Origin of the sequence: Streptomyces sp. NPDC088725, assembly GCF_044751305.1 — a bacterium.
Classification (GTDB): Bacteria; Actinomycetota; Actinomycetes; order Streptomycetales; family Streptomycetaceae; genus Streptomyces.
Map to the genome: position 1 here is coordinate 301,829 of NZ_JBIVLO010000002.1, position 55,129 is coordinate 356,957.

Below are 55,129 nucleotides of genomic sequence, written 5' to 3' on the forward strand. Positions count from 1 at the left end.
AGATAGGAGGGCCGGGGCTCACGCCCGGCCCCCGGCCGGGCCGGACCAGCTGCCCGGCCGACCGCCAGGTCCGGCCGGCCGGACCGGCGGTCCAGTCGGCCGGACCTGGCGGTCGGGACCATCTGGCTGGCTGGCGGGCTCACTGGCGGGCCGGCGCACATGGCTGAGGGGCGGACGCTTTACGCGTCCGCCCCTCAGAGGTAAATCCTGGCTCACTGGCCCCGTTCGTCTTGGCGGCGCTGCCACCGCTCCTCGATGCGGTTCATCATTCCGCGTCGCGGTCTGGACTGCCGTCGGCCGGCCACCTGGCCACCGGACGCCGGCTGCTCGCCCGGCTTGGGTGCCTTGCGCCAGCCGGTGACCGCCAGAACCGCACAGCCGAGCATGACGAGGAACCCCACCACGCTGATCCAGATCTGCTGGGCGACCATTCCGGACATGAGGAGCGCGATACCCACCAGGAAGCCCACGACCGCCTGATAGACCCGTCGCCGGGTGTATGTACGCAGCCCGCTTCCCTCAAGCGCTGTCGCGAACTTGGGATCTTCGGCGTACAGCGCTCGCTCCATTTGCTCGAGCATTCGCTGCTCGTGCTCCGAGAGCGGCACGGAGTCCTCCTAGTCGTCGGTCGCGGGGGGCGACCGGTATGCGGCCCCTTCAGGATAGGCAGGGAATCGCCCCCGTGAAACCCGCCCTCAACACCAAATCGCCATTCCGGGCCGCCTGCCGGCTCGGCTGTTGAGGTTGATTCCCCAAGCATCGAACCGTCATGCCGGATGGTGTACCCCGATCATACGGCGCGGAGCGCGCCACCGGGGGGCCGGTGGCGCACCGCATGCGCGGCTTCACCGCTGATCAGCTGCCCGTTCGGCGCCCGGACAGCCCCGGATCGGCCGGGGATCGGCCACGGACCGGCCCGGATTCAGCGCTGCTTCTCGCCGAGAACATGCAGCTGGGTCGCGATGGAGTGGAAGGCCGGCAGCCCGGCGGCGGCCGCCTCCAGCTTCAGCAGCGCTTCCATGGCTCCCGGCTCGGTGTCCACGAGACCGCCCGGGACCAGGTCGGCGAAGACCCGGACGCCGTGCACGGCCCCGACCGCGAGGCCGGCTCCGCCGACCAGGCCGGTGAGCTGTTCGGCGGTGAAGCGCCTGGGCACCGGGTCTCCCTCGCCCCAGCGGCCCGCCGGGTCGGTGAGCGCCTGCCTGGCCTCCGTGAAATGCCCGGCCAACGCACGGGCCAGCACGGCGCCGCCGAGACCCGCCGCGAGCAGGCTGAGCGCTCCGCCGGGACGCAGGGCGTCCACCGCGTTCCGCAGGCCCTCGGCGGGGTCGTCCACGTACTCCAGGACGCCGTGGCAGAGCACCGCGTCGTATCCGCCGCGCTCGACCACGTCGAACAGGCCGTGGATGTCCCCCTGGACCCCGCGCACGCGGTCGGCGACCCCGGCCTCGGCGGCCCTGCGCTCCAGCGCGAACAGCGCGTTGGGGCTGGGGTCGACGACGGTGACCCGATGGCCGAGACGTGCGACGGGCACGGCGAAGTTGCCGGTGCCGCCGCCCGTGTCCAGGACGTCCAGGACGTCCGTTCCCGCCGCCTTGGCGCGGTCGTCCAGGGCGCCCGTGAGGACGTCCCAGACCACGGACGTACGCAGGGAGCCGCGGGGGCGCGACGGCGTCTCGCCACCGAATACAGGGGACGTGTCCGACACGGCAGTTGACTCCTCGGCGCGGTGCCGCCCCTGACAGCGGGGCGTTGAACAGGCGGGCTCGGGCCCACCCTATTGCCTGAGGCAGGTGCTGGTCGTCTCCGGTCACCCCGGCGGCATCACCCGGCGGCACCACCCCGCCCCGGCTGTTCGGCCCTCGGCTCGGGCAGAACAGGCGACAGCGCCAGCAGCCGCTCCACCAGGCGCAGGAACATGGCGGCGTCGCGCAGCAGATCGTCCGCGTCGCGGCGGCCCGCCGCGCCCCGTATGCCCGCCTCCGCACGCGCCCTGCGCGAGGCACCCGCGGCGAACAGGGCGCTCCACTCGGACAGCTCGGGCGCTATTTCGGGCAGAACGTCCCAGGCGCTGCGGATCCGCCTGCGCCGCTGCGGGGTGGTCTCCGGACGGCCCCGGACGGCGAGCACCGCGGCCGCCGCGCGCAGGGCGGCGAGGTGGGCCGTGGCGTACCGCTCGTTCGGAATTTCCAGGGCCGCGGCCTCGTCGAGTCCGCTATGGGCCTGGGCGAGCAGATCGAGGGCTGCGGGCGGTGCGCCACCCTGCCGCAGGACGGGGTGGACATCACCCGGCGGACCGGTCAGCGAGGGTGCAGGGCCGCCTGTCGTCCGCCGGCGCGCGGCGTCGGCGTAGGGACTGGCCATGACGAACCTCCTGTCGTCGCGTGACGGCTCTGTAGCCGTATGTACCCATCGTGCGGGCGACCACTGACAATCGGCCCTGACCTGCGGTGTTGGCGCGGTCCGGTGGTCAGACGACAGAGCCCCGCCCTGCGGGGCCGCACGTTCCAGCGCCTGTCCGCCGGGAACGACATGGCTCTGGGGAGCGGAGGGCCGGGTGTCAGGCGAGTGCGCCGACGCGGTGGGCGAAGGACCGTACGCCGGGCAGGGTGCGGTCATGGCGCATGAGGCCGGCCGTCATGGTGCGTACTGCGGTGGGGCGGACTTCTTGCGGTGCGGCCTCTTCGGCGGCGAGGAGGGCGCGGTAGCAGCGTTCGGGTTTGTTCCACTGGTCGAAGGAGCGCGCGACATCGATCCAGTAGCGGGCACGGCGCTCCGCGGTCGGCAGCTGTCTGGTGTCGACGCTGCGGGCGTGGTCGATGGCCGTACCGGCGTCGCCGAGGAGGTGGCTGATGGAGATCTGGTGCAGCAGCACCTGGCTGGGGCCGAAGAACGCCGTACCGCCGGGTGACTGGTCCTGGCCGAGGCGCTTCGCGGTGGCTTCGGCTTCGGCGATCAGAGTGTGGGCGGTTCGGCGGTCGCCCTGCTTGGCGGCGGTGTAGGCGGCGGTCGCGTACAGGTTGCCCTGCACCGAGAGCCGCTCGGTCTCGGGTGCAGTGCGGTCGGTGGCCAGCTGCTCGGCGGCGGTGACCGCGACGTCGGTGGCGCGGGCGTAGTGGCCCTGGCGGCGCCAAGAGCTGGAGACCATCCGGTGGGCCTCAGCGATGGTCAGCGCGTCAGCCCCGGAGAGGGCGGCGGTCAGGGCGCGGTCGGAGGTGGCCCTGCCGAAGGTCCGGCTCCACACCGAGCGTGGACCGCTCAGCGAACCGATGCTGAGGCTGGTTTACGCCGCTGTCGACGCGGCCCTTGTGACCCGGCACCCGGGCGTGGGCAAGGAGTCCGGGCTTGTGATGGACACGGTCCGCTACGGCGTGCCGCTGATTGTCTCCGACCACGACCCGGACCTCACCGCACGGCTGCGGGACCAGCCCTGGGCCCGGATCTTCACCACCGGAGACCCTGCTTCTCTCACCAAGGTTCTGGAGGGTTTGGTGCGCCGGCCCTTCGACCTGCCGGGCCCCGGCGCGCCGAAGGCACTGGACATGCGGAGCGCCGCCGAGCAGGCCGACTTCCTGACCCGGACCGCCCTCGCCCTGCACGGGAAGGAGGCAGGATGCTGACGTTGACGCCGACGTTGATTGCCTGGTCCTCGCCCACGTCGACCGGCATCGGGGCAGCGTGAACGCAGCCGACCCGCGCTTCGCGTTCCGCCGCGTGAGCCTGGACCGGATGCCCCACAGCTGGCCCGCCGAGGCCCGGGCCATCCACACCGCCTGGCGTCCTCACACCGAGGCTGGCAGAGAGGAGGGACAATGACGGGGCCCACCGATCGACCGCCGGCAAAGGGCTGAAGAGCGTGCCACCCCTCGCGGTTCTCCTCGCCGGCCTCACCGGATCCGGGAAGACGACGCTCGCCCAGGCCCTGGCCGGGCGCGGCTTCACCCGGCTGTCCGTGGACGAGGAAGTCCATCGCCTGCACGGCCGCTACGGCGTCGACTACCCCGAGGACACCTACTTCGCCCGCGAACGCCCCGCCCTGGCAACAATCCGCAGGCAGTTCACGGCGAACCTGGAAGCCCGCCACGACGTGGTCCTGGACCACGGCCTGTGGCGACGCACAGACCGCGACGCATGGAAGGAGGCCGCCCGCACGGCGGGCGGCCTCCCCGTCCTCGTCCACCTGCCCACCAGCCGAGACGAGTTGCTGCGTCGCCTCACCGAGCGGAATCTGCGGGCCGACGCAAATGCCCTCGCCGTCCCCCCGGACGCACTCGACGACTTCTTCGCCCGCTTCGAACCACCCGGCGATGACGAGAACGCGATCGTCCATCCCGGCGATACAGAGGCACTTTCCGTGCTGCTGGAGCGGACGCGACGCCTGCACAACTCACGCTCCTAGCGTCCCTCTTGGCCGCTTAAGGCGCCACGGGCAGCCCTCTCGAAGAGATGTTTCCCCAGGTCAGAGCGAGGCCAACTATCGAAGTGCCAGTTGGCCCTCCGGCTCAGGCAACTAGGCCTTGTCCGGCGGGTCAGCGTCTCGAAGCCGACATCTCCGCAGTACCGCACACGCTTCCCTCCGCCTCGGAGTCGCTGTCATTCATCTGGTCAGGCGGCGGAGCCCCGACCCGCGGGCCCTTTCGGCCAGACGAAGACCTCGGTACTCGGCCCGCGTTCGGAGAACAGTCCCGACGGCGAGACCTCCCGCAGCAACCGGCGCAGGTCCGCCTCGAAGGCGTCGCGGCACGCGCCGAACAGGTGCGGCGCCGAGTACGACAGGGAGAACACCCCCGCGACGACGTCGTCACTCGTGCGTTCCAGCGCCTGTCCGCCGGGAACGACATGGCGCCGGGGAGCGGTGAATCCCGCCCGGGCGAGCACCGCCGCCTCACCGCTGGGCGTTCCGTGCGCCAGCACACCCCGGCCCGCTCGTCTGGCCGGTCCCAAGTAGTACCTGACCAGCTCGCCCATCGCCGCATACGGCACCGCGGGATGCGGAAGACCGTCAACGGTCAGGTTTTCCGTCTTCACGTCGGCGATGTGCACCAGCACTCCGCCGGGCCTGAGCATGTCCCTGACGGTCGCCGCGACCAGGTCGCGGTCCATCCAGTGGAAGGACTGGGCGAAGACCGCGACGGTGAACGTCCCGAGCCCGGCGGGCAGTTCCTCGGCCCGGGCCCGCACCCACCGCGTTTTCCCGGCCACTTCGCGCTCGGCGGCCACTGCTGATGCTCCAGCTGACCTCGGCCGGCGGCACCTGTCCCATCCAGACGAGCCCCGGCTTCTTCAACGCCATCCACCCCTTCCTGCCGATGAGTTACGTGGTCGAGGCGCTGCGCAGACTCATCACGGGCGGCGGTATCGGGCCGGTCTGGGAGGCGTGCGCGGTCCTCACCGCGTTCACGGCGGCCGCGCTGGCGCTGACGACCGTGGGCGCTGCGGAGCCGGCCGCCGCGGTCCGGAGTGCCGGATCCCGGCGTGGCCGGTCTGTGTGGCCGCGTACCGCGGGACCTGTGAGAATCGCCGCCATGGACAGCAGCAGCACCCGCCGCCGGGCCACCCGGCAGAAGCTCTACGACGCCGCGGTGACGCTCATCGCCGAGCAGGGCTTCTCCGCGACGACCGTGGACGAGATCGCCGAGCGCGCCGGAGTCGCCAAGGGCACGGTCTACTACAACTTCAAGAGCAAGACCGAGCTGTTCGAGGAGTTGTTGCGGTACGGCGTCGGGCTGCTCACCTCCTCGCTCCAGGCCGCCGCCGACGAGACCGCGGCACGCGGCGGTACCAGGATCGAGGCGCTGGACGGGATGATCAGGGCGGGCCTGGGCTTCATCGACGATTACCCGGCCTTCACCCAGCTGTACGTCGCCGAGTTGTGGCGCACCAACAGGGCGTGGCAGCCGACGCTGCTGGTGGTACGTCAGCAGGCGGTGGCCGTGGTCGAGACCGTGCTCAAGGAGGCCGTCGAGGGCGGCGAGCTGAGCCGGGAGATCGACATTCCGCTGACGGCGGCGGCGCTGGTCGGGATGGTGCTCGTGGCGGCGCTGGACTGGCAGGCGTTCCAGCCCGAGCGGTCGGTCGACGACGTGCACGCGGCGCTCTCGCGGCTGCTGCACGGCCGGGTCGGCGGGCGGTGAACGGACGTACGCCGGTCCGTTGAGGCTCTCCCCCGAGAAGTCTCAACGGACCGGTCGTTTCCCCCCTGCTCCCCCGTTTTCCCGTTCCCCCGGGCGAACCCCCCGGTGACCGCCCCGACGATCTCCCCGCGTCACGTCAGGGGAGCCGCACCGTTCCGCCGCCCCGTGCCGGCGGTGCCGGTGCCGCGCCCCTTCCGTGATCTCCACTCTTCCGTCCGCGCGGGTGGCGGTATACCCGCGTCCCTACTCATCTCCCTTGCTGAGTACGGGTACTCAGTGGTTACGATCGCGTCCGTGTCCGTACTCCCTCTCGTTTTCACCAGCGGCTGGGCCAGCGGGATCAACGCCTACGCGGTGGTCCTGTTCCTCGGCATATTCGGCGCGACCGGGCTGACCGACGAGGTGCCCGAGTCGCTTCAGCGCACCGATGTCCTCATCGCCGCCGGTGTGCTCTTCCTCTGCGAGGCGGTGGCGGACAAGATCCCGTACGTCGACTCCGTCTGGGACTCCGTCCATACGGTGATCAGACCGGTGGCCGGTGCGGTGGTCGCCGCGCTGCTCGCCGGGGACAGCGGCTCGCTGCAGGAGATCACGGCGGGCGCGGTCGGCGGTTCGACGGCCCTGGCGAGTCATCTGGTGAAGGCGGGCACCCGGATGGCGATCAACAGCTCGCCGGAACCGTTCAGCAATATCGTGGTGAGCCTGGCCGAGGATCTGGGCGTCGGCGGGATCATCACCTTCGCGATCTTCCATCCGGTGGCGGCCGCCGTCATCGCGGGCATGCTGCTGGTGCTCGGCCTCGTGACGCTCGTGTTCCTGGCCCGCAGGATCCGTGCCTTCTTCCGTCGCAGAGCGCAACGGCGTGCGGAGAGGCAGCAGGCGATGAGCGGAGTACCCGAACCACCGCGGTGACTGTCAGTGGTCCCGGATAGGGTTTCCGGCATGGCAGAGATTGCGGTGATCGGCGCCGGGATGGGCGCTATGGCGGCGGCCGCGCGGCTGGCCGTGGCGGGCCACCGGGTGACGGTGTACGAGCGCTCGGCGACGTACGGCGGCTCGGTGGGCCTCTTCGAGCGTGCCGGTTTCGCGTTCGACACCGGACCCGGGCTGCTGCATCTGCCCGCCGTCTACCGCGACTTGTTCGTGAAGACCGGCAAGGAGCCCCTGGAGAAGTGCGTCGCGCTCCGGCAGGTCGATCCGTCGAGCCGGCATCTCTTCGCCGACGGCACCGGCGTGAGCCTGCCGAACGCGTCGCGGGCCGGGGTCGTCGGCGCGCTGGACGCGGCGCTCGGCGCCGGCGCGGGCGCCCGCTGGGGCGAATTCCTCGTCCGGGCCCGGGAGTCCTGGGACCGGTCGAGACGTCCGCTGCTCGAAGAGCCCCTGTGGCCGAACTGGCAGGTCCTCGGGCGCGATCCGTATCCGGCGCTGCGGCAGCGCCGACTGCTGCGCGGCCCCCGGACGGCCGCCACCCTCGCCGAGATCGGCGATCAGGAGCTGGCGGATCCCCGGCTGGCCACGCTGCTGGACAGCTACGCCCTGGCGTACGGGCTCGACCCCCGGCACACCCCGGGAAGCGCGGCTCTGCTGCCTTACATGGAGCAGACGTTCGGCAGTTGGTACGCCGAGGGCGGGATGCGGGCGCTGGCCCGTGCGGTGTACGAGCGGTGTCTCGCCCGCAGGGTGACGTTCGTGTTCGGGGCCGAGGTGACGCGGATCGTGGAGAAGGACGGCGCGGCGGCGGGCATCGAGCTGGCGGACGGCTCGCTCGTGGCGGCGGACCGGGTGGTGGCGGGCGCCGGGCCTGCCGGGCTCGTGGAGCCGGCCCTGTGGCGTGACGGGGACATACGGCCCCGGGAGGCGGCCGGCGCTCCGGTGCCCGGCCGCTTCACGGTGCTGCTGGCGCTGCGCGGCGCCCGGCCTTCGGACACCGCGCACCGGACGGTGGTGCACGCCCCGGCGGGCCGCGCCGAGGCCGCCGCGGTCTTCGCCGGCCGGACGGCGGAGCGCCCCACCGTCACCGTGCTGCGGCCGGACGACGCGGCCACCCGCCCGGACGACGGCCATGAGGCGGTGACGCTCACCGCGACCGTTCCGCCGCAGGGCCCGGTCGACTGGTCCGACGCCGCACTGCGCGAGCGGTACGCCGATGTGCTGGTGGCGGCCGCGGGCGCGGCCGTGCCCGGGCTGGCGGACCGGCTGCTCTGGCGCGAGGTGCGGACGCCCGCCGACACCGCCCGCGAGACGGGCGCGGAGGGCGGCTCCGTGCCCGCTCCCGCGCTGGCGGGAGCGGCGGGCCGACTGCTGCGGCCGGCCAACTCCACGCTGCTGTCCGGGCTTTACCTGGCGGGCGGCTGGGCACACCCGGGTGGCGGGCTCGCGCACGCCGGGATGTCGGGGACGCTCGTCGCCGGGCTGATCGTCGAAGGGCCGGACTTCCAGGGCTCGCGCTGAACACCGGCGCGGCGCGGCGTGGTCCGGAGCCTGATCCCGTTTATTGAGGACACGCCGGGCCTGGCGGTGATCCGGGGTCCCGGTGACCGACGTACAAAGTGAACTCGCCACGCAAAGAACGGAGATGACGCCGATGTCATCGACTGACACGGGCCGGCACGCGCCGACCGCTCTCATCATCGGGGCCTCGCGCGGACTCGGCCACGCGATGGCGGCCGAATTCCTGGACAGGGGCTGGGACGTCATCGGCACGGTCCGCGACACCACGGCCCGCACGCCCCTGCACGATCTCGCGGACCGGGCCGGCGGTCGCGTCGCCATCGAGCATCTCGACATCAACGAGCCCGACCACCTGCCGCCGCTGCGCAAGCGTCTCGCGGAGCGCCGGCTCGACCTGCTCCTGGTCAGCGCGGGCACCACGAACAATCAGGAGACACCGATCGGCTCGGTTCCGACAGCCGATTTCGTCGAGGTGATGGTCACCAACGCGCTCAGCCCCATGCGCGTCATCGAAGCGCTCGAAGACCTCGTGTCCCCCACCGGACTGATCGGGGCGATGTCGTCCGGGCAGGGCAGTATCACGAACAACACGACCGGCGGCCGTGAGGTCTACCGGGGAAGCAAAGCGGCCCTGAACATGTTCATGCGCGGCTTCGCGGCCCGGCAGGCCGGGACGCGGCGCGCCTTCGTCCTCCTGGCGCCGGGCTGGATCCGCACCGCGCTCGGGGGGCCGGACGCGCCGTTCACCCTCGATGAGAGCGTCCCGCTGTTGGTGGATGTCCTGCTGTCCAGGCAGGGCATGCCCGGTCTGGCCTATCTGGACCGCTCGGGTCAGACCGTGCCCTGGTAGGACCCCGCCGACCGGTTGTGCGGGCTCTACGGGCCGTCAGTAGTGCTGCTGCTCGTTGTAGTTGGGGTCGTAGCCGTACTGCTGCGACTGATCCTGCGGCGGGGCGGCCTGGTCGGTGTCGCGCTGCTGCGGGACCCACACCCCGCCGGGCGGTGTCTCCGCGCCGTACTGCTGGTTCGCGTAGGGATCGGCGTACTGCTGCCGGCCGCCGTAGTCGTCGTACGAGCCGTACTGCTGGCCGCCGTTCGAGGAGCCGATGTACGGGTCGGAGTAGGCGGCGTACTGCTGCTGCTCCGTGCCGTAGTCGTACTGCGTCGCGTAGGCGTCCTGCCCCTGCGCCGGGTACCCGGTCTGCGCCGCGTAGGTGTCCTGCCCCGCGTAACCGTCCTGTCCCGTGTGGGCGTCCTGCGCCGTGTAGGTGTCCTGCGCGTCCTGCTCCGGATAGGCGCCGCCCTGCCCCGGGTACGCGTCGTGGTTCGCGTAGGTCTCCTGCGAGCCGTACGCGCCCTGGCCGGCGGGCTGTTCGTAGCCGGGGTAGGAGTCGTAACCGCCGTACTCGCCCTGCTGATGGGGCTGGTGGGGCTGGTCCGCCTGGCTCGTCCCGTACGCCGTGTCGTTGTAGACGCCGTACTGCCCGGTGTCCTCGGGCATGGGCTGCGGCTCGTAGACCGAGGCGTTCCCCATCGGCGGGGCCGGAGGCTCCGACAGCTCCGACGGCTCGTACTCCAGATCGGAGACTTCGAGGCTGGGCTCACGGTCCGCGGCCGGCGCCGGGCTCTTGCGGCGGCGGCTGGCACCGGGGCTGCCGCCGAGCGACCAGCCGGTGGAGAAACCGCGGCGGAAGGAGAGGGTGACAAAGGTCTGGCCGACCGCGAACGCGATCGCCCCCAGCACGATGACGAAGACGTTGGGCATGAGGACGCCGAGGACGACCCCGAGGAACCCGGTGAAGGCGAGTGCCCGCCAGCGCAGCCGCGCCTTGTACTGAAGCAGTACCTCACCCAGCAGCCACAGCGCCACGATGCCGAATGCGATGTAGAGGACCGTCCAGCCCATGCCCGCCCCCCTCTTGCGGCCGCCGCCCTGGGACAGGGCGGGTGCGGCCGGTCACGACTGCTCGTGCAGTCCGAGATTCTCGTAGATTTCGAGCGTCGCAGTGGAGTTGTTGAGTGTAATGAAGTGCAACCCGGGGACTCCCTCGGAAAGGAGCCGTGCGCAGAACTCCGTCGCGAACTCGATGCCAATGGAGCGTACAGCCGCGGGATCCTCCTTGACGGAGAGGATCCGCTCTTTCAACTCGGCCGGGAAGACAGCTGTACTCAGCTGTGGCAGCCGTTCCAGTTGTCTGACACTGGTGACCGGCATGATCTCGGGAATGATCGGAGTTACGCAACCGGCGGCCTCGACCCGGTCGCGCAGCCGCAGATAACTCTCGGGTTCGAAGAACATCTGTGTGATCGCGTAATCGGCGCCCGCACGGCATTTGTCCACGAAGTGCCGGACGTCGTCGTCCCACCGCGCGGAACGCGGATGCATCTCGGGGAAGGCGGCCACTCCGACGCAGAAGTCCCCCGACTCCTTGATCAGCCTGACCAGTTCGGCCGCGTAGCGCACCCCTTGCGGATGCTCGACCCACTCGCCCATGGGGTCGCCGGGCGGGTCACCGCGTACGGCGAGGATGTTGCGGATGCCGGCGTTCGCGTACTGCCCGATCATATTGCGCAGTTCGGCCACGGACTGGTCGACGGCCGTGAGGTGCGCGACCGGCGTGAGGGTCGTGTCGGCGGCGATCCGCTCGGTGGCCTTGACGGTGCCCTCGCGGGTGGAGCCGCCCGCGCCGTACGTCACGGAGACGAAACCCGGGGCCACCGCTTCAATACGGCGCAATGCGTTCCAGAGGTTGCGCTCACCCTTCTCGGTCTTCGGTGCCCAGAACTCGAAGGAATATGTGGGCCCGGCCGCGAGCAGATCACGCACGGTGTCTGCGTGATCCGCCCAGGTCGAAGCTGTACCGAAAGCCATACGTGCAGGTTAACGAGGGCGAGGCGGTGTCCCAACCCGATCGGGCGCTTTCGCCGGGATTGCCGCGAGGCTGTTCACATCGCGGACACGGATTGGTCGCATTGTCCGACCATATCCGCACTGCGGATTTCCGGACCGCGCTTCTCCGGACCGCGCTTCTGCGGGCGCGCGGTATCCGGGCGGCCCACCTCCGGGCACAAGGTATCCGAGCGCGCGCGTCCGAGCCCGCGCCTCCGGGCGCACGGCCTCAGGGCACACCGCGCTCCCGGACGCGACGGCTACCCGCGCTCCCTGACCCGCTTCGCCAGCGCGGCCGTCGCCGCCGCCGGATCCGGCGCTTCCGTGATCGCCCGTACGACGACGATCCTGCGCGCACCGGCGTCCAGTACCTCTTCGAGATTGCCGGCGGCTATCCCGCCGATCGCGAACCACGGCCGGTCCGTGGCCAGCGAGGCGGCGTAACGGACGAGGCCGAGCCCCGGCGCGTACCGCCCCGGCTTCGTCGGGGTGGGCCAGCACGGGCCCGTGCAGAAGTAGTCCACGCCGGGCTCGGCGACCGCCGCGTCCACCTCTGCCTCCGCGTGGGTGGAGCGGCCGATCAGCGGCGTGCCGCCGAGGATGGCGCGGGCCGCCGGGACCGGGAGGTCGCCCTGCCCCAGATGCAGTACGTCAGAGCCGATGGCATGGGCCACATCGGCGCGGTCGTTCACGGCGAGGAGCTTGCCGTGGCGGCGGCAGGCGTCGGCGAAGACCTGGAGGTGGTCCAGCTCCTCCGCTGCCTCCATGCCCTTGTCGCGCAGCTGCACGACGTCCACACCGGATGCCAGCACGGCGTCCAGGAACTCCGGGAGGTCTCCTCGCGCCCTGCGCGCGTCCGTGCACAGGTAGAGACGGGCGTCGGACAGCGCCGCGCGAGCTGTCGGCGCTGTGCGAGCTGTGGACATGCGGGATTCCCCCCAGAGCGGATGCGGGACGGGTGTCCCGTCGGTGCGCGGTACGGGCGACGGCGCTCACGCGCGCTCATTCACGCGCGCGGTCGGGCGCGCCGCCGCCCCCGGTACCGCGAGTGGTACGGCCGTCAGAAGGCGAGCGCCTGGGCCCGGCGCTTCACCTCCGTGCCACGATTCTCACTGAGCGCCTGCGCGGGCGTGCCCGGCAGGGTCGGGTCGGCGGTGAAGAGCCATTCCAGCATCTCTTCGTCAGTCCAGCCGACATCCCGCAGGAGCGTCAGGGTCCCGGTGAGGCCCTTGACGATCTTGTTGCCGTCAATGAAGGCGGCGGGCACCTGGAGCGCGCGGTTCTCACCGCGGCGCACGGCGATCAGCTGGCCTTCCTTCACCAGCTGCCGCACACGCGTCACCTGGACATCGAAGATTTCGGCGATGTCGGGCAGGTGCAGCCACTCGGGGACGAGGGCATCGATCTTTGCGTCAATCTCGGTCACAGGAACAAGCCTGCCATCCCGGACTGACAGACGGTACCCGGAACCGGGCGGCGTGCCCCTCATGGACCTCGCCGTTCCCCTCGCGGAAGGGCCGGAGAACGCTTCAGGACGGCTGGAGAACGGACTTCCGCAGCGGTACGGAGGCGTCGGCGGCCAGCTCCGGATCCAGTCGCGCCCCGGCCTCGATCAGCTTGCGTCCCTGGGCCAGATCGCGGGGCCTGCCCACGGCCAGCAGCGCGACCAGAGCGCCTTCCCGCAGCCACACCACCGACCAGGCGGCGCCCTCCGGGTCGCCGCGCCACACCAGCCGGTCGGCCCCCGCGTGGTGCCCCGCGTACTGCACGAAGCGGCCGAACTGCTCGGACCAGAAGTACGGGACCGGGTCGTAGACCGCCTCGCCCTCACCCGCGATCAGGGCGGCGACCGTACGGGGTCCCTGCAGGGCGTTGTCCCAGTGGTGCACGAGCAGCCGTTCGCCGTAGCGCGCGGAAGGGAAGGACGCGCAGTCGCCGACGGCGTACACGTCGGGCAGCGAGGCGCGCAGCTTCTCGTCCGCGGCGATCGCGCCGTCGGGGCCGAGGCCGATCCCGGAGCCGGCCAGCCAGCCGGTGGCGGGGCGGGCCCCGATGCCGACGACCACCGCTTCAGCCGCCAGTTCGCGCCCGTCCGCGAGGAGCACCGAGCCGGGCCGCACGCCCGCCACGCGCGTGCCGGTCAGCAGTTCGGCGCCGCTCTGCGCGTACCAGTGCGCCATCGGAGCGGTGACCTCGGCGGGCAGCGCGCCCGCGAGCGGCCGGTCCGCGGCCTCGACCACGGTCACGGCGCAGCCGGCCTCGCGGGCGGCCGTCGCGAACTCCGCGCCGATCCAGCCCGCGCCGACGATCACGATGTCCTGCCGCCGCGCGAGCACCGGGCGCAGCCGCTCGGCGTCGTCCAGCGTGCGCAGCGGGTGGACGCCGTCCGCCGCGGCGGTTTCCGAGCCGGGCATCGTGATGGGTTCGGCGCCGCAGGCGATGACGAGGATGTCGTACGGGACGGGCGGGCCTGCCGCGGTGTCCAGCTCACGTTCCCCGGGGCGCAGCGCGGTGACTTCGACGCCGAGCCTCAGCTCGACGGAGAGCGCGTCGAAGTCGATGTCGAAGGTGGAGTGCTCCGCCGTGCCGAGCAGCAGCGCCTTGGAGAGCGGCGGCCGGTCGTAGGGCGGGTGCGGTTCCGCGCCGATCAGGGTGATCGGGCCCCGGTGCCCGCGCTCGCGCAGGGCCACCGCGGTCTGCACCCCCGCCATGCCCGCGCCGACGATGACGACGCGCCACTGTTCCGTCTCTGTCCGCTGCTCGCTCACCCGCTCACCTTAAACAGCTGACGCCCTGTCAGGGAACGGTGGTTCCCCGCCCCCGCGCCGTCGCCTTACCGGGCGGCGGGAGCGGACGCTAGTCTGGCGCGGGAAACTACCTCGCGGGAGCCCGGACGCACCGGGCTGAGAGGGAGGCCGACGCAGCCTCCGACCGTACGAACCTGATCCGGGTCATGCCGGCGAAGGGAGGGGCTGGACGCCCATGCAGTCATCTCGTCCAACCAGTCAGTCATCCGGTCATCGTTCCGGTCAGCCATCCGCTCATCCGCCCGGTCAGCCGTCCGAGCGGCCCTCGGGCTCCGACGTCCTGATCATCGGTGGCGGGATCGTCGGCCTGGTCACGGCGTGGCGTGCGGCGCAGCGCGGGCTGCGTACCGCCGTCGCCGATCCGCTTCCCGGCGGCGGCGCCGCGCAGGTCGCGGCCGGCATGCTCGCCGCCGTCACCGAACTCCACTACGGCGAGCAGACGCTGCTCGGGCTCAACCTGGCCTCCGTACAGCGCTATCCGGACTTCGTCACGGAGCTGGAGGAGGCGAGCGGCCGGGGGACCGGCTATCGCGCGTGCGGCACGCTCGCCGTGGCGCTGGACGCGGACGACCGCGCCCAGCTGCGTGAACTGCACGTCCTCCAGCAGGGTTCCGGTCTGACGTCCGACTGGCTCACGGGGCGCGAGTGCCGCCGTCTGGAGCCGATGCTCGCGCCGGGCGTGCGCGGGGGCCTGCGGGTCGAGGGCGACCATCAGATCGATCCGCGCAGGCTGTCCGCCGCCCTGCTGACCGCGTGCGAACGGGCCGGGGTGGTCTTCCACCGCGCCTGGGCCGACCGGCTGTCGGTGGTACGCGGCCGGGCGGCCGGTGCCGTGCTGGCCGGCGGGCGGCAGGTCCACGCGGACCAGGTGGTGCTGGCGGGCGGCAGTCGCAGCGGCGGGCTCGCGGGCGTGCCCGCCGAAGTCCTGCCGCCGGTACGGCCGGTCAAGGGGCAGATCCTGCGGCTGACGATGCCTCCCGGGCGCCCGCCGTTCCTGTCCAGGACCGTGCGGGCCGTGGTGCGGGGCAGCCAGATCTACCTCGTACCGCGCGAGAACGGCGAGCTGGTCGTCGGCGCCACCACGGAGGAACTGGGCTGGGACACCACGGTCACGGCGGGCGGGGTGTACGGACTGCTGCGGGACGCGCACGAGTTGGTCCCCGGCATCACCGAACTGCCGCTCACCGAGACCCGGGCGGGACTGCGTCCGGGATCGCCCGACAACGCGCCCCTGCTCGGTCCCACGGCGCTGCCGGGACTGCATCTGGCCACCGGCCACCACCGCAACGGCGTGCTCCTCGCCCCCGTCACGGGCGAGGTGATGGCCACGGTGCTGACCACCGGCGAACTTCCCGAGGTGGCCCGCTCCTTCACCCCTCTGCGCTTTCCCACAGCCACAGGCCACCTCCCCACAGGCCCCGCCACCGCAGGCCCCGCCGCCTCCGTACGTCAGGAGCAGCCCGTATGAACCCCGTCGGTCCCACGGACGGCGCCGCCGTCACCGTCACCGTCTCCGTGAACGGAGAGCCGCACGCGCTCGCCCCGGCGACCACGCTCGACGTCCTGGTCGCCGCCCTGACCCCCGCGCCCTCGGGTGTCGCCGCCGCCGTCAACGAGACGGTGGTCCCGCGCACCCGGTGGCAGGGCACCGTCCTCGGGGACGGCGACCGGGTCGAAGTCCTCACCGCCGTCCAGGGAGGCTGAGCACCATGGCCGACGACACGCTCGTCATCGCCGGCACCGGGTTCACCTCCCGGCTGATCATGGGGACGGGCGGAGCGCCCAGCCCCGACGTCCTGGAACGGTCCCTGGCCGCCTCAGGCACCGAACTCACCACCGTCGCCATGCGGCGCCTCGACCCCGCGGTGCGGGGCTCCGTCCTGTCCGTGCTCACGTCCCTCGGCATCCGCGTCCTGCCCAACACGGCGGGCTGCTTCACCGCCGGCGAGGCGGTCCTCACCGCGCGGCTCGCCCGCGAAGCTCTGGGCACGGACTGGGTCAAGCTGGAGGTCGTCGCCGACGAACGCACGCTGCTGCCCGACCCGATCGAGCTGCTGGACGCGGCGGAGACGCTGGTGGACGACGGGTTCACGGTCCTGCCGTACACGAACGACGATCCGGTGCTCGCCAGGAAACTGGAGGACGTGGGCTGCGCGGCGATCATGCCGCTCGGCTCACCGATCGGCTCCGGCCTCGGCATCCGCAACCCGCACAACTTCCAGCTGATCGTGGAACAGGCGCGCGTGCCGGTCGTCCTGGACGCGGGCGCGGGCACCGCGTCGGACGCCGCGCTCGCCATGGAACTGGGGTGCGCGGCCGTGATGCTGGCCTCCGCCGTCACCCGTGCGCGGGAGCCGGTACTGATGGCCGAGGCGATGCGGCACGCGGTGGAGGCCGGCCGCCTCGCCCACCGCGCGGGCCGTATCCCGCGCCGCCACTTCGCGACGGCGTCGTCCCCGGCGGAGGGCCTGGCGGCACTGGATCCCGAGCGGCCCGCGTTCTCTCCGGCGGGCGGCGGCGAGTAGCGGCGAGTACCGGGTGGTGTCACAGCTCGGCTGCGGAACGGGTACCGGTTCACCCCGGGTATGCGGACGCGCCGCGCGCGGCTCGTAGACTCGGCGCGTGGATACGACCCTCAAGGACCCGATTGTCGGGCAGGTGCTCGACGGCCGCTACCGCGTCGACGCCCGCATCGCCGTCGGCGGGATGGCCACGGTCTACCGGGCGGTCGACACCCGGCTCGACCGTGTCCTGGCGCTCAAGGTGATGCATCCCGCCCTCGCGGCGGACGCCACCTTCGTGGAGCGCTTCATCCGTGAGGCGAAATCCGTGGCGCGCCTGTCGCACCCCAATGTGGTCGGCGTCTTCGACCAGGGCGCACAGGGCGCGTACGTCTATCTGGCGATGGAATACGTGGACGGATGCACGCTCCGCGACGTGCTGCGGCAGCGCGGCGCACTCCCGGCGCGGGCCGCGCTGGACATCCTGGAGCCGGTGCTCGCCGCGCTCGGCGCCGCACACCGCGCCGGCTTCGTCCACCGGGACATGAAGCCGGAGAACGTGTTGATAGGGGATGACGGCCGGGTCAAGGTCGCCGACTTCGGTCTCGTACGGGGCGTCGGTGACGTCACGAACACCACGGGCACGGTCCTCGGTACGGTGTCCTACCTCGCGCCCGAGCAGATCGAGGCCGGCACGTCCGACACCCGGGTGGATGTGTACGCCTGCGGGGTCGTTCTCTACGAAATGCTGACCGGCGCCAAGCCGCACACCGGTGACACCACCGCGCAGATCCTCTACCGGCATCTGAACGAGGACGTGCCCCCGCCGTCCGCCGCCGTCCCCGGACTCGCCGCGGGTCTGGACGACCTGGTCGCGGCGGCCACGGCCCGTCATCCCGACGTACGTCCGCGCGACGCGGTGGCGCTGCTCGCGCTGGTCCGCGAGACCCGCGCGGCGCTCGACGACGCGCAGCTGGACGCCGTACCGCCGCAGGCCAGGGAGGACAGCCCGGGCGGGTCCTCTCCTGAGGGCCGTACGACGGTGCTTCCGCAGCTCCTGCCCGCCGTGACGGCGGAGCTGGACACACCTGTGCCGCAGCACACCAGCCGGCTGGAGATGGTGCCGCCGGACGAGCCGCCCACGCACCGCCTGCCGGTCTCCCCCGACCGCCGCAGGCGCGGGCTCATCGCGATGGTCGTCGGTGTCCTGCTGGTGTTCGGGGCGGGCGCCGGGGTCTGGTACATCAACTCCGGCCAGTTCACGCGCGTCCCGGCGCTGCTCGGCCAGAGCGAGCAGCGCGCGAAGGACCGTCTGGCCGACGCCGGTCTCGACATGCGCACGAGCCGAGGCTTCAGCGACACCTTCGAGCGCGGCACGGTCATGAGCAGCGATCCCGGGCCGCGCACCCGGGTCAGGGGCCGCGGTCCCGTGACCGTCGTCATCTCGCGTGGGCCGGAGATCGTGCACGTCCCCGACCTGGTGGGCAGGTCCTTCGCCGAGGCGGACGCCGCGCTGAAGAAGGCCGGGCTGGCCGCCGGGGTCGTCACCCGGACGTTCGACGAGGACGTGGAGCAGTCCGCCGTGATCAGCGCGAAGCCGGAGGCGGGAACCGCCGTACGGCCGGACTCCGCGGTGGCACTGGTCGTGAGCAAGGGCAGCCCGATCGACCTGCCGGATGTGACGGGCGAGTCCGCGGACGACGCCACCGCCGAGCTGGAAGATCTCGGACTGAAGGTCACGATCGCGCCGACCCGGGTGAGTTCGCCCGAGGACGCGGGCAACGTGGCCAAGCAGTCCCGGGCGGAGGGCTCCCAGCTGGCCGGGGGCGACGGCATCACGCTGACGCTGTCCAAGGGACCCCGGCAGCTCGACGTTCCCGATGTCACGGGACTGCGGCTGCCCGCGGCGAAGGCCAGGCTCGAAGCGGCGGGCTTCGCGGTCGAGGTCGACCGCGCCTTCCCGTTCCTGGACAACACCGTCACCGAACAGTCCGTGAAGGCCGGTGAACAGGCCCCCGAGGGCAGCACCATCACGCTCAAGACCAAGGGACTCTGATTTTTCATGCGCAACCCCGTCGGCGGCCATGTCCCCGTGGCCGGCGGCCTCGCCACGACCGGCCTGGCCTACGCACGTGAGCTGGGCGCGGAGACCGTCCAGGTCTTCGCCGCCAATCCGCGCGGCTGGGCGACGCCCGCCGGGAACCCGGCGCAGGACGAGCGGTTCCTCGCGGAGTGCGCGGCCGAGGGCATCCCGGCGTACGTGCACGCCCCGTACCTGATCAACTTCGGGTCGAGCACCGAGGCGACCGCCGAGAAGTCGGTGGTCTCCCTGCGGCACAGCCTGCGCCGGGGCCGGGAGACAGGCGCGCTCGGCGTCGTCGTCCACACGGGCTCGGCGACCGGCGGCCGTTCCCGCGAGACGGCGCTCGCGCAGGTACGGGAGCGGATGCTGCCGCTGCTGGACGAGCTGACGCACGACGACGATCCGTATCTGCTGCTGGAGTCGACCGCCGGCCAGGGCTCCTCGCTCTGCTCACGGACCTGGGACTTCGGCCCGTACTTCGACGCGCTCGACTCCCATCCCAAGCTGGGCATCTGCCTGGACACCTGTCACATCTTCGCGGCCGGGCACGACCTCACGGGCCCGCACGGGATGCGGCAGACGCTCGATCTGCTGGTGGAGACGGTCGGCGAGGGGCGGCTCAAGCTGATCCACGCCAACGACTCGAAGGACGTGGCGGGCGCGCACAAGGACCGGCACGAGAACATCGGCGCGGGCCACATCGGCGAGGAGCCGTTCCGTGAGCTGTTCACGCACCCGGCGACCGCCGGTGTGCCGCTGGTGATCGAGACTCCGGGCGGCAGGGAAGGACACGCGGCGGACGTGGAGCGGCTGAAGAAGCTGCGCGACGGCTGACGCCACCGGGCGCGGGGCTGTCACAACGCGGGGCGGGTCACAGCACGGGGCTGTCACAACGGGGCCGGTCACAGCACGGGCTGTCACCGCACGGGGCCGGTCGCGGCTCCGGGCCGTCGCCGGGCACTCCTGGGAGAACCGACCCTCACCAATACGGACAAGTCATACTAAGCGTGCACTTACTGGACGGCCTCCGGGTGCGGTGCGAAGATGCGGCCACTTGCCCAGTCCCGCCCCGGAAGGAGCCTGCGATGCAGGGCGACCCTGAGGTCCTCGAATTCCTCAACGAACAGCTGACGGCCGAGCTGACCGCGATCAACCAGTACTTTCTGCACGCGAAGATGCAGGAGAACTTCGGCTGGACGAAGCTCGCGAAGTACACCCGCACCGAGTCGTTCGACGAGATGAAGCACGCGGAACTGCTGACCGACCGGATCCTCTTCCTGGAGGGACTGCCGAACTACCAGCGGCTCTTCCATGTGCGCGTCGGCCAGACGGTCACCGAGATGTTCCGGGCGGACCGCGAGGTCGAGGTGGAGGCCATCGACCGGCTCAAGCGCGGTATCGATGTGATGCGGGGCAAGGGTGACCACACGTCCAAGGGCATCTTCGAGTCGATCCTGGAGGACGAGGAGCATCACATCGACTATCTCGACACGCAGTTGGAGCTGGTGGAGAAGCTGGGTGAAGCGCTCTACATCGCCCAGGTGATCGAGCAGCCCGACAGCTAGAGCACCTTCGCGGCCCGCAACTAAGCGGCTTCCTCAAGGCCGGCGGGCGCCTGGGCCCGGACCTGCGCCACCTGCCCGAACGCCGAGGTCCCCTGGTCCAGCAGCTCACGGCGCGGGCAGCCGCCCCGGCCGAGAAGCGACTGGATACGGCGTACGCACGAGCCGCAGTCCGTGCCGGCCTTGCTGACCGAGGCTATCTGGCGCGGCGTGCACGCCCCCGCATCCGCGTGTTCCCTGACCTGCTGCTCGGTGATCCCGAAGCACGAGCACACGTACACGCGGGTTCACCTCCGGACGAGATCAGACGGGTTCAGACGGAATTCAGACAGGACCAGACAGGACCAGGCAGATCGAACGGGATTGCTGGTCGGCGCCACCGCTTCTTGGTGAGGCAAACCTAACCTTACCCACGACCTGCCGCCATTCGAAGCCCGGGTACGCCAGTGGGGCGCGGATCACATCGATCCGCGCCCCACGTCAGCCGTCTGATCAGTACCGCTACTGCGCCCGGTACATCTCCGCGACCAGGAACGCCAGGTCCAGCGACTGGCTGCGGTTGAGGCGCGGGTCGCAGGCCGTCTCGTAGCGCTGGTGCAGATCGTCCACGAAGATCTCGTCGCCGCCGCCCACGCACTCCGTGACGTCGTCGCCGGTCAGCTCGACGTGGATGCCGCCCGGGTGGGTGCCGAGGGTCTTGTGGACCTCGAAGAAGCCCTTCACCTCGTCCAGCACGTCGTCGAAGCGCCGGGTCTTGTGTCCCGAGGCCGCCTCGAAGGTGTTGCCGTGCATCGGGTCGCAGATCCACGCGACCTGCGCGCCGGACGCCGTGACCTTCTCGACCAGCTCGGGGAGCTTGTCCCTGACCTTGTCCGCGCCCATCCGGACGATGAAGGTCAGCCGGCCGGGCTCCCGCTCGGGGTCGAGGCGGTCGACGTAGCTCAGCGCCTCGTCCACGGTGGTCGTGGGGCCGAGCTTGATGCCGATGGGGTTGCTGATCCGCGAGGCGAACTCGATGTGCGCGCCGTCCAGCTGGCGGGTGCGCTCACCGATCCAGACCATGTGGCCCGAGACGTCGTACAGCTTGCCGGTCCGCGAGTCGACGCGGGTCAGCGCCGACTCGTAGTCCAGCAGCAGCGCCTCGTGCGAGGAGAAGAACTCGACGGTACGGAACTCCGCCGGGTCGGTGCCCGCCGCCTTCATGAAGTTCAGCGCGTTGTCGATCTCGCGCGCCAGCTGCTCGTAGCGCTGCCCGGAGGGGGACGACTTCACGAAGTCCTGGTTCCAGGCGTGCACCTGGCGCAGGTCGGCGTAGCCGCCGGTGGTGAAGGCGCGGACCAGGTTCAGCGTCGCGGCCGACGCGTGGTACATCCGCTTGAGACGTTCCGGGTCGGGGATCCGGTCCTTCTCGTTGAAGGCGAAGCCGTTGACCGAGTCGCCCCGGTACGTCGGCAGGGTCACGCCGTCGCGGGTCTCGGTGCCCTTGGAGCGCGGCTTGGAGTACTGCCCGGCGATCCGGCCCACCTTCACCACGGGCACGGACGCCGCGTACGTGAGGACCGCGCCCATCTGGAGCAGCGTCTTCAGCTTGTTGCGGATGTGCTCGGCGGAGACGGCGTCGAAGGCCTCCGCGCAGTCGCCGCCCTGGAGCAGGAACGCCTCGCCCCTGGCGACCGCCCCCATCCGGGTGCGCAGCTGGTCGCATTCGCCCGCGAAGACGAGCGGCGGGTACGACTCCAGCTCGGCCACGACCTCGCGCAGCGCTTCCCGGTCGGGATACTCCGGCTGCTGGGCAGCGGGAAGATCGTGCCAGGACGGCACAGGGGTCGCGGGGTTCTCAGCGTTCACTGTCACACAGCCAGGCTACGGGGTCCCGGGCGGTGGGACGGCTCCGGCTCACACTGTGGAACGCCGCGTGTGCGCTATGGTTCCTCGCATGTTCGCGCTTTCGAATCAGACCTGGTGGTGGACCGCTCGTCCGGCGGCCCACTGATTCAGCGCGCACCACGAATCGCGAAGGCCGCCCGAGGGGCGGCCTTCGGTGTTTCCGGGCCGGGCCCGGGGAAGCGGGCCGTTCCTCCCTCTCCGGAAGGAACCGCCCATGCCTCCCCTGCCGCTCACCCCCGACGTACCGTCCGCCGGGACGGCGCCCCTCGACAGACTGCTCGCCCGTCTCGGGGACGGTGACGGCCCGCCCTTCGCGCTCCTGCGCCGGCGCACCCCCGGGCGCGACCACGAGACCGTGGAACTCCTCACCGGTTCCGTGCGCGAGGTCCGGCGGCTCGCCGACCTCCCCGTCGGCGACAGTCCCGTGCTCGCCCTGGTGCCGTACCGGCAGATCAGGGAGCGCGGTTTCGACGTACGGGACGACGGGACACCGCTGTCGGTACTCGTCGCGGACGAGACGTACGAACTGCCCCTGACCGAGGCCGTCGGCCGGCTGACCGCCCACGGCGTACGGGTCGAGGGCGGCGCGTTCGACATCGGCGACGAGCGGTACGCGGACATCGTGCGGCGGGTGATCCGCGACGAGATCGGCCGGGGCGAGGGCGCGAACTTCGTCATCCGGCGGACCTTCGAGGCCCGTGTCCCCGGCTTCCGCGCGGCCGACGCCCTCGCTCTCTTCCGTCGGCTGCTCGTCGCGGAGCGCGGCGCGTACTGGACCTTCGTGGTGCACACCGGGGAGCGCACGCTGGTCGGCGCCAGCCCTGAGGTGCATGTGCGGATGAGCGGCGGGACCGTCGTGATGAACCCGATCAGCGGGACGTTCCGCTACCCGCCGGAGGGGCCGGCTCCGGAGGCACTGCTCGCCTTCCTCGGCGACCGCAAGGAGACCGAGGAGCTTTCCATGGTCGTGGACGAGGAGCTGAAGATGATGTGCGCCGTCGGCGACCGGGGCGGGGTGGTGATCGGCCCCAGGCTCAAGGAGATGTCCCATCTCGCCCATACGGAGTACGAGTTGCGGGGCCGGTCCTCGCTCGATGTGCGCGAGGTGCTGAAGGAGACGATGTTCGCGGCGACCGTCACGGGATCACCCGTACAGAACGCCTGCCGGGTCATCGAGCGCCACGAGACGGGCGGACGCGGCTACTACGGGGGCGCGCTCGCGCTCATCGGCCGGGACAGCGGCGGCGCGCAGACCCTCGACTCCCCCATCCTGATCCGCACCGCCGACATCGACCGTGACGGCGGGCTGCGGGTCGCGGTCGGAGCCACTCTCGTACGCCACTCCGACCCGGCGGGCGAGGTCGCGGAGACGCATGCCAAGGCGGCGGGTGTGCTGGCCGCCCTGGGTGTACGGGCCGGGCGCCCGCGCACGGAGGCCGGCCGCCCCCGGCTGGCAGACGATCCGCGGGTGCGGGCCGCGCTGGACGCCAGGCGCGCGGACCTCGCACCGTTCTGGCTGAGGATGCGCACCGAGCCCGCGCCCCTCACCGGGCACGCGCTGGTCGTGGACGGCGAGGACACCTTCACCGCGATGCTCGCCCACCTGCTGCGCGCCTCGGGCCTGGAGGTGACGGTACGGCGCTACGACGAGCCGGGCCTGCGAGCGGCGGCGCTCGCGCACGAAGGCCCGGTGGTGCTCGGTCCCGGCCCCGGCGATCCGGCGGACGCGGACGATCCGAAGATGCGGCTGCTGCGCGCGCTCGCGGCCGGGCTGATCCGCGAGGGGCGCCACGGCGTGCTCGGTGTCTGCCTCGGCCATGAGCTGATCGCCGCCGAACTGGGTCTGGAGACCGTACGCAAGCAGGTGCCGTACCAGGGCGCGCAGACGAGGATCAGTCTCTTCGGGCGACCGGAGACCGTCGGCTTCTACAACAGCTTCACGGCGCGCTGCGACGACGAGACCGCCGTCGAACTGGCCGCGCACGGTGTGGAGGTGAGCCGCGAGCCGGAGACCGGTGAGGTGCACGCGCTGCGCGGGCCCGGTTTCGCCTCGGTGCAGTTCCACCCGGAGTCCGTACTGACGCTGAACGGCCCGGCCGTCGTCGCCGGGCTGCTCGCCGGGGTGCGGGACGGCGTACGGGACGGGATGCGGGACGGCAGCCGTACGGGTTCGCGGGGCGCGGGGGCGGCCGGCCGGGCGTGACGCCGGCCCCGGCAGCCGGCCAGCCGCTCAGATGTCGTCGAGACCGCGCTCGATCGCGTACCGCACCAGCTCGACGCGGTTGTGCAGTTGCAGCTTGCCGAGGGTGTTCTGCACGTGGTTCTGCACGGTGCGGTGCGAGATGACCAGCCGTTCGGCGATCTGCTTGTACGAGAGCCCCTTGGCGACCAGCCGCAGCACCTCGGTCTCGCGCTCGGTGAGCCGGGGCGCGCCCGGCTCACCGGAGGCGGCCGGCGCGGGGTCGGAAGCGAGCCTGCGGTACTCACCGAGCACCAGGCCCGCGAGGCCCGCTGTGAAGACCGGATCGCCGGCCGCCGTGCGGCGCACCGCGTCGATCAGCTCGTCCGTACTGGCCGACTTGAGGAGGTAGCCGGTGGCCCCCGACTTCACCGCTTCGAGTACGTCGGCGTGCTCACCGCTCGCGGAGAGCACCAGGACCCGCGGCGCGGGATCGGAGCCGACCAGTTCCTTGCAGACCTGGACGCCCGGTATGCCCGGCAGGTTCAGGTCGAGGACGAGCACCTGCGGGACGGCGGCCCGCGCGCGGCGCACCGCCTGCGGCCCGTCGCCCGCCGTCGCGACCACCTCGAACCCGGCCTCGCCCAGATCGCGGGCGACCGCGTCCCGCCACATCGGGTGGTCGTCGACCACCATCACCCTGATCGGGCGCCGCGGTTCGCTCCGCTCGCCGTGCTCGGTCATCGTGCTGCCTTCCCCCGTGGAGGTTTCGGTCGTGGAACCTTCAATTCGACCTCGGTACCCTGACCCGGCACCGAGATCAGTTCGGCCGTGCCGCCCAGTTCGCGCAGCCGGCCGCGGATCGAGAGGGCGACACCGAGGCGGCCCTCGCCCTCCGCCCGGGCGAGCCGGCCCCCGGGGATGCCAGGGCCGTCGTCCCGTACGGTCACGATCACCTCGTGCGGCCAGTCCTCGACCAGGATCCAGGCCCGCGCGTCCGCTCCCGCGTGCCGGGTGACATTGTCCAGGGCGGCACTGACAGCGGCCGCCAGTTCCCGGGCGGCGGCGGGCGGGAGCAGGACGGGGGCGCCCGGTTCCGCGAAGGTGACCTTGGAGCCCGCGTACGGCGCGAGCAGCGAGCGCAGATCGACCGGCCCCTGATCGGCGGCGGGCCCGTCCGGTCCGCCGCCCGACCCGGCGGTACCGGCCACGTCGCCGCCGGCCGCGTCCTGGGAGGCGCGCGTGGCGGGCACGAGTCCGCCGGCGACGAGGGTGCGCAGCGCGACCTCCTGCTCCCCCGCCATCCGTCCCAGTTCGCCGGCCTCGCCGCCCAGTGCCGTGCCGCGCCGCTGCACCATGGCGAGCACCTGGAGCACGCTGTCGTGGATGCCGCGGGCCAGCCGTTCCCGTTCGCGGGTGGCGGCCTCGATCTCCAGGGCGCGGGCGAGGGTGCGCTCGGAGGCGCGGGCGACCTCCACGACGTATCCGATGCCGATGGAGGCGACCCAGACGAGCAGGACGTTGTGGAACGTGTCCCTGCTGGGGTCGCCGCGCTCGACGAGGTTGGCGGCGGCGACGAACGAGGAAGCGACGCAGGCCAGCCGCCAGCCGCCCTTGATGGCGAAGGCCAGGACGGCGCCCGCGGTCCATATCGACGGCAGGGTGGATCCGTCGGCGGTCCGTGCCTGGAGGTCGGCGAGCGGGGTGAGCAGGATCCCGGTGAGTGCGACGGTGAGATCGCCGATCAGGAAGCCCCGGGTGCAGCTGGCGGCGCCGGCCACCTTGGGGAGGGTCGCGAGCGTCCAGACGGCGAGGACCGCGAGATACGCGACGGCGACCGCGGGGCGCTCGAACGTGTGGCGCTCGTAGACGAAGAGGGCGACCGCGTAGACCATGGTGAGCACGCGGTAGGCCATCAGCGCCCGCCAGAGCGGCTGCTCGACGGACATCCTCACGACACGCTCACGCTCGGCCATGGCCCCCCGTTCTTCCGGGCCGTTCCCTGTCTCGTGGTCTTCCGGCCGTTCCCTACCTCTCGGTGCCCGTGTCCTTGCCGTCGGCGCGCGCGGCACCGTCCTTCGCGGCGTCCGCCTTCGCCTCGTCGGCGATCCTGCGCTTGGCGGCCGTCGCGTAGATGTCCACGTACTCCTGGCCCGAGAGCTTCATGATCTCGTACATGACCTGGTCGGTCAGCGACCGCAGGATGAAGCGGTCGCCCTCCATGCCCTGGTAACGGCTGAAGTCCAGGGGCTTGCCGATCCTTATCCCCGGGCGCATCAGCTTGGGCACGACCTTGCCGGGCGGCTGGATCTTCTCCGTGTCGATCATCGCCACCGGGATCACGGGCGCGCCCGTGGCGAGCGCGACGCGCGCCAGGCCGCCCGGCTTGCCGCGGTAGAGGCGGCCGTCCGGCGAGCGGGTGCCCTCGGGGTAGATACCGAAGAGTTCACCGCTCTCCACGACCTTGATGCCGCTGGCGATCGCCGCCTCGCCCGCGCCCCGGCCTCCGGAACGGTCCACGGGCAGCTGTCCGACGCCCTTGAAGAAGGCCGCGGTGAGCGCGCCCTTGACGCCGGGCGAGGTGAAGTACTCCGCCTTGGCGATGAAGGTGACCTTGCGGTCGAGCACGGCCGGCAGGAAGAACGAGTCGGAGAACGAGAGGTGGTTGCTCGCCAGGATCGCCGGGCCCTCGGCCGGGATGTTCTCGATGCCCTCCACCCAGGGCCTGAAGGCAAGCTTCAGCGAGCCTCCGATGGAGAACTTCATTGCACCGTAGATCAACTCGACTTCCTCCTGTGATGTCCGCCCGACCATAACGTGTGACGCCTGCCCAGTCGTCGGTGGATCTGGTCGGTGTCGGTCCGGTCGCGTACGGTGAAGTACCACCTTTCGGAGCCCCGCGAACATTCACGAACAGGAGACCCCTGGTGCCGGTCCTGCCTGGAGCCGAGCCGTACCGCCATGACGGCGGTGAGGTCGGCGTCCTTCTCTGTCACGGATTCACCGGCTGCCCGCAGTCGCTGCGTCCCTGGGCCGAGTATCTGGCCGCGCGCGGTCTCTCCGTCTCCCTGCCCCTGTTGCCGGGACACGGCACCCGCTGGCAGGACATGCAGGTCACGGGCTGGCAGGACTGGTACGCGGAGGTCGACAGGGCGCTGTGGGAACTGCGGGAGCGGTGCGAGCAGGTCTTCGTCTTCGGGCTCTCGATGGGCGGGACGCTCGCGCTGCGGCTGGCGGCGAAGCACGGCAGGGCCGTCAGCGGGGTGGTGGTGGTCAATCCCGCGATCAAGCTGCGCGGCGCGGCGGCGCGCGCCCTGCCGCTCGTGCGGCATCTGGTCCCGTCGGTGCGCGGGATCGCGAACGACATCGCCAAGCAGGGCAGCGAGGAGCTGGGCTACGGCAGGGTGCCGCTGCAGGCCGCGTACTCGATGACCGCACTCTTCCGGATCGTGGACACGGCGCTGCCGCAGGTCACCCAGCCACTGCTGTTGCTGCACAGCCCGCAGGACCATGTCGCGTCGCCGGAGGACTCGGCCCGGATCCTCTCCCGTGTCTCCTCGACGGATGTCCGGGAGGTTTTGCTGGAACAGAGCTACCACGTGGCGACGTTGGACCATGACGCGGAGCTGATTTTCGAGGAGAGTCACGCGTTCATCGGTCGGCTCGCTCCGAGTGTCGGGAAGAAGGGGAACACCACCGGTGGCTGAGCATGACGCGGACCGTGAGCCGCAGCCGATCGACGAGGACGCGGCCTGGGCGGCGATCGTCGCCGGGTACGGGGAGGAGCCGGCGGATCCGCCGGGCGCGAAGCCCTTCAAGTCGGTGGACGGTCTCGCCGTGCTGGAAGGCGCACGGAATTCGACAGCGCCGGACGGGGACGCGGACGTGACGTCGGATCCGGCCTCGGCTCAGGAGCGGGACGCCGAGGACGGCCCCGAGAACGGCTCGGAGGACTCCGCCGGGGCCACCTCCGAGGAGGGGAAGCCGGTGACGGCCGGCTCCGCCGGGCTGGGCACCTCGGTGGTCTTCGCACCCGGTGTCGGCGGCCCGCGCGACTACTCACCGCCGGAGGCCCGGGACGACGACTTCGACGACGATGACGAGGGCCACTTCGTACCGCCGGAGCCGCCGTCCCTGCCCGAGTCCGACGTCACGGCGAAGTTCGCCTGGCTCGGGGTCGCCGGGGGCCCGGTGCTGATGCTGGTCGCCGTCCTGCTCCAGTGGGACATGACGTGGTGGCTCACGACGGTCTGCATCGGCGGGTTCCTGGGCGGCTTCGCCACGCTGGTGGCCCGGATGCAGCATGACGACGACGAGACGGACGACCCGGGCCGCGGCGCGGTGGTGTAGCAGGTCCAGGCAGGACCCGTACGCGGGCCCGCGTCACGAGGACGCGGGCACCCGCAGCGCGGCCAGCACCGGCAGGTGGTCCGTGGCCGCTCTCAGGTCGCGCTCGCTGATGCCGGGCAGGCCGCTGGGCACTCCGCAGCCGAGCACGTCGATGCCCTGGCTCGCGAAGACCGCGTCGATGCGCCGCTCAGGCAGCGCGGGCGTCCAGGTGTGTTCGCCGCCCCAGGGCTTCGCCGTCCAGCAGTCCTGGAGCCGTTCGGCCAGCAGCCGGAAACTGCGGCCGGTGGGGCGGTCGTTGAGGTCGCCGGCCGCGATGGTGTGCGGTACGTCCATGGCCGCGAGACGGTCGAGCGCCATCCCCGCCTGTGCGTAACGCTCATCGCCGTTCAGGCTCAGATGGCAGCACAGCAACCCCATCCTGGCGCGTCCGAACCGTACGACGGCGGTCGCGAACCCGCGCCGGTGGAGGCCGGGGGTGAGCGGCAGCAGGACGTCCTCGGTACGCTCCACGGTCGCGCGCAGCGAGCACAGCAGCAGCGGGCCCGCCGCGGTGGCGCCGCCGCTGAGCACCACCAGGTCCGTCTGCCTGGCCAGCCAGGCGGCGCGCTTGCGCCAGCGGAAGAACCGCGGTGCCTCCTGGATGAACACCAGGTCGGGCGCGCAGGCCCGGATCACCCGGGCCAGCGCCTCGCGGTCGTCGCGCATCGAGCGGATGTTGTAGCTGAGTACGCGGATCACGGCCGAACCGTCCGGCTCGGTACGGGAGTCGGGCAGTGAGTGGATCACCATGCCGACAAGATACGGGACGCCGTGCGGAGCGCCCGACCGGGCTGTGCCACGGGCCCGGCAGAGCTGTGCCCGCCGCCCGAGCGGGCTGTGGACCGGGCCCGGCACGGCTGTACCACCCGCACGGCACAGCTGTGCCCGCCGCGCCCTGAACCGGGTGCGGCGGGCACAGTCGTACGGATCAGCCCTGTCGCGCCAGGTCCGCCGCGCCGACCAGGCCTGCCTGGCCGCCCAGTTGGGCGGCGAGCACCTGGGCGTGCGGACGCCACTCGCCGCCGATCAGCCAGCGCCGGAAGGACTTGCGGATCGGGTCGAGGACCAACTCGCCCTCGTCCGACACACCTCCGCCGACGATGAACGCGGACGGGTCGAAGAGCGACGCCAGGTCGGCGAGACCCGCGCCCGCCCAACGGGCCAGCTCGCGGAAGGAGTCGATGGCGACCGGGTCGCCGTCACGGGCCGCGGCGCTGATGTGCCTGCCCTCGATGCCGTCCGGGGTGCCGTCGCCGAGGCCCAGCAGCGTCGCCGCGTTCTCCGGGGTCGCGTTGGCGCGCTGGCGCGCGTACCTGACGAGGGCCCGGCCGGACGCGTACTGCTCCCAGCAGCCCTGGCTGCCGCAGCCGCACAGCAGGCCGTCGGGGACGACCCGGATGTGCCCGAACTCGGCGGCCACACCGAAGCGTCCGCGCCGCAGCTTGTTGCCGATGATGATGCCGCCGCCGAGGCCGGTGCCGAGCGTGATGCAGATGACGTCGTCGTGGCCCTGCCCGGCTCCGAACCTGTACTCGCCCCAGGCCGCCGCGTTGGCGTCGTTCTCGACGACCACGGGCAGGCCGACGCGCTGCTCGACCTTGTCCTTGAGCGGTTCGTGGCGCCAGTTGATGTTCGGCGCGAACAGCACGGTGGCGCGCTTGTCGTCGACGTAACCGGCGGCGCCGATGCCCACCGCCTCGATCGTGTGTCCGGCCCCGGCGCCCGAGACCGCGGCGCAGATCGCGTCGACGATGCCTTCGGCGGTCGACGGCGTGGGCACCTTGTGCATGTCCCGGATGGTGCCCTCTTCGTCGACCACGCCGGCCGCGATCTTCGTGCCGCCGATGTCGACGCCGATGGTGAGTCCCATGTGTCCCTCAGATTTCAATCGAGCGCTAGGGCCCAACCGTACCCGAGGGCAGGCCACCGGCCGTCAGTCCAGGTCGATATGACCGTCCGGGCCAGGCCCCTCGTCGCGGGGGTCGGTCGGGTCGTCGGACTTCTTCATGTCGTACGTGCCGCCCGGCTCCGCGTCCGAAGTCCGCGCGGTCCTGCCGGTGTTGCCGGTGTCGCCGGTGTCGTCAGGAGCCGCGTCGCCGGAGGGAGCGCCGGGGCCCTGGGTCCAGCGGCTCTCCTGGTTCTCGACGGCGGTGCGGTACGCGGCGAGAAGCTCGGTCCCGGCGGCCGCGAGATGGTCGAAGACCGCTGGGTTGCGCTCGATGACCGGCTCGACGGCGGCCTTGGCCTGGTTGATGAACTGCTGTACCGCACCCTGTCCGACCATGCCGAGCAGCGGGTTCTGCAGGGAGGAGACCTTGTCGGCGACGGCGTCGACCAGCTTGCGCAGTTCCTCGGCGGCGGAGCCGGGCGGCTGGCCGTACTCCTGGCGGCGGCGGGCCTTCTCCGCCGCCAGATCCTCGGCGGCCGCCGTGGCCCAGGCGTCCGAGTCCGCGTCGGGGCGCTCGCTGGCATCGCTCATGGGGTACTCCTGCGTCTGGGACACGGGGCCTTCCGCCACCGGGGCGGCAAAAGGATTCGTCACTTCGACGGTACCCGAACGCCCGCGAACCGTTCAGTCCGCGCGCGTGGCACTGGCCCGAGATCACCGTGGCCGCCGGCACCGTTCAGTCCGTGCGCGAGGCCGCCCGTACCCGGAGCCCTCGGCCCGCACCCGGCCCCTCGGCGCCCGTGCCCGGGCCGATCAGTCGGTGCGGGGCCAGAGGCCGGGATCCGGCGAGAACCTGACCCGCAGCTCGCCGTCCGTGAGGGCCGCGCCCGTGACCGTGCAGCGGCGCAGAGCCGAGGGCAGCGCGACGATACGGCGGAACGGGCCGACGGTGAGCAGGAGTTCGTCGTCCCTGCGGACCAGCTTGACGTCGCTCTTGACCGCTCCCGGCAGCGGCAGGACCCAGACGAGCAGATCCTCTTCCGCGATCCTGTCCTCCACGCGCCAGGGGGCGGAGGACGGCACCGGCTGCCCGCTGTCCCGTTCCACCGCGAGGCCGTCGCCCTCGGAGAGCCCGCCGCCGGCGGCCGCCCCACCCGCGCCGGCGCCTGCCGCGCCCGCAGCGCCGCTGCCCGTCCCGCCGAAGGCCGTGCAGTCCGATTCCAGGTCCAGCAGGACCAGGTCGCCGACGCCGTGCGGATCCCGGCCCAGATGGCCCACCTCGCACAGGGAGACGCCGTCGGCCGGCCATTCCCCGTACCAGTCCTCCAGGGTCTTCTGCTGCTGCGCCGCCAGGGTCGCGAGCCAGGGGTCGACGGAACCGCGCGGCAGCAGCCTGTTCGCCACGAGGGTGTCCACGCGCAGGCCGAAGAGGGCGGCTCCGGTGCGCGCGGTGCGCAGCGACTCCTGCGCGGCGGGCCCCGGCTCCGCGACCAGCCGCAGCGAGGTCGAGGGGGCCGCGAGCAGCGACTGGACGGCGGCCAGCTCCGCGTCCCGGCGCGCGACGGTCTCGTACAGCCACTGCGAGGGCATCGGCACGCCCGCGAGCTGGGCCATCATCGGGCGCAGCGCGCGGGCCGCCTGCCGTTCGCGCGGTACGAGGCGCCGCAGGTAGCGGCGCAGCTGCTCGGGCAGGGCGAGCAGGGCGAGGGCGTCGCGCAGCGGCGGCAGGTCGACGACGAGGACGTCCCAGTCACCGTCCGAGGCCCGGTGCAGGGCGTGGAGCAGGGCGAACTCCTCGCTGCCCGGGAGTTCGGTGAGTTCCTCGCCCGCCAGCTCGCGGGCGCCGAGCATGGACAGCACGGCGGCCGCGCGCTCCTGGAACGCGAGGAGTTCCGTACGGAAGTGGGCGCCGGTGTCGACGCGCACCGCCCACAGTCCGTCGGTGATCCCGGCCGGTTCCGCGAGGTCGGATCCGGTGGCCGTGCCGAGCAGGTCGTCGGTGGGCTCCGTGGTGAGCAGCAGAGTGCGGTCACCACGCTTGGCCGCGGCCAGCGCGCTGGCGGCGGCGATGGTGGTACGGCCCGCACCGCCGGGGCCGGTGACCAGAACCGTACGCATCGGGCTCAGGCTCCAGTTGCGGATTCGACCCCGGAAGTGGACTCCACGCGCTTCTTCAGGCCGGCCAGGGCGCGGTCGATGATGACCTTCTCCGCCTTGCGCTTGATCATCCCGAGCATCGGGATCTTGACGTCGACGGTCAGCCGGTAGGTGACCTCGGTGTGCGCGCCCCCGGCCAGCGGGACGAGGGTGTACGCACCGTCCAGGGCGCGCAGCATCTGCGACTTCACCAGCGTCCAGCTGACCTCCTGGTCACCGGTCCAGGTGTACGCGAGGGTGTGGTCGTCCTTGATCGCGCCGGCGTCCAGCACCAGCCTGACCTTCTCTGCGCGGCCGCGGGTCCCGGGGTCGAGCACCTCGGCCTCCTTGACCTCACCGGTCCAGTCCGGGTAGCGCTCGAAGTCGGCGATCACGCCCATGACCTCGGACGCTGCCGCCTCGATCGTGATGCTCGAACTGGTGTGCTCCGCCATCGCCGTGCTCCTCTGAGGACTGGGTACGCAGCGTGCAGGCTATCGCGTGCTCACCCCTCACCATTCCAGAGACCAGGGTCGTCCGGTCGACGCGAAGTGGCCCACGTTCACGCACTCCGTGGCGCCGATACGCATCCGGCGGGCCAGCGGCTGATGGACATGGCCGAACAGCGCGTACCGGGGCCTCGTCCTGCGGATGGCGTCCAGCAGGGCGCGGCTGCCCCGCTCGAAGCGGCGGGCGACGGTGTCGTACAGCAGCTCGGGCACGTCGGGCGGGATGTGCGAGCACAGGACGTCGACCTCGCCCAGCGCCTCGACCTTGGCCGCGTACTCCTCGTCGGAGATCTCGAACGGGGTGCGGCTCGGGCTGCTCAGACCACCGCCGACGAAACCGAAGACGCGGCCTGCCAGCTCGACGCGGTCGCCGTCGAGGACGGTGGTACCGGGCCCCGCGTACTCCGGCCAGAGCCCCGGCATGTCGACATTGCCGTAGGTGGCGTACGTCGGTGTGGGGAAGGCCGCGAACAGCTCCTCGTACTGACGGCGCACGGCGCCCTCGATGGCCGCCGCGGGCTCGCCGTCGAGCCCGCCCCACAGCTCGCGGCCGAACTCACGCGCCTCCTCGAACCGGCGCGCGGTGCGCAGCTCCACGATCCGGTCGGCGTTCGCCTCGCCGAAGAGGTCGGGGAAGATGCCGCGCGAGTGGTCCGCGTAGTCAAGGAAGAGAATCAGGTCGCCGAGGCAGATGAGCGCGTCCGCGCCCTCTCCCGCCGTCGCGAGGTCTCGCGCGTTCCCATGTACGTCGCTCACCACGTTGACTCTCATGCCTCCGCCTCCCTTGCCGATCACCCTAGAACGCCGTCCGCGTACTCGGTAGAGGGCGCCGGACCTGCGATTACTTCCCCGGTGTCAGTGGGGTGGACTACTGTGCGCCGAGTACGCGGAAAAACGTGTGACGCAGGAAACATCTGGTCAGGGCCCCCTATCCGTACTGAGTACCGGTGGGTAACGTCCGGGCGGTCCAACCGTGCTCACCCCCACGAGCCCCCGCCCGATCTTGGACCGCAGCCGGTGCGACCCGCGGAGCCGTGGCACCGGCGCCCGATGAGGAGCAGCAGTCTTGCGCGAGTTCAGCCTTCCGGCCCTGTACGAGGTCCCCTCGGACGGCAATCTGACGGATCTCATCCGCCGCAACGCCGATCAGCACCCCGATGTGGCGGTCCTCGGCCGCAAGGTCGCCGGTGCCTGGACCGATGTCACCGCCACGCGGTTCCTCGCCGAGGTGCGCGCGGCGGCCAAGGGCCTGATCGCCGCGGGCATCAGACCGGGTGAGCGGGTCGCGCTGATGTCCCGTACCCGCTTCGAATGGGTGCTGCTGGACTTCGCGATCTGGAGCGCGGGCGCGGTCACCGTCCCCGTGTACGAGACCAGCTCGGCCGAGCAGGTGCAGTGGATCCTCGGCGACTCGGGCGCGGTCGCGGCGATCGTGGAGACCGGCGCGCACGCCGCGTCCGTGGAGTCGGTACGGCACAGCCTGCCGGCCCTGCGCGACGTCTGGCAGCTGGACGGCGGCGGCCTCGACGAACTGACCGCCGCGGGCGCGGAGATCACGGAAGCGGTGGTCGACGAACGTTCGGCGTCGGCGAAGGCCGACGACCCGGCGACGATCGTCTACACCTCGGGCACCACGGGACGCCCCAAGGGCTGCGTCCTCACCCACCGCAGCTTCTTCGCCGAATGCGGCAACGTGGTGGAGCGCCTGAAGCCCCTCTTCCGTACCGGCGAGTGCTCGGTCCTGCTCTTCCTGCCGACCGCGCACGTCTTCGGGCGGCTGGTCGAGGTGGCCTCCGTCATGGCGCCCATCAAGCTGGGCTGCGTACCGGACATCACGAACCTCACCGACGAACTGGCTTCCTTCCGGCCGACGTTGATCCTCGGCGTGCCGCGCGTCTTCGAGAAGGTCTACAACTCGGCACGGGCCAGGGCCCAGGCGGACGGCAAGGGCCGGATCTTCGACAGGGCCGCGGACACGGCGATCGAGTACAGCCGCGCCCTGTCCACTCCGCAGGGCCCGGCCCTGGGCCTCAAGATCAGGCACAAGGTCTTCGACCGCCTCGTCTACAGCAAGCTCCGCGCGGTGCTCGGCGGCCGCGGCGAGTACGCCATCTCCGGCGGCGCCCCGCTGGGCGAGCGGCTCGGGCACTTCTACCGGGGCATCGGCTTCACGGTGCTGGAGGGCTACGGGCTGACGGAGACCTGCGCGGCGACGGCCTTCAATCCGTGGGACCGGCAGAAGATCGGCACGGTCGGCCAGCCGCTGCCGGGCTCGGTCGTCAGGATCGCCGACGACGGCGAGGTCCTGCTGCACGGCGAGCACCTGTTCACGGGCTACTGGAACAACGAGGCGGCGACGGCCGAGGCGCTGGCCGACGCGTGGTTCCACACCGGTGACATCGGCACCCTCGACGAGGACGGCTACCTCGCGATCACCGGCCGCAAGAAGGAAATCCTGGTCACGGCGGGCGGCAAGAACGTCGCACCAGCGGTCATCGAGGACCGCATCCGCTCGCACGCGCTGGTGGCGGAATGCATGGTCGTCGGCGACGGGCGCCCGTTCGTGGGCGCGCTGATCACCCTGGACGACGAGTTCCTGGTCCACTGGGCGGCAGACCACGGCAAGGCCGCCGACGCGACGGCCGCGACGCTGCGGCTCGACCCTGAGCTGGTGGCGGAGGTGCAGCGCGCGGTGGACGAGGGCAACGCGGCGGTGTCGAAGGCGGAGTCGGTACGCAAGTTCCGCATCCTGACGGCGCAGTTCACGGAGGAGGCGGGGCACATCACACCGTCGCTGAAGCTGAAGCGCAACGTGGTGGCGAAGGACTTCGCGGACGAGATCGAGGCGATCTACCAGCGCTGACGGTTCACCGTCCGGCGCGGGGCCGCCGTCCGGCACGGGGCCGCCGTCCGGCGCGGGCGGGGGTGTTGTGCGTGGCGGTTGCGCTGTCCTCGGGTCGCCGGTTCGGCGCGGGTCGGCGTTCGGCCGGGGCGTCTTGCTTGCGGTTGTCGCCGGGTTCCGTGGAGGGGTCATGTCCGCCACTGCATTATTTACGGCGCGCTGACGCACAGTGGGCACCGAACCGGTGGTGTCCGCGCCGCAAAGTAACGCTTTACGTTCTGGACATCACCCCTCCACGGCCCCCTTCCACCCCGCGGACCGCCGGTCACTCAGGTGGCCAGCCCTTGGTATGCCTCCCGGAGGTCCGAGGCTTCGGGGAAGCGTCGCGTCTCGACTGCCTTGACGACTTCCAGTGCGCGCCAGTGATTCGATGGCACGATACGGCCGGACAGTGAGACGTGCTGGGTGTGCGGTGTCCCTGCGGTGCTCTATCTCTTCGCCGGCAGGACGCAATGGTTCACCTGCGTCACCCACCACGGCGCGATAGCCCTGCGCCTGCTGCGCGGCGACTTCACAGGCAGGCCGACGTAGCCCCAGCGCTGCGGACCGCCGGTCGCTCCGGTGGTCGGTGCTCTGGATGGCCCCTTGCGCGCCGATCCACACACAAGATGCACCAACGGGCCGCCCACGACGCCTCACGAGCCCACCCACATCACCCCAGTCACACCCACCCCCACCGGAGAGTGACCAGCGGTCTGGAACGGTGATTGCAGACGGTGCGGGTGGACGCCGAACCGACGCGCCACGACCCCATTCAAATGGTGCGTGCCCCGCAGGGCGAACCAGCCCGGCAGCCTGGGTCAAAGCCGCAGAACAAACGACCTCCCCGGGGGAACCCTCCCCCCCGGTATTCCAGCGGGTCCGGGACGGGAGTCAAGGGTGACCGAAGGTCATCGCGCAGCGATGCGACTTTACGAGCGCCCTTGACGCCCGGCACGGACCCGCCACCATCAAAACCACAGGGGCGGCCCCCGCGCTCACCCCACACACCACCGGCCCACCCCGGTTACCCCTCGCCTGAACCCGCACCCAACACCCCTCAGCAACCAGTGGCGCCCCCTACAACAACTCCCGCAACCGCAAAGCCAAAAGATCCCAGCTCCACTTCTCCGCCACCCACTCCCGGCCCCGCTCGCCCATCCGTTCCCGCAGGCCCGGGTCCTCCAGCAGGGTCACGATCCGGTCCGCCGTCTCTCGTGCCGCCAGGGCCGGGGGGCCGCCGTGGACGACCCAGCCCGTCTCGCCGTCGCGTACCGCGTCGGGCGCGCCTCCCGAGTCGCCCGCGACCACCGGGAGGCCCGTCGCCGACGCCTCCAGGTAGACGATGCCCAGGCCCTCGACGTCGAGGCCGCCGCGGCGGGTTCGGCACGGCATGGCGAAGACGTCGCCCGCGCCGTGGTGGGCCGGGAGTTCCGACCAGGGGACGGGGCCCGTGAAGTGGACGGAGTCCGCGACGCCGACCGAGTGGGCCAGCCGGCGCAGGTCCTTCTCGTACGGGCCGCCGCCCACGATCAGCAGTACCGCGTCCGGGACACGCGCCAGGATCGCCGGCATCGCGTGGATCAGGGTGTCCTGGCCCTTGCGCGGCACCAGCCGCGAGACGCAGACGACGACGGGTCGCTTCGTGAGACCGAGCCGCTCGCGTACGGCCTGGCCCCCCGAACCGGGGTGGAAGGTCTTCTCGTCGACGCCCGGCGGCAGTTGGACCATGCGGGCCGCCGCCTCGGGGGTCAGCGCGGGGGCGATGCGGGAGCGTGTGTACTCGCCGAGGTAGGTGATCGTGTCCGTGCCCTCGCCGATGCGCCGCAGCAGTGGGCGCGCGCCGGGCAGCTGCGCCCAGCCCGCCTCGTGGCCGTGCGTCGTGGCCACCAGGCGCCGCGCGCCCGCGCGGCGCAGCGCGGGGGCCATCAGGCCGAGCGGGGCCGCCGCGCCGAACCAGACGGACTCGCAGCCGTGCTCGCGCAGCAGCTGGACCGCGCGCCGGGTGACGCGTGGGGTCGGCAGCAGCATGGTCGTACGGTCGCGTACGACGGTGAACGGCTGCTCCGCGTCGAACGCGGCCGTCGCCGCCGCGCCTTCGCTGCCGCGCTTCCAGGTCGAGGCGTAGACCACCAGCCTGCTGGGGTCCAGGCGCAGCGCCATGTTGTGCAGGAACGACTGGATCCCGCCGGGCCTGGGCGGGAAGTCATTGGTCACGATCAGGGTCTTGTGCATCGCCGCAGACGTTACCTGCCGCGTCGCGTGCCACCGTGCCATGCATGATGGTGGGCCGAGTCACCGACGCAGACGGGATGATCATGGCGCGCGGCACACGGCTTCCCCTCGCGGTGCGGCTTCCCATCCCGGTGCGGCTCCCGATCGTGGTGTGGATCCTGACCAGGACGCTGCTGCTGTTGTGGGTCTTCAAGGTCTTCACGTTTCCCGGGCCCGATGTCACCACGGACGTCTCGGTGATCTACCGGAGCTGGTACGACGTGCTGAAGCTCGGCACGTATCCGCTGGCCGACGTGACCTGGCAGTACCCGCCGGCCGCCGCGCTGGCGATCGCCTCGCCCGCCGTGCTGCCGTTCCTGGAGTACGCCGCCGCGTTCTTCGTGCTCGCGTTCCTCGCCGACGCGCTGGTGTTCCGGCTGCTGCTCCGGGCCGGCAACCGGGCCGGGGCCTCGCTCCGGGGCGCCTGGGTGTGGGTGGCGGGGGTGCCGCTGCTCGGGCCGACCTCGTACGCGCGCTACGACCTGATGGTGACGGCGGTCGCGGTCGCGGCTCTGCTGGCCGGGGCGCGCAGGCCGCGCCTGATGGGGGCGCTCGCCGGATTCGGGGCGCTGCTGAAGGTGTGGCCCGTGCTGCTGCTGGTGGGCACGGTGCGCGGGCTGCCGACCCGCCGGGCGTGGACCGCCGCCGTAGTCACCGGGCTGGCGGTGACGCTGGTGTGCTGCGCCGCGATGCCGGGCGCGCTCGCCTTTCTCACCTTCCAGCGCGACCGCGGCACCGAGGTCGAGTCGCTGGGCGGTCTGGTCTTCCAGGTGGCACGGCACTTCGGCTGGCAGGGGCAAGTACTGCTCAATTACGGCTCGGTCGAGTTCGTCGGGCCGTACGTGTCACTCGTCAGCGGGGCCGCACTGGGGCTGACGGCGCTGGCGTTCTGCTGGCTGCTGCTGTGGCGGCTCAGGGCGCGCGAGTGGGCGGCGGACACACCGGGGGATGCCGCGTTCACAGCCGTGCTGCTGTTCACCACCACGAGCCGGGTGATCAGTCCGCAGTACCTGCTCTGGCTGGTCGCTCTGGCCGCCGTCTGTCTGGTCCTGCGGACGAGCCGGATGGTCGTGCCCGCACTGCTGGTGCTGGCCGCGACCGCGGTGACACTGCTCGAATTCCCGCTCTGGTTCGCGCATGTGGTGGCGGGTGACGCGGCGGGCGTGCTGCTGCTCGTCGTACGCAACGGTCTGCTGGTCGCGGCTTCGCTGCTGGCCTGTGCGCGGCTGTGGCGGCGTACGGTGCGCGGCGAGGGCCAGGAGGTCGCCGCGGTCAGTTCAGCCGCCGGCGCAGATATTCGCGCCAGCGCGCGGTGAAGTCGTCCGGCGTGGTCGACAGCACGTCGTGCATGGCCTTCTCCACCGCCCCGTCGCGCTGCCCGGCCGCGCCCACCGTGCGGTAGAAGTCCGTCAGGCGCTTCTGGCCGTACCGCTCGGCGATGAGCGCGCAGGCCAGCCAGCCGCCCTCGTATGCCCGTGCCAGGCTGTCGGGATCGCTGCCGAAGGCGAAGTCCTCGTCCGTGGGCAGCGCGGCGGGCAGTTCGCCGCGCCGTACCGCGCGCTGGAGTTCGGGAGCGATCTGCCCGGCCGTCCTGCCCGAGTCCCGGTACGCGACCCAGTCGGCGAAGCCCTCGGAGAGCCAGGCCGGGGTGGCGGCGGAGGTGGCGGTGCGGGTCGCCACATGGGTGGTCTCGTGGGTGAGGACGATGTGGCGGCCGAAGTCGCCGAGCGCGGTGTACGCGTCGGGGTTGACGATGACGCGGTCGGCGGGCGCGGCGCCCTTCTTGCCGGTCTCTCCCGTCGTGACCGCCGCGATGCCCGTGTAATTCGCCGCGGGCGCCCCCAGGAGCCCCGCCATGGCCTGGAGCGAGCCGGGCACGAGCAGCACCACCCGGCGGGCCCACGCGCCCGGCCAGGCGTCGTCCACGGCCGGTACGGCCAGGTCCTCCGCGGCGGCGATCGCGCGCAGCCCGCGGCGGTCCTGTCCGACGCCGAGGACCAGGCTGCGGGCGCCGCGTACGGCCGTGACCGGGCCCTGCTGCCAGAGCTGCTCGGCGCCGCCCCTGCCGGGTCGGTCGGCGCTCACGTACCAGTGTCCCGACCGCTCGGTCAGTTCCAGGACGCGAGGTGTCGAGACCGGCGCGCTGTCGTAGCCGTCGAGGCGGTAGCGCAGGTCGGCGCGGGCGGTGGCTCTGGATCCGCTGCGTTCGACGGCGGTGACGCGGTACTCCCAGGAGCGCAGCGGCACTTCGGCGAGGTTGTTGAACTCCGCGCGCTCGGTGGCACGCAGTTTCGCCGCCGCCGGGTCGACGGCGGACAGGTACGCGCTCTCGTCACGGTCGAGCACGGCCGCCGCGCGCCGGTCCAGGGTCTGCCGGATGGCGGGCGTGGCGGAGTCGGGCCGGACCGGGGACGCGCAGCCGGCGATCAGCAGCAGACCGGCGAGGGCCACGGCCGCGCGGCGGCGCGCACCGTGCGGCGCGGTGAGTGCGGTACGTCTTCGGCCTGGCACGCCGCCGATCGTACGGGGCCGACGGGACGGGAGGGACCGCACGGGACGGGGAGAGACGGGGCTGGACGGAGAGAGACAGTGGCGGAACGGATCAGACGCGGGTCACCGAGGAGACCGGCAGCATGCCGACGGGGTCGTAGCGCACGGGCGCACCCGGGTACGGCGCGTGGATCACCCGGCCGTTGCCCACGTACATCGCGATGTGGCTCGCGTCGTCGCGGTACACCACGAGGTCGCCGGGCCGCGCCTGGGAGAGCGGCACCTGGCGGCCCGCGTACCGCTGGGCCTGCGAGGTGCGCGGCAGTCCGACGCCCGCCTGGGCGTACGACCACTGCGTGAGGCCCGAACAGTCGAAGCCGGAAGGCCCGTTGGCGCCCCACACGTACGGCAGGCCCACGGCGCGCCTGGCCGCGCTCACCGCGGCGGCGGCCCGTCCCGAGGCCGGTCCGAGGTCGCCGCCCGGCAGGGGCAGTTCGCTGTCGCGGCCGCCGGAGCGTGAGGCACGGTCGTAGGAGTCACGGTCGGCGGCGGAGAGCCGGCCGAGCAGCCGCCGTGCCTCGCCGAGTTTCCGCTCGACGGTGCGCTTGTGGCGGGCGACCTCGGCCCTGCTGCGCTCCAACTCGGCCAGGTCGTGGGCCGTTTCCGTACGCTGTTGTGCCATCTTCCTCTGTGACTCTTGGAGTTCGCGCAGGGCCTCGGACTGGCGCTCGCCGGCCCGGTTGAGTACGGAGGCGCGTTCCAGGTAGGTGTCAGGGTCCGAGGAGAGCAGCAGGGCGAGGGCCGGATCCATCCCGCCGGAGCGGTACTGCGCTCCGGCCACCGAACCGAGCGCCCCGCGCATCCGGTTGACGCGTTCCTGACCGCGTGCCGCCCTGTCCTGCGCCTCGTGCACCAGGACCCGCAGTTTCCCCGCCCGCTCGTCGGCCTTGTTGTACTGCTCGGTCGCGCTTTCGGCCTGCTCGTACAGCCGGTCCACCTTGGCGCGGGTGGCGTCGGCGGAGTCGTGCGGGTCCGCGCCCGCCGGGGCCGTACCGAGGGCGGCGGCCGTGGCCGCCACAACGGACACGGCCGCGACGGCGCCGCCGCGGGCGCCGCGGCTCAGGCCGGGGTGTGAGGGACGGCGATGGGACACCACAGGAAGCCGCACTTCCTTCCACTGGACGCACGCGCGCGGCCCCTGCCGCCCGGCGGGCGGACCGATGTCCGGAGCTGCGCGCAGCAGACAGTAGTGGTGCGAACACGGAGCGGCTACGACCGCCTCGCTCGAACACAACGACGCCCCGGCGGAGACCGAGCAGGTCACCGGCGGGGCGTCGGATATGCGGGAGGTGCCACAACTTCGCCCGAACGGGCGAGACCGGCGGCGGTCTAGCCGATGCGGACGCCGAACTGGAACGGCATGTTGTTGATCGACTCGTAGCGCACGACGGCGCCCGGCTTCGGTGCGTGCAGCACCATGCCGTTGCCGGCGTACAGGCCCACGTGGTGCGCGTCGCCGTAGAAGATCACGAGGTCGCCCTGCTGGAGCTGGCTCATCCCGAGGTGCGCGCCCGCGTTGGCCTGAGCCTCCGAGGTGCGCGGGATGGAGACACCGGCCTGGGCGTACGCCCACGAGGTGAGCCCGGAGCAGTCGAAGGAGCTGGGGCCGGTCGCGCCGTAGACGTACGGCGTGCCGATCATGCCCTGTGCGGCGGCGAACGCGGCACCGGCACGCTGCGAGGCGGGGACCGCGGCACCGAGGTTCACGCGTCCGCTCGCGCGGTTGGCGCGGGCGTCGTCTGCGGCGAGCTGCGCCTTCTCCGCCGCGGTCATCGTGTTGAGAAGCTTCTGCGCGGAGGCGAGCTTGCCCTGGACTTCCTTCTTCTTGGAGCCCAGTTCCTTGCGGGTCTCCGCGAGGTCCTTGACCTTGTCCTGGGCTTCCTTGCGCTCCTGGGCGAGGGTGCGCTGCTTCGCCTGGATCTGCTGGAGGGCGTCGGCCTGCTTGGCGCTCACCTGGTCCAGCGTGGACGCCTTCTCCAGGTAGCTGTTCGGGTCCGAGGAGAGGAAGAGCTGAATGGACGGGTCGATACCGCCGGTGCGGTACTGGGCGCTCGCGATGGCACCGAGACCGTCACGCAGCTCGTTCAGCTCGTCCTGGCCGCGGGCGACCTTGTCCTGGAGAGCCTCGACCTGCTTCTCCAGCTTGCTCTGGTTCTCCTTGGCACCGTTGTACTTCTCGGTGGCCTGTTCAGCCTCTTCGTAGAGCTTGTCGACCTTCTCCTTGACGTCGCTCTTACTCGGCTTCGGGTCGGCATGAGCCGCCTGGGACGTCAGAGCAACAGCCGCGGCAGCGGTCGCGGTGAGCACGGTCACCCGAGTGCGGCTCGGAGGCTTGGGACGACGGTGGGACGCCACGAAGGCGAGCTCCTTCTTCCTCAACCGCCTACCGGGCGTTGGGGACAAGATCCCCGGACTCGGCGGTACCTTCGCGGCCACCCCGAATGGGTGATCAACCGCGCGAAGGTTCGAACCGACTTTAGTGACCTACTTGTGATCAGTTCAAATCCTCACGCGAAAAATCTTGGTTGAGAGGGCATAAATCACAGGCATCACACGCGCAGTGAGGGACATTTGACGGTGCGCTGTCCCACGAAACGGCCAATTGGGGCATGTGCCGCAGGTGTTGCTCGGAGACACGTGCCGCTCGGACGCGGCGACGCTCGGACGCGCCTGCCCCGCGGGTACGGCGACGCTCGGACGCCCGTGAAGCCCGAACGCGCGTGCCGCCCGGACGTGCGTTGCGGCGCGGGTACGGCGATGCTCGGACGAGGCATAGCCCGGTCGCCGGTGCCGCTCGGGCGCGGGCACTGCCCGAACGCCGATGCCGCTCGGACGCGGGTGCCGCTCGGGTACGACGCCACTCGGACGCGGGCACTGCCCGAACGCCGGTGCCTCTCGGACGCGCGTACCGCCCGGACGCGCGCGAAGCTCAGACGCGGGAGAGTCGCTTCAGCAGCAGGGCGGACGCCACCGGCCTGGCCCCCGCCTTCGCCACCCCGTCCGCGACCTCGCGGTCGGTGGAGACCACCACCACGGGACGGCCCGGCGGTTCGGCCCTCACCAGCTGGCGGATCAGTTCGTCCGCGGTCACGCCCGGCTTGGAGAACAGCACCCGCACACCGCGCGGCGGCGCGAGCAGCACCGGCGCCGCCAGCTCGGCGCCGTCGAAGACACAGGTCATCTCGGCGCCCGTCTGCGCCGCGAGCATCGCGAGACCGCCCAGCAGCCGCAGCCGCTGCTTCTCCAACGGCATGGTCGGATAACCGGTCTTGGTGACGTTGTAGCCGTCCACCAGCAGATGCGCCTGCGGCAGCGCGAGCAGTTGGTCGAGCAGCGCCGGGTCCATGTCGGAGAGCGCGCGGGCCGCCACGTCCTTCGGCGACATGCGTCCGGGCTCGACCGCGTCGACGGTGTCGGCGGGGCGCGCGGAGGCGGGCGGCAGCGCCAGCTCGCGCCGCAGCCCCTGCGCCGATTCGAGGACCGTGTCGAGCAGCAGCCGCAGCCGCATGTCCTCGGTCGAGCGGCCCTCGCGGGCGGCGCGCCGGCTCGCCTCGACCGCCGACTCGGCCTCGGTGAGCCGCGCCCTGATCCGGCGGGTCTCGCTCTCGGCGGCCGACACCTGCGCGGACGCCTCCGCCCTGACCGACTCGATCTCGGTGTGGGAGCGGCGCAGAGCCGCCTCACCGCGCTTCACATCGCTCTGGGCGCTGCGCAGCTTGCGGTGCAGCGACTCGGTCTCCTTGCGGGCCGCGTCCAGCTCGGAACGCAGCCGCTCGGTCTCGCTCTTGGTGTGCGCCCGCGCGGCCACGAGCTCTTCGCGCAGCCGTTCCAGTTCGCGCCGGGACTGCTCGTCGGCGCGCTCGGCGTCGGCGCGCAGGGCCTCCTCGCCGGCGGCCGCCACCAATTTCACCCATCCGGGTGGCCTGAGCACATACGCGGCCGCGGCCACGTCAACCGGATCCGCGGCAGCGGGCGGCGATCCCGACTCCAGCGCGGCGGCCAGCTCCGGCTGCGCCTGGCTGAGGCGCTCGCCGATCCGCTGCCGGAACAGCGGCTCGCTCTCCAGCGCGGCGGCCATGGCGTTGCCCGCGAACTTGGCACGCCTGTTCGGTGTGAAGCGGGCGTACTGCCGCAGCTGCGAGGGGAGTTCGGTGACGGTCAGACCGCCGAAGGCGTCAGAGACCAGCGCCACGACCCTGCGCCGTACCCCGTCAGGGAGCGGGCGGTCGAGCGCCTCCACGGCATCACCGCCGGCCGCATCGGCCGGCTCAGCGCCGCTTGCCGGCTCCTCCACGATCCGTCACCCCACTACCCTTGCGGGCGGCTCCCTCAGGAGTCGGCGCCCGGCCTGTCCACCAGTTCGATCTGATCCACCGCATTGCACCACCGGCAGCGGACCGACTCGATGGTCTCACTGACCACCTCGCGCTCCTCCACCTTCGGCGCTCCCGCCAGGTCCAGATGGACGTACTCCACCACCTTGGACGAGCGGGTCACATCGAAGCGCGTGAGGTTACCGCACTGGGAACAGCGCCACCGGGTGTCGTCCGTCGGCAGGGGAACCGTCGTCATGGTGCCGTCCTCTTCTGATCTGCTGATCGTCTTGTCTTCGCGCCGTCTCTACAGCGTCCGTACGCGGGTCTCCAACCCTACGGCCTCACGGGTTTCGCGGACCCGGCGAGGCGCCCCCGCCGATTGATTCCGGTACGCCATGCTCTGTCCGTGATCAGTGGGCGGACAGTGTCGGGCAGGCCGGTGGTGACGTACGGGCTGATCGGCCTCTGTTCACTGGCCTTCCTCGTCAGTCCGCTGTCCGGGTTCAACCCCGTGTACGGCACGGGCGACGCGCTGCTCGGCGCGCAGAGCGACTACTTCGTACGCTGGGGAGTCGTCCCCGCCACGCTCACCCACGGCTCCCCGGACGCCCTGCTCACACCGCTCACCGCGCTGTTCGTGCACGCCAACTGGCTGCATCTGCTGGGCAACATGCTCTTCCTCCACGTCTTCGGGGCCATGACGGAGGAGCGGATGGGCCGGACGGCGTTCACGCTCTTCTATCTGGCCGTCGGCTGTCTCGCGCTCACCATGTACGCGGTCGCCAACGCCGACTCCGAACAGACCCTGGTGGGAGCTTCCGGCGCGATCTCCGGTGTGCTCGGCGCCTTTCTCCACCTCTTTCCCAAGGCGCGCGTGACCAGCATTTTCCCGTTTCTTTTCTTCCTGCCGCTGCGCTTCCCCGCCTGGATCGTGCTGATTTTCTGGTTCATCCTCCAGGGGCTGGCGGCACGGACCGCCGGATCGGGTCCCGGCGTCGCCTATCTCGCGCATCTGGTGGGCTTCGGCGCGGGCTTCCTCTACGCATGGGCGCGTTACCGCCGTACCGATAAGGTGGGAGGCCAAACCGCGGCCACTGAGGGAGAACGCCAACCGTGATCACCGCGATCGTGCTCATCAAGACCAGCGTGGACCGGATCCCCGAGATCGCCGAGGCGATCGCCTCGCTGGAGAGTGTCAGCGAAGTCTTCTCGGTGACCGGTACGTACGACCTGATCGCCATGGTGCGAGTCGCCGCGCACGACGATCTGGCGGAGGTCATCCCCGGCCGGATCAGCAAGATCGAGGGCGTGCGGGGGACGGACACGCACGTGGCGTTCCGTACGTACTCCCAGCACGACCTGGAGGCGGCCTTCGCGATCGGGCTCGACTCCTGAGACTCCCGAGGCTCCCGAGGCCCGCGAGGCCGACCCGGTCCTGACTCCCCACGGGAGACGCCGCCTGGACATCGCGGGGGAATATTGTCCGATATTGCGGTATTACCGTGAAGCCTGTGCTCAATGGCAGTACGGGCCTTACGGAGGCCGTCATGCGTATCGGATTCACTCTCCCCCAGATGGGCACCCTCGCCCACCACGCCGCCGGTGCCGGGCGCTTCGCCCGGGAGGCGGAGGCGCTCGGCGCGGACAGCCTGTGGGTCAGCGACCGGCTGCTGTCACCGGTGCGTCCCGCGATCGGTTACGGCGGCGGCATCGGCTTCCCCAAGGAGTTCAACGCCGTCCTCGACCCGCTCACGGTCCTGACCGTCGCTGCGGCCTCCACCGAACGCGCGCTGCTGGGGAGCAACGTCCTGGCGGCTCCCTGGTACCAGCCGGTGCTGTTCGCCCGTACGCTCACGAGCCTGGACCTGGTCAGCGGTGGACGATTGATACCCGGGCTCGGCACCGGCTGGTCCCCCGACGAGTTCCGGGCCGTCGGCGTCCCGATCGAAGAGCGGGGCGCCCGGCTGGACGAGACGCTCGACGTGCTGGACGCCTGGTGGTCCACCAACCCCGTGGCGCACGAGGGCCCTTACGTGAGCCTGCCACCCACTCATGTCGACCTCAAGCCGGTGCGGCGGCCCCGCCCGCCGATCCATCTGGGCGGCTGGGCCCCGGCGGCGCTGCGCCGTGTCGCACGCCGGGCGGACGGCTGGCTGCCCGTCCTCTCGCCGAGAGGCGGTTACTACGACCCCGCCTCCGTCAACGGCCCGCTGCGGGAGATCCGCAGGATCGCGGCGGAGGAGGGCCGTGACCCGTCGGAGATCGGGGCGATCCTGCGGTTCATCCCGACCCGGGTGACCACGGTCGAGGAGGTGGCCGAGGCCATCGGACTGACGCGCCGCGAGACGGACATCGACCACGTCTTCGTGGACCTGATGTGGCTGTCCAAGGACATCGACCACTCGCTCGAACTCGTCAGGTCCGTGCTGGACCTCGCCCGCGAGGACTGATCCCGCCTCCGGGCATCAGTATCAGCAGGGAGCCGGGACGCAACGGCCGTCCTCGGTGCGGTAGTTCCAGCGGGCGCCGTCGCGCACCAGCTCCTTGACCGCGCCGACGAACCGGTCCACGTGCTCCTCCGGCGTTCCCGCGCCGAAGCTGACCCGGATCGCGTTGAGCGAGCGCTCGCCGGGCTCGGCCTCGGGGGCGCCGCACTCCCCCTGCTCCTGCGGGTCGTTGTCGAGCAGGGTCCGTACGAGCGGGTGGGCGCAGAAGAGGCCGTCGCGCACGCCGATGCCGTACTCCGCCGACAGCGCGGCGGCGAAGTGCGAGCTGTTCCAGCCCTCGACGACGAACGACAGGACGCCGACGCGCGGTGCGTCGTCGCCGAAGAGCGAGAGCACCTTGACCTCGGGCACCTCGGCGAGCCCCGCACGCACGCGGGCGACCAGCGCCTGCTCGCGGGCGACCAGCGTGTCGAAACCGGCCTCCTTGAGCGCCGTGCAGGCGGAGGCGATCGCGTACACCCCGATGACGTTCGGCGAACCGGCCTCGTGGCGGGCCGTCGTGGTGTGCCAGTCGACGTCCACCCCGCCGTCCTCACGCCGGGTGACCCGACGGCTCGCACCACCGCCCGCGAGGTACGGCTCCGAGTCGAGCAGCCAGTCCGAACGGCCCGCGAGCACGCCGGAGCCGAACGGCGCGTACAGCTTGTGTCCGGAGAACGCGACCCAGTCCACGTCGAGTCCGGTGACGTCCACCGGGTGGTGCGGCGCGAGCTGCGCGGCGTCGAGGACGATACGGGCGCCGTGCGCGTGCGCGGCGGCGGCCAGCTCCTGTACGGGCCACAGCTCGCCGGTGACGTTGGAGGCGCCGGTGACGCAGACGAGCGCGGGCACCGAGGTGTCCCGTCCGGCCAGCGCGCTCTCCAGGGTGGCGACGGCGGCGGCCGGGGTACGCGGCGCGTCGAGGATGTTCACCCGGGCCGCACGCCACGGCAGCAGCGCGGCGTGGTGCTCGGTCTCGAAGACGTACACCTCACAGCCGGCGGGCAGCGCGGCGGCCAGGAGGTTCAGCGAGTCGGTGGTGGAGCGGGTGAAGACGACCTGGTCGTCCGCGCGGCAGCCGAGGAACCCGGCGACCGTGCGGCGGCTCTTCTCGAAGAGGTCGGTGGACAGCTGCGAGAGGTAACCGGCGCCGCGGTGGACGCTGCCGTAGTACGGGGCGTACGCGGCGATGTCGTCCCACACCCGCTGGAGGGCCGGCGCGCTCGCCGCGTAGTCGAGCGCGGCGTACGTGACCTCGCCACCGGTGACGAGCGGGACGGTGACATCCCGCCCGAGCACCGGCAGCGGCTGCGCACAGGCGGCTTCGGAGTCGGTGCTGACGGCGGCGACAGTGGCACTGGCGTATGCGGACATGTCGAGACTGCTCCCTCGAGGACCAAGGACCCCAAGGCATGCAGGGGTCCGCGCTTGCCACAGACCTCGCTGCCTGCGGCCTGGTCTTCACCCGGGGCACCCCGCCACGGACGGAGGGTTGCCGGACAGCGGGCCGGGGCCGTAGTCGCTGTCACTCATGACCTGTCGAAAAGCATGACACAGGCTCCACGGTCATGGGCAACTCCGGTCCACATCCCGGACATCGGCCGGCCGGCCCCGCGCCACCGCACCGTCCGGATCAGGCGGTACTCGCGCTCACCCAGCGCTCCAGCGTGGCCTTGGCCGCGCCGGAGTCGACGGACTCGGCCGCCGTGGCGATCCCGGCGGCGATCTGGTCGGTCAGCGGCGCGTCCGTGGGGCTCAACGCGACCAGTGCGGCAGCGGAGTTGAGCAGGACGGCATCGCGCACGGGCCCCTGCTCGCCGGCCAGCAGGCGCCGGGCCACCTCGGCGTTGTACGCGGCGTCCGCGCCGCGCAGCGCCTCGATCGGCACCAGTTCGATGCCCACGTCGCGCGGGTCGAACGACGTCTCGCGCACGGCGCCGTCCCGGACGATCCAGACCGTGGAGGTGGCCGTCGTCGTCAGCTCGTCCAGGCCGTCGTCCCCGCGGACGACCAGCGACGAATTGCCGCGCGCCGCCAGCACACCGGCCACGATCGGCGCCATCCGCCGGTCCGCGACGCCGACCGCCTGCGACCGTACCCGGGCCGGGTTGGTGAGCGGTCCGAGGATGTTGAACGTGGTCTGCGCGCCCAGCTCCTTGCGCGCCTTGGCCGCGTACCGCAGGGCGGGGTGGAACTTCACCGCGAAGCAGAACGTGATGCCCGCTTCCTCGGCGACCTCGGCGACCCGCCGCGGGGTCAGTTCCAGGTTGACGCCGAGGCGTTCCAGTACGTCGGAGGCGCCGCTCGCCGACGAGGAGGCGCGGTTGCCGTGCTTGACGACCTTGGCGCCCGCGCCGGCCACCACGATCGCCGACATCGTGGAGATGTTGACGGTCTTCGCCATGTCACCGCCGGTGCCGACGATGTCGACGGTGGGGCCCGGCACCTCGATGGTCCTGGCGTGCGCGTACATGGCCCGCACGAGCCCGGAGACCTCCTCGACGGTCTCGCCCTTCGCCCGCAGCGCGACCGCGAATCCGGCGATCTGCGCGTCGGTGGCCTCGCCGCTCATGATCCTGTCCATGGCCCAGGCGGTGTCGTCCGTGCTCAGGTGCTCGCCGCGCAGCAGCGGGTTCAGCACGCCCGGCCAGCTGCGGGCCGCCACGGTGTCGCCTCCGACGGGGGTAACAGCGCTCATGCTCGCTCCTGGGTCTCTGCGGGGGTTCCACGGGCCTGTGGCGGCCTTCCCGGCCAGCCTATCGGCGCGCGCCCCGCAGGAAGAACGCCGAGGGCCCCGGCCGGTCCCCTCGCGGGGAGCCGGGCCGGGGCCCTCGGTGGTGGCGAACCTGACGGTTCTGGCGGGATCAGTGGTGGCCGTGGCCGCTGGTGATCTCCTTGTACTGCTCGGCGGTGGGCTTGGGAATCTGGTTGCCCTCGCCGAAGTAACCCTTGCTGAGGCTGACCCTGGCCTTCTCGACGGGCGAGACCTTGCGCTCGACACCGTTCTCGTCGGTCGTGGGGCCGATCTCGGCCGGGCTGGGCTGATCGTGCGCCGTGAGCTTGTAGAGGTCGCCCTGTTCGAGCGGCGTGTGGACCTCGACGAACTCACCGTGCGGCAGCCGCTTGATGATGCCGGACTCGCGTCCGTGCAGCACCTTCTCGGCGTCGCTGCGCTGGAGACCCAGGCAGAACCGCTTGGTGATGATGAAGGCGACGACCGGGGCCACGAAGAACGCGATCCGCACGAACCAGGTGATCGTGTTGATCGAGAGGTGGAAGTGCGTGGCCCAGAGGTCGTTGCCGCCACCGATCAGGAGGACGCCGTACCAGGTCAGCCAGGCCACACCGAACGCGGTACGGGTCGGCTGGTTGCGTGGCCGCTCCGCGATGTGATGCGCGCGCCGGTCGCCGGTGACCCATGCCTCGATGAAGGGATAGACCGCGATGGCGACGAGCACCAGCGGGAAGATCATCAACGGGATGAACACACCCAGGACGAGCGTGTGACCCCAGAGGTTGATCTCCCAGCCGGGCATGACACGGATCAGACCTTCGGAGAAGCCCATGTACCAGTCGGGCTGGGCTCCGGTGGAGACCTGGTCGGGCCGGTAGGGGCCGATGCCCCAGATCGGGTTGATCGTGGCGATGGCGGCGATGATCGAGATCACGCCGAAGACCAGGAAGAAGAAACCGCCGGCCTTCGCCATGTAGATCGGCAGCAGCGGCATGCCCACGACGTTCTTGTTCGTACGTCCGGGACCCGCGAACTGCGTGTGCTTGTGGTAGAAGACCAGGATCAGGTGACCGACCAGCAGGCCGAGCATGATGCCCGGCAGCAGCAGGATGTGGACCGAGTAGAACCGGGCCACGAAGTCGCCGCCCGGGAACTCCCCGCCGAACAGGAACATCGACATGTACGTGCCGACGATCGGGACGGACAGGATCGCGCCTTCCATGAAGCGCACACCGGTGCCGGAGAGCAGGTCGTCCGGGAGCGAGTAACCGGTGAACCCGGTGAACATGCCCAGGACGAACAGCAGGAAGCCGAAAAGCCAGTTGACCTCACGGGGCTTGCGGAACGCACCCGTGAAGAACACGCGCATCATGTGCACGAGCATCGCGGCGAGGAAGACCAGCGCGCCCCAGTGGTGGATCTGCCGGATCAGCAGACCGCCACGGACCTCGAAGCTGATGTTCACCGTCGACTGAAAGGCCTCCGACATCCGCAGGCCCTGCAGCGGCACGTAACTGCCGTGGTAGACCACCTCGTTCATCGACGGGTGGAAGAACAGCGTCAGATACACACCCGTGAGGATGATGATGATGAAGCTGTAGAGCGCGACCTCACCCAGCATGAACGACCAGTGGTCGGGGAAGATCTTGCGCATGTTGGCCTTGGCCAGGCCGTAAATCCCCAGCCGGCCGTCCGCCCAGTCGGCGATCTTCTCGCCTGCGGGCACTGTGCGCTGTGAATCGTTCGCAGTACTCATCCGCGCTCCCAGAAGGCAGGACCGACGGGCTCGTCGAAGTCGCCGAGCGCCTCGAGATTGCCCTCACCGTTCACACCGATCCGCAGCTGCGGGAGAGCGTGACCGGCCGGGCCGAAGATGACGCGGGCGCCGTCGGAGAGGTCGAAGGTGGACTGGTGGCAGGGGCAGAGCACGTGGTGCGTCTGCTGCTCGTACAGGCTGATGGGACAGCCCACGTGGGTGCAGATCTTGGAGTACGCCACGATGCCCTCGTGGGACCACTCCAGCTCGCGCTTGTCCTTGATGTCGTCGGGCTGGAGCCTGACGATCATCACGGCGGCCTTGGCGATCTCCTTCTGGAACTCCTCGCTGTCCTCCTCCAGGCCCTCGGGCATGACGAAGGTGAGCGAGCCCACGGAGACGTCCTCGGGACGCAGCGGCTCCATCGTGTTCATGTTGATGAGCTGCTTGCCCTTGGCCCACAGCGTCGTACGGAGCTTCTTCTCCGGCAGCGGACCGAGGTCGCGCAGCAGCATGACGCCGGAGAGCGGCACCAGGGCCATCGCGCCGAACATCGTGGTGCGGATCAGCTTGCGCCGTCCGATGCCCGACTCGGCTGCGCCTGCCGCGAAGTCGGCCATGACCTGGGCCTTGACCTCGGGCGACGCCTCGATCGGATGACGCTCGTCGGGGATCTCCTGGTCCGACATCAGCGTCCTGGCCCAGTGGACCGCTCCGGCGCCGATGGTGAACAGCGCCACGCCCAGGGAAACTCCCAGGGCGAAGTTCAGCACGCTGACGTGACCGATCGGGAAGATGTAAATGATCTTGTCGACCGGGAAAATCACATACGACGCGATGAAGGCGATCGTCGCCAGCATGGACAGCGTGAAAAGGAAGGCGACCACGCGCTCGGAGCGCTTGGCGGCTGCCTCGTCGATGTCCTGGATACGCGGCTGGTGGGCCGGCAGACCGGGGTCGGCGAACGGATTGTCCGCGACCGCCACCGAGCCGTGTCCGGCGCCCTGCTCGCTCGGCAGGTTCTCTTCTGAATTCTCTTCTTGGTTACTCATGACTTCTTGGCCTTAGCGGTGTGGGCCGCGACCCAGATGGCAAGCGCGACCATCGCGCCCATACCGAAGATCCAGCCGAACAGACCCTCACTGACGGGACCGAGACCACCGAGGCTGAGGCCTCCGGGGCTTTCGGCGTTCGACCCGTTCACCGTATGGATGAACTTGATGATTTCCTTCTTCTGCTCCTCCGGCATCGTCGTGTCGGGGAAGGAGGGCATGTTCTGCGGGCCGGTCTGCATGGCCTCGTAGATGTGCTTCGCGCTCACGTCGGCCAGGTCCGGGGCGAACTTGCCCTGGGTCAGGGCACCGCCCTTGCCCGTGAAGTTGTGGCACTGCGCGCAGTTGGTGCGGAACAGGTCACCGCCCTTGGCGACGTCCGCGCCCGCGGGGCTGTACTGCGCCGCGGTCGGGATGTTCGGCCCCGCGCCCAGGGACGCGATGTACCCGGCGAGCTGGTCGATCTCACTCTGCGAGTAGATGACCTTCTTCTTCGGGACCTGCACGCCGGGCTGCTGCGCGGGCATCCGGCCGGTACCGACCTGGAAGTCGACGGCGGCCGCGCCGACGCCGACCAGGCTGGGACCGTCGGTACTGCCCTGACCGCCCACGCCGTGGCAGCTCGCGCAGCCGACGGAGTAGAGCTTCTTGCCCTCGTCGATGGCGAGAGACTGGGCGGTTGTGTCGGCCTGCGCCTTGTCCGCGGGCGCGAACACGGCGTACAGCCCCCCCGTGGCCGCCAGCGCGAAGAGTAGGACGACGACCGCCGCCAGCGGATGGCGTCGTCGTGAGGAGAGCTTTTTCACGGATTACCCCGGTGTCAGGATCTTCTGCGTCGGTGCTTCTGGACTGTGTGCGAGCGCTTCTGGCGCTCGGGCTCGCTACTGGATCAAATAGATCGTGGCGAAAAGGCCGATCCAGACGACATCGACGAAGTGCCAGTAATAGGACACGACGATGGCTGCGGTTGCCTGCTCGTGGGTGAACCTCTTGGCCGCGTACGTCCTGCCGAGAACGAACAGGAACGCGATCAGACCGCCCGTCACGTGCAGGCCGTGGAAGCCGGTGGTCAGGTAGAACACCGAGCCGTACGGGTCGGAGGACAGCGAAAGGCCGTCGTCCTTGACCAGCTCCGTGTACTCGAAGATCTGACCGCCGATGAAGATCGCACCCATCACGAAGGTGATCACGAACCAGGAGCGGAGCTTCTTCACGTCACCGCGCTCAGCGGCGAAGACGCCCAGCTGGCAGGTGAGGGAGGAGAGCACCAGGATCGTGGTGTTCGTTGCCGAGAACGGCACATTCAGGTCCCCGGCCACTTCCTTCCAGTGCGCCTCGCCCGTCACTGAGCGAAGGGTGAAGTACATCGCGAAGAGGGCCGCGAAGAACATCAGCTCGGAACTCAACCAGATGATGGTTCCGACGCTGGTGAGGTTCGGCCGATTCACCGACGGGTGCGTGTGCCCGGTTTCTACTGTCGTTGCTGTCGCCACGACCGACATTATGTCGGTCGCTTATCCCGCCCTCACTCCGGGGGGTGCCGTTCGGTGTGTTCATGGGGCATGTCCTGCCCGAACAGCCCAGCGAAGAGGTGCTCTTACCCCTCCTGACAGGCTGTCCGACGGAGTAGCATCCGCGCATCGGTTCATGGCACTGAAGCCCTG

The 55,129-nt window shown here is 71.2% G+C and carries 55 protein-coding genes and 2 riboswitches; of the genes, 22 read left to right on the forward strand and 33 right to left on the reverse strand.

Features of this window, described 5'->3' with window-relative positions:
- Nucleotides 1–212: 212 nt before the first annotated feature.
- The 4 genes from ACIP6N_RS05230 to ACIP6N_RS05245 form a co-directional block, all read right to left on the reverse strand.
- Nucleotides 213–608 carry a DUF3040 domain-containing protein gene (locus ACIP6N_RS05230; protein ID WP_401813020.1) on the reverse strand — a complete coding sequence of 132 codons (396 nt, stop codon included), beginning with the start codon at nucleotides 606–608 and terminating at the stop codon, nucleotides 213–215.
- A 314-nt stretch (nucleotides 609–922) separates the two neighbouring features.
- Nucleotides 923–1,708, reverse strand: coding sequence for a methyltransferase (locus ACIP6N_RS05235; RefSeq protein ID WP_401813022.1), 786 nt, complete (start codon nucleotides 1,706–1,708; stop codon nucleotides 923–925).
- 116 nt (nucleotides 1,709–1,824) lie between these two features.
- Complete coding sequence (locus tag ACIP6N_RS05240; RefSeq protein ID WP_401813024.1) at nucleotides 1,825–2,364, reverse strand: SAV_6107 family HEPN domain-containing protein; 540 nt, start codon at nucleotides 2,362–2,364, stop codon at nucleotides 1,825–1,827.
- A 196-nt stretch (nucleotides 2,365–2,560) separates the two neighbouring features.
- Entirely contained in the window at nucleotides 2,561–3,244 is a 684-nt protein-coding gene (locus ACIP6N_RS05245) for a hypothetical protein (protein ID WP_401813026.1), read from the reverse strand.
- Nucleotides 3,245–3,269: 25 nt separating this feature from the next.
- On the opposite strand from ACIP6N_RS05245, the gene ACIP6N_RS05250 reads away from it, so the two are divergent.
- The gene (locus ACIP6N_RS05250; protein ID WP_401813027.1) at nucleotides 3,270–3,620 is read left to right on the forward strand and encodes a hypothetical protein; all 351 of its coding nucleotides are present in this window, start codon (nucleotides 3,270–3,272) and stop codon (nucleotides 3,618–3,620) included.
- Nucleotides 3,621–3,856: 236 nt separating this feature from the next.
- A complete protein-coding gene (locus ACIP6N_RS05255) occupies nucleotides 3,857–4,399 on the forward strand; it encodes an AAA family ATPase (RefSeq protein WP_401813029.1) in 543 nt (180 codons plus the stop codon).
- Nucleotides 4,400–4,605: 206 nt separating this feature from the next.
- Here ACIP6N_RS05255 and ACIP6N_RS05260 read toward each other — a convergent pair whose 3' ends face one another.
- Nucleotides 4,606–5,220, reverse strand: a complete 615-nt coding sequence (locus tag ACIP6N_RS05260) for a methyltransferase domain-containing protein (protein ID WP_401813030.1) — start codon at nucleotides 5,218–5,220, stop codon at nucleotides 4,606–4,608.
- Nucleotides 5,221–5,525: 305 nt separating this feature from the next.
- Here ACIP6N_RS05260 and ACIP6N_RS05265 point away from each other — a divergent pair, with 305 nt between their 5' ends.
- The 4 genes from ACIP6N_RS05265 to ACIP6N_RS05280 all read left to right on the forward strand — a co-directional run bounded on the left by ACIP6N_RS05265 (nucleotide 5,526) and on the right by ACIP6N_RS05280 (nucleotide 9,435).
- Entirely contained in the window at nucleotides 5,526–6,134 is a 609-nt protein-coding gene (locus tag ACIP6N_RS05265; RefSeq protein WP_401813497.1) for a TetR/AcrR family transcriptional regulator, read from the forward strand.
- A gap of 294 nt (nucleotides 6,135–6,428) precedes the next feature.
- A complete protein-coding gene (locus ACIP6N_RS05270; protein WP_401813032.1) occupies nucleotides 6,429–7,046 on the forward strand; it encodes a DUF4126 domain-containing protein in 618 nt (205 codons plus the stop codon).
- 30 nt (nucleotides 7,047–7,076) lie between these two features.
- Nucleotides 7,077–8,585 (forward strand): phytoene desaturase family protein, encoded by a 1,509-nt coding sequence (locus tag ACIP6N_RS05275; protein WP_401813033.1) that lies wholly within the window; start codon nucleotides 7,077–7,079, stop codon nucleotides 8,583–8,585.
- 133 nt (nucleotides 8,586–8,718) lie between these two features.
- Nucleotides 8,719–9,435 (forward strand): SDR family oxidoreductase, encoded by a 717-nt coding sequence (locus ACIP6N_RS05280; protein WP_401813034.1) that lies wholly within the window; start codon nucleotides 8,719–8,721, stop codon nucleotides 9,433–9,435.
- A gap of 36 nt (nucleotides 9,436–9,471) precedes the next feature.
- Here ACIP6N_RS05280 and ACIP6N_RS05285 read toward each other — a convergent pair whose 3' ends face one another.
- The 5 genes from ACIP6N_RS05285 to ACIP6N_RS05305 all read right to left on the reverse strand — a co-directional run bounded on the left by ACIP6N_RS05285 (nucleotide 9,472) and on the right by ACIP6N_RS05305 (nucleotide 14,186).
- The gene (locus ACIP6N_RS05285; protein ID WP_401813035.1) at nucleotides 9,472–10,491 is read right to left on the reverse strand and encodes a hypothetical protein; all 1,020 of its coding nucleotides are present in this window, start codon (nucleotides 10,489–10,491) and stop codon (nucleotides 9,472–9,474) included.
- A gap of 51 nt (nucleotides 10,492–10,542) precedes the next feature.
- Nucleotides 10,543–11,457 (reverse strand): methylenetetrahydrofolate reductase [NAD(P)H], encoded by a 915-nt coding sequence (metF, locus tag ACIP6N_RS05290; protein ID WP_401813037.1) that lies wholly within the window; start codon nucleotides 11,455–11,457, stop codon nucleotides 10,543–10,545.
- Nucleotides 11,458–11,735: 278 nt separating this feature from the next.
- Nucleotides 11,736–12,401: a thiamine phosphate synthase gene (gene thiE / locus ACIP6N_RS05295; protein ID WP_401813038.1), complete on the reverse strand. Its 666-nt coding sequence runs from the start codon at nucleotides 12,399–12,401 to the stop codon at nucleotides 11,736–11,738.
- Nucleotides 12,402–12,535: 134 nt separating this feature from the next.
- Nucleotides 12,536–12,901 carry an Rv2175c family DNA-binding protein gene (locus tag ACIP6N_RS05300; protein ID WP_401813039.1) on the reverse strand — a complete coding sequence of 122 codons (366 nt, stop codon included), beginning with the start codon at nucleotides 12,899–12,901 and terminating at the stop codon, nucleotides 12,536–12,538.
- Nucleotides 12,902–13,004: 103 nt separating this feature from the next.
- A complete protein-coding gene (locus tag ACIP6N_RS05305) occupies nucleotides 13,005–14,186 on the reverse strand; it encodes an NAD(P)/FAD-dependent oxidoreductase (protein ID WP_401813499.1) in 1,182 nt (393 codons plus the stop codon).
- Nucleotides 14,187–14,346: 160 nt separating this feature from the next.
- Nucleotides 14,347–14,460: riboswitch (TPP riboswitch) on the forward strand.
- On the opposite strand from ACIP6N_RS05305, the gene thiO reads away from it, so the two are divergent.
- From thiO to bfr, 6 genes are all read left to right on the forward strand, one after another.
- On the forward strand, nucleotides 14,458–15,750 hold the full coding sequence (gene thiO / locus ACIP6N_RS05310; RefSeq protein WP_401813040.1) for a glycine oxidase ThiO: 1,293 nt from the start codon (nucleotides 14,458–14,460) through the stop codon (nucleotides 15,748–15,750). (Overlaps the previous riboswitch by 3 nt.)
- Nucleotides 15,747–15,986: a sulfur carrier protein ThiS gene (gene thiS, locus ACIP6N_RS05315; protein ID WP_401813041.1), complete on the forward strand. Its 240-nt coding sequence runs from the start codon at nucleotides 15,747–15,749 to the stop codon at nucleotides 15,984–15,986. The genes thiO and thiS overlap by 4 nt, the downstream gene beginning before the upstream one ends.
- Nucleotides 15,987–15,991: 5 nt before the next feature.
- Nucleotides 15,992–16,807, forward strand: coding sequence for a thiazole synthase (locus ACIP6N_RS05320; protein ID WP_401813043.1), 816 nt, complete (start codon nucleotides 15,992–15,994; stop codon nucleotides 16,805–16,807).
- Nucleotides 16,808–16,904: 97 nt separating this feature from the next.
- Nucleotides 16,905–18,839: a Stk1 family PASTA domain-containing Ser/Thr kinase gene (pknB, locus tag ACIP6N_RS05325; RefSeq protein WP_401813044.1), complete on the forward strand. Its 1,935-nt coding sequence runs from the start codon at nucleotides 16,905–16,907 to the stop codon at nucleotides 18,837–18,839.
- A gap of 6 nt (nucleotides 18,840–18,845) precedes the next feature.
- Entirely contained in the window at nucleotides 18,846–19,700 is an 855-nt protein-coding gene (locus ACIP6N_RS05330) for a deoxyribonuclease IV (protein ID WP_401813046.1), read from the forward strand.
- A gap of 251 nt (nucleotides 19,701–19,951) precedes the next feature.
- Nucleotides 19,952–20,431 carry a bacterioferritin gene (bfr, locus tag ACIP6N_RS05335; RefSeq protein WP_401813048.1) on the forward strand — a complete coding sequence of 160 codons (480 nt, stop codon included), beginning with the start codon at nucleotides 19,952–19,954 and terminating at the stop codon, nucleotides 20,429–20,431.
- A gap of 20 nt (nucleotides 20,432–20,451) precedes the next feature.
- On the opposite strand, the gene ACIP6N_RS05340 is transcribed toward bfr, so the two are convergent.
- Nucleotides 20,452–20,709, reverse strand: a complete 258-nt coding sequence (locus tag ACIP6N_RS05340; RefSeq protein WP_401813049.1) for a bacterioferritin-associated ferredoxin — start codon at nucleotides 20,707–20,709, stop codon at nucleotides 20,452–20,454.
- Between the two features lie 220 nt (nucleotides 20,710–20,929).
- Entirely contained in the window at nucleotides 20,930–22,282 is a 1,353-nt protein-coding gene (locus tag ACIP6N_RS05345) for a class II 3-deoxy-7-phosphoheptulonate synthase (RefSeq protein ID WP_401813051.1), read from the reverse strand.
- An 82-nt stretch (nucleotides 22,283–22,364) separates the two neighbouring features.
- On the opposite strand from ACIP6N_RS05345, the gene ACIP6N_RS05350 reads away from it, so the two are divergent.
- Entirely contained in the window at nucleotides 22,365–22,421 is a 57-nt protein-coding gene (locus tag ACIP6N_RS05350) for a trp operon leader peptide (RefSeq protein ID WP_370748118.1), read from the forward strand.
- A gap of 108 nt (nucleotides 22,422–22,529) precedes the next feature.
- Complete coding sequence (locus ACIP6N_RS05355; RefSeq protein ID WP_401813052.1) at nucleotides 22,530–24,518, forward strand: anthranilate synthase family protein; 1,989 nt, start codon at nucleotides 22,530–22,532, stop codon at nucleotides 24,516–24,518.
- Nucleotides 24,519–24,545: 27 nt separating this feature from the next.
- On the opposite strand, the gene ACIP6N_RS05360 is transcribed toward ACIP6N_RS05355, so the two are convergent.
- From ACIP6N_RS05360 to ACIP6N_RS05370, 3 genes are read right to left on the reverse strand one after another with little or no spacing between them, the layout of a single operon-like run.
- The gene (locus ACIP6N_RS05360) at nucleotides 24,546–25,238 is read right to left on the reverse strand and encodes a response regulator (RefSeq protein ID WP_401813053.1); all 693 of its coding nucleotides are present in this window, start codon (nucleotides 25,236–25,238) and stop codon (nucleotides 24,546–24,548) included.
- Nucleotides 25,235–26,470 (reverse strand): MacS family sensor histidine kinase, encoded by a 1,236-nt coding sequence (gene macS, locus ACIP6N_RS05365; RefSeq protein ID WP_401813055.1) that lies wholly within the window; start codon nucleotides 26,468–26,470, stop codon nucleotides 25,235–25,237. Before macS ends, ACIP6N_RS05360 begins: the two co-directional genes overlap by 4 nt.
- A gap of 52 nt (nucleotides 26,471–26,522) precedes the next feature.
- Nucleotides 26,523–27,275 carry a lysophospholipid acyltransferase family protein gene (locus ACIP6N_RS05370; RefSeq protein ID WP_401813057.1) on the reverse strand — a complete coding sequence of 251 codons (753 nt, stop codon included), beginning with the start codon at nucleotides 27,273–27,275 and terminating at the stop codon, nucleotides 26,523–26,525.
- A 146-nt stretch (nucleotides 27,276–27,421) separates the two neighbouring features.
- On the opposite strand from ACIP6N_RS05370, the gene ACIP6N_RS05375 reads away from it, so the two are divergent.
- Nucleotides 27,422–28,201, forward strand: coding sequence for an alpha/beta hydrolase (locus ACIP6N_RS05375; RefSeq protein ID WP_401813058.1), 780 nt, complete (start codon nucleotides 27,422–27,424; stop codon nucleotides 28,199–28,201).
- Complete coding sequence (locus ACIP6N_RS05380) at nucleotides 28,194–28,844, forward strand: hypothetical protein (RefSeq protein WP_401813060.1); 651 nt, start codon at nucleotides 28,194–28,196, stop codon at nucleotides 28,842–28,844. The genes ACIP6N_RS05375 and ACIP6N_RS05380 overlap by 8 nt, the downstream gene beginning before the upstream one ends.
- A gap of 33 nt (nucleotides 28,845–28,877) precedes the next feature.
- On the opposite strand, the gene ACIP6N_RS05385 is transcribed toward ACIP6N_RS05380, so the two are convergent.
- From ACIP6N_RS05385 to ACIP6N_RS05410, 6 genes are all read right to left on the reverse strand, one after another.
- Nucleotides 28,878–29,633 carry an endonuclease/exonuclease/phosphatase family protein gene (locus ACIP6N_RS05385; RefSeq protein WP_401813062.1) on the reverse strand — a complete coding sequence of 252 codons (756 nt, stop codon included), beginning with the start codon at nucleotides 29,631–29,633 and terminating at the stop codon, nucleotides 28,878–28,880.
- 178 nt (nucleotides 29,634–29,811) lie between these two features.
- A complete protein-coding gene (locus ACIP6N_RS05390) occupies nucleotides 29,812–30,753 on the reverse strand; it encodes an ROK family glucokinase (RefSeq protein WP_401813064.1) in 942 nt (313 codons plus the stop codon).
- A gap of 63 nt (nucleotides 30,754–30,816) precedes the next feature.
- Nucleotides 30,817–31,362, reverse strand: a complete 546-nt coding sequence (locus ACIP6N_RS05395; RefSeq protein ID WP_401813066.1) for a DUF5304 domain-containing protein — start codon at nucleotides 31,360–31,362, stop codon at nucleotides 30,817–30,819.
- A 222-nt stretch (nucleotides 31,363–31,584) separates the two neighbouring features.
- Entirely contained in the window at nucleotides 31,585–32,889 is a 1,305-nt protein-coding gene (locus ACIP6N_RS05400) for an ArsA family ATPase (RefSeq protein WP_401813068.1), read from the reverse strand.
- A 5-nt stretch (nucleotides 32,890–32,894) separates the two neighbouring features.
- Nucleotides 32,895–33,362 (reverse strand): SRPBCC family protein, encoded by a 468-nt coding sequence (locus ACIP6N_RS05405; RefSeq protein WP_401813070.1) that lies wholly within the window; start codon nucleotides 33,360–33,362, stop codon nucleotides 32,895–32,897.
- A gap of 57 nt (nucleotides 33,363–33,419) precedes the next feature.
- Nucleotides 33,420–34,175 carry a metallophosphoesterase gene (locus tag ACIP6N_RS05410; protein ID WP_401813501.1) on the reverse strand — a complete coding sequence of 252 codons (756 nt, stop codon included), beginning with the start codon at nucleotides 34,173–34,175 and terminating at the stop codon, nucleotides 33,420–33,422.
- Nucleotides 34,176–34,482: 307 nt separating this feature from the next.
- Here ACIP6N_RS05410 and ACIP6N_RS05415 point away from each other — a divergent pair, with 307 nt between their 5' ends.
- Together ACIP6N_RS05415 and ACIP6N_RS05420 are read left to right on the forward strand one after the other, a co-directional pair.
- The gene (locus ACIP6N_RS05415; protein WP_401813072.1) at nucleotides 34,483–36,279 is read left to right on the forward strand and encodes an AMP-dependent synthetase/ligase; all 1,797 of its coding nucleotides are present in this window, start codon (nucleotides 34,483–34,485) and stop codon (nucleotides 36,277–36,279) included.
- Between the two features lie 444 nt (nucleotides 36,280–36,723).
- Entirely contained in the window at nucleotides 36,724–36,849 is a 126-nt protein-coding gene (locus tag ACIP6N_RS05420; RefSeq protein WP_401813074.1) for a hypothetical protein, read from the forward strand.
- Nucleotides 36,850–37,377: 528 nt separating this feature from the next.
- Here the strand turns inward: ACIP6N_RS05420 and ACIP6N_RS05425 are convergent.
- Complete coding sequence (locus tag ACIP6N_RS05425) at nucleotides 37,378–38,532, reverse strand: glycosyltransferase family 4 protein (RefSeq protein WP_401813075.1); 1,155 nt, start codon at nucleotides 38,530–38,532, stop codon at nucleotides 37,378–37,380.
- 83 nt (nucleotides 38,533–38,615) lie between these two features.
- Between ACIP6N_RS05425 and ACIP6N_RS05430 the strand changes: the two genes are divergently transcribed.
- A complete protein-coding gene (locus ACIP6N_RS05430; protein WP_401813502.1) occupies nucleotides 38,616–39,887 on the forward strand; it encodes a glycosyltransferase 87 family protein in 1,272 nt (423 codons plus the stop codon).
- On the opposite strand, the gene ACIP6N_RS05435 is transcribed toward ACIP6N_RS05430, so the two are convergent.
- The 5 genes from ACIP6N_RS05435 to ACIP6N_RS05455 all read right to left on the reverse strand — a co-directional run bounded on the left by ACIP6N_RS05435 (nucleotide 39,844) and on the right by ACIP6N_RS05455 (nucleotide 45,693).
- A complete protein-coding gene (locus tag ACIP6N_RS05435) occupies nucleotides 39,844–41,082 on the reverse strand; it encodes a hypothetical protein (RefSeq protein WP_401813076.1) in 1,239 nt (412 codons plus the stop codon). The two genes, ACIP6N_RS05430 and ACIP6N_RS05435, sit on opposite strands and share 44 nt — an antisense overlap.
- Before the next feature lie 91 nt (nucleotides 41,083–41,173).
- The gene (locus ACIP6N_RS05440; protein ID WP_401813077.1) at nucleotides 41,174–42,217 is read right to left on the reverse strand and encodes an NlpC/P60 family protein; all 1,044 of its coding nucleotides are present in this window, start codon (nucleotides 42,215–42,217) and stop codon (nucleotides 41,174–41,176) included.
- 233 nt (nucleotides 42,218–42,450) lie between these two features.
- Complete coding sequence (locus ACIP6N_RS05445) at nucleotides 42,451–43,476, reverse strand: NlpC/P60 family protein (RefSeq protein WP_401813079.1); 1,026 nt, start codon at nucleotides 43,474–43,476, stop codon at nucleotides 42,451–42,453.
- Between the two features lie 574 nt (nucleotides 43,477–44,050).
- Complete coding sequence (locus ACIP6N_RS05450) at nucleotides 44,051–45,415, reverse strand: NYN domain-containing protein (protein WP_401813080.1); 1,365 nt, start codon at nucleotides 45,413–45,415, stop codon at nucleotides 44,051–44,053.
- A gap of 35 nt (nucleotides 45,416–45,450) precedes the next feature.
- Entirely contained in the window at nucleotides 45,451–45,693 is a 243-nt protein-coding gene (locus ACIP6N_RS05455) for a hypothetical protein (protein WP_401813081.1), read from the reverse strand.
- Nucleotides 45,694–45,843: 150 nt separating this feature from the next.
- Here ACIP6N_RS05455 and ACIP6N_RS05460 point away from each other — a divergent pair, with 150 nt between their 5' ends.
- The 3 genes from ACIP6N_RS05460 to ACIP6N_RS05470 all read left to right on the forward strand — a co-directional run bounded on the left by ACIP6N_RS05460 (nucleotide 45,844) and on the right by ACIP6N_RS05470 (nucleotide 47,887).
- Entirely contained in the window at nucleotides 45,844–46,554 is a 711-nt protein-coding gene (locus tag ACIP6N_RS05460; RefSeq protein WP_401813082.1) for a rhomboid family intramembrane serine protease, read from the forward strand.
- Entirely contained in the window at nucleotides 46,551–46,832 is a 282-nt protein-coding gene (locus ACIP6N_RS05465; protein ID WP_401813084.1) for an Lrp/AsnC family transcriptional regulator, read from the forward strand. Before ACIP6N_RS05460 ends, ACIP6N_RS05465 begins: the two co-directional genes overlap by 4 nt.
- A 152-nt stretch (nucleotides 46,833–46,984) precedes the next feature.
- Nucleotides 46,985–47,887, forward strand: coding sequence for a TIGR03619 family F420-dependent LLM class oxidoreductase (locus ACIP6N_RS05470; RefSeq protein WP_401813085.1), 903 nt, complete (start codon nucleotides 46,985–46,987; stop codon nucleotides 47,885–47,887).
- 21 nt (nucleotides 47,888–47,908) lie between these two features.
- On the opposite strand, the gene ACIP6N_RS05475 is transcribed toward ACIP6N_RS05470, so the two are convergent.
- The 6 genes from ACIP6N_RS05475 to ACIP6N_RS05500 form a co-directional block, all read right to left on the reverse strand.
- Complete coding sequence (locus tag ACIP6N_RS05475; protein ID WP_401813086.1) at nucleotides 47,909–49,297, reverse strand: aminotransferase class V-fold PLP-dependent enzyme; 1,389 nt, start codon at nucleotides 49,295–49,297, stop codon at nucleotides 47,909–47,911.
- Nucleotides 49,298–49,342: 45 nt separating this feature from the next.
- Nucleotides 49,343–49,460: riboswitch (SAM riboswitch) on the reverse strand.
- A 96-nt stretch (nucleotides 49,461–49,556) separates the two neighbouring features.
- Nucleotides 49,557–50,621 carry an anthranilate phosphoribosyltransferase gene (gene trpD, locus ACIP6N_RS05480; RefSeq protein WP_401813087.1) on the reverse strand — a complete coding sequence of 355 codons (1,065 nt, stop codon included), beginning with the start codon at nucleotides 50,619–50,621 and terminating at the stop codon, nucleotides 49,557–49,559.
- A 166-nt stretch (nucleotides 50,622–50,787) separates the two neighbouring features.
- Entirely contained in the window at nucleotides 50,788–52,413 is a 1,626-nt protein-coding gene (locus tag ACIP6N_RS05485; RefSeq protein WP_401813089.1) for a cytochrome bc complex cytochrome b subunit, read from the reverse strand.
- Nucleotides 52,410–53,465, reverse strand: a complete 1,056-nt coding sequence (locus ACIP6N_RS05490; protein ID WP_401813091.1) for a Rieske 2Fe-2S domain-containing protein — start codon at nucleotides 53,463–53,465, stop codon at nucleotides 52,410–52,412. Before ACIP6N_RS05490 ends, ACIP6N_RS05485 begins: the two co-directional genes overlap by 4 nt.
- Entirely contained in the window at nucleotides 53,462–54,271 is an 810-nt protein-coding gene (locus ACIP6N_RS05495; RefSeq protein ID WP_401813092.1) for a c-type cytochrome, read from the reverse strand. The genes ACIP6N_RS05490 and ACIP6N_RS05495 overlap by 4 nt, the downstream gene beginning before the upstream one ends.
- A 75-nt stretch (nucleotides 54,272–54,346) precedes the next feature.
- Nucleotides 54,347–54,967 carry a heme-copper oxidase subunit III gene (locus ACIP6N_RS05500; protein ID WP_401813094.1) on the reverse strand — a complete coding sequence of 207 codons (621 nt, stop codon included), beginning with the start codon at nucleotides 54,965–54,967 and terminating at the stop codon, nucleotides 54,347–54,349.
- Between the last annotated feature and the right edge of the window lie 162 nt (nucleotides 54,968–55,129).

What these genes read in the sequence shown, in the direction of transcription:
- ACIP6N_RS05240 (WP_401813024.1), bottom strand. Translation starts at nt 2,364, where the DNA reads ATGGCCAGTCCCTACGCCGACGCCGCGCGCCGGCGGACGACAGGCGGC.
- ACIP6N_RS05250 (WP_401813027.1), top strand. Translation starts at nt 3,270, where the DNA reads ATGCTGAGGCTGGTTTACGCCGCTGTCGACGCGGCCCTTGTGACCCGG.
- ACIP6N_RS05265 (WP_401813497.1), top strand. Translation starts at nt 5,526, where the DNA reads ATGGACAGCAGCAGCACCCGCCGCCGGGCCACCCGGCAGAAGCTCTAC.
- ACIP6N_RS05275 (WP_401813033.1), top strand. Translation starts at nt 7,077, where the DNA reads ATGGCAGAGATTGCGGTGATCGGCGCCGGGATGGGCGCTATGGCGGCG.
- ACIP6N_RS05280 (WP_401813034.1), top strand. Translation starts at nt 8,719, where the DNA reads ATGTCATCGACTGACACGGGCCGGCACGCGCCGACCGCTCTCATCATC.
- ACIP6N_RS05285 (WP_401813035.1), bottom strand. Translation starts at nt 10,491, where the DNA reads ATGGGCTGGACGGTCCTCTACATCGCATTCGGCATCGTGGCGCTGTGG.
- metF (WP_401813037.1), bottom strand. Translation starts at nt 11,457, where the DNA reads ATGGCTTTCGGTACAGCTTCGACCTGGGCGGATCACGCAGACACCGTG.
- thiE (WP_401813038.1), bottom strand. Translation starts at nt 12,401, where the DNA reads ATGTCCACAGCTCGCACAGCGCCGACAGCTCGCGCGGCGCTGTCCGAC.
- ACIP6N_RS05305 (WP_401813499.1), bottom strand. Translation starts at nt 14,186, where the DNA reads ATGGCGGGGGTGCAGACCGCGGTGGCCCTGCGCGAGCGCGGGCACCGG.
- thiO (WP_401813040.1), top strand. Translation starts at nt 14,458, where the DNA reads ATGCAGTCATCTCGTCCAACCAGTCAGTCATCCGGTCATCGTTCCGGT.
- thiS (WP_401813041.1), top strand. Translation starts at nt 15,747, where the DNA reads ATGAACCCCGTCGGTCCCACGGACGGCGCCGCCGTCACCGTCACCGTC.
- ACIP6N_RS05320 (WP_401813043.1), top strand. Translation starts at nt 15,992, where the DNA reads ATGGCCGACGACACGCTCGTCATCGCCGGCACCGGGTTCACCTCCCGG.
- ACIP6N_RS05330 (WP_401813046.1), top strand. Translation starts at nt 18,846, where the DNA reads ATGCGCAACCCCGTCGGCGGCCATGTCCCCGTGGCCGGCGGCCTCGCC.
- bfr (WP_401813048.1), top strand. Translation starts at nt 19,952, where the DNA reads ATGCAGGGCGACCCTGAGGTCCTCGAATTCCTCAACGAACAGCTGACG.
- ACIP6N_RS05355 (WP_401813052.1), top strand. Translation starts at nt 22,530, where the DNA reads ATGCCTCCCCTGCCGCTCACCCCCGACGTACCGTCCGCCGGGACGGCG.
- ACIP6N_RS05360 (WP_401813053.1), bottom strand. Translation starts at nt 25,238, where the DNA reads ATGACCGAGCACGGCGAGCGGAGCGAACCGCGGCGCCCGATCAGGGTG.
- macS (WP_401813055.1), bottom strand. Translation starts at nt 26,470, where the DNA reads ATGGCCGAGCGTGAGCGTGTCGTGAGGATGTCCGTCGAGCAGCCGCTC.
- ACIP6N_RS05385 (WP_401813062.1), bottom strand. Translation starts at nt 29,633, where the DNA reads ATGGTGATCCACTCACTGCCCGACTCCCGTACCGAGCCGGACGGTTCG.
- ACIP6N_RS05390 (WP_401813064.1), bottom strand. Translation starts at nt 30,753, where the DNA reads ATGGGACTCACCATCGGCGTCGACATCGGCGGCACGAAGATCGCGGCC.
- ACIP6N_RS05395 (WP_401813066.1), bottom strand. Translation starts at nt 31,362, where the DNA reads ATGAGCGATGCCAGCGAGCGCCCCGACGCGGACTCGGACGCCTGGGCC.
- ACIP6N_RS05400 (WP_401813068.1), bottom strand. Translation starts at nt 32,889, where the DNA reads ATGCGTACGGTTCTGGTCACCGGCCCCGGCGGTGCGGGCCGTACCACC.
- ACIP6N_RS05405 (WP_401813070.1), bottom strand. Translation starts at nt 33,362, where the DNA reads ATGGCGGAGCACACCAGTTCGAGCATCACGATCGAGGCGGCAGCGTCC.
- ACIP6N_RS05425 (WP_401813075.1), bottom strand. Translation starts at nt 38,532, where the DNA reads ATGCACAAGACCCTGATCGTGACCAATGACTTCCCGCCCAGGCCCGGC.
- ACIP6N_RS05430 (WP_401813502.1), top strand. Translation starts at nt 38,616, where the DNA reads ATGGCGCGCGGCACACGGCTTCCCCTCGCGGTGCGGCTTCCCATCCCG.
- ACIP6N_RS05455 (WP_401813081.1), bottom strand. Translation starts at nt 45,693, where the DNA reads ATGACGACGGTTCCCCTGCCGACGGACGACACCCGGTGGCGCTGTTCC.
- ACIP6N_RS05470 (WP_401813085.1), top strand. Translation starts at nt 46,985, where the DNA reads ATGCGTATCGGATTCACTCTCCCCCAGATGGGCACCCTCGCCCACCAC.
- ACIP6N_RS05475 (WP_401813086.1), bottom strand. Translation starts at nt 49,297, where the DNA reads ATGTCCGCATACGCCAGTGCCACTGTCGCCGCCGTCAGCACCGACTCC.
- trpD (WP_401813087.1), bottom strand. Translation starts at nt 50,621, where the DNA reads ATGAGCGCTGTTACCCCCGTCGGAGGCGACACCGTGGCGGCCCGCAGC.
- ACIP6N_RS05485 (WP_401813089.1), bottom strand. Translation starts at nt 52,413, where the DNA reads ATGAGTACTGCGAACGATTCACAGCGCACAGTGCCCGCAGGCGAGAAG.
- ACIP6N_RS05490 (WP_401813091.1), bottom strand. Translation starts at nt 53,465, where the DNA reads ATGAGTAACCAAGAAGAGAATTCAGAAGAGAACCTGCCGAGCGAGCAG.
- ACIP6N_RS05500 (WP_401813094.1), bottom strand. Translation starts at nt 54,967, where the DNA reads ATGTCGGTCGTGGCGACAGCAACGACAGTAGAAACCGGGCACACGCAC.